Below are 56,991 nucleotides of genomic sequence, written 5' to 3' on the forward strand. Positions count from 1 at the left end.
TGGCCTTGTCATTATTGACATTGATGTAATTGGTGCTGTTGCGGGACAGCTTGCCGTAGAGTGCCAGGGTAATGCCATCGAGAATGGTCGATTTACCGCTGCCAGTTGGCCCGAAAATACCAAAAATACCCGCCTCGGTCAGGGTTTCAAAATCAATCTGCTGTTCTTCCTGAAAGCTGTTAATCCCTTTAATTTTTAATCGAACCGGTCTCATTTTCTGTCCTCCTCAACAACCAGCGAGAGCAGCAGTTCCAGCACCTCATCATCGGCTTCGGTGCCCCGTTCCCGGCGGTAAAATTCTTTAAAGACATCGCCAAAGGATTTCTCTGTTAAGGCTTCCAGGCTGGCCTCCGTTTCCAGGGTGGTCAGCCGGGGGATCACCTCCAAAATATCAGCCTTGTGTGCCTTCATTTTTTTGATTTCGTCTTCCCGGATATAGTGATCGGTCTCAATTTCCAGATAAACCCAGCAGGATCGATCCGCATTGGCCGCACACCGGGCAATGGCAGCATCAACATTGTCACATTTCCAGACCTCAATGGGTTTATACACCTTTAAATCAATTTCCTTGATCTCATTTTTAACGGTCACGCCATCGGTAACAATAATATCTGCCACCAGGCATTTTTTGTTAAAGGCAATTTCCCGACGGTTAAAATGAATCGGCGACCCGGCATAGCGGCCTCGGCCATTGGTGCCGGGAATCACCTGGGGTTTATGAATATGTCCCAGTGCGATATAATGGGCTTTTTCGGGAAAGCACTGGCCATCGACAATATAGGTGCCACCCAGCTGAATCGTCCGCTCTGATCCGGCTTCCTCGCTGCCCATGGCAAAGATGTGGGTCGTGACCAGATTGATGGTATCATCTCTAAAATGACCCGCCAGTTGTGAAAAATAACTATGAATCCGATCACTGTACGACTTCTGATTTTCGTCTTCGGCGGTAGTCAGATCGTATAAAACCTCATTGAGCCGTTTCTCACTGGGATAGGGTAGTAGCAGAATGACGGCCCGCTCGCCGTTAATCTCCAGCTCGACATAGCCTTCCCCCGATGCCACCACCTGATGCTTGCCATAGGCCCCGGTTGGAATAATCGTTTTAGGCACCCCGGCCATCAGAATGCCATGATCCCGGGCCAGCGGTCCCGGCGCTTCAAGGCGCTGGGGATTATCGTGATTGCCGGCGATTACCAGAATCAGGCGTTTCCCACCGTCGGACAATTGCTTTAAGGTCTCATAAAACAATTCTTCAGCTCGGGCCGGCGGATTATAGCTGTCATAAACATCCCCGGCAATGATCAGAAGATCTATTTTTTCGTCCTTGACGATCTCAACAAAGTCCGCCAGAAAGCTGGCCTGCTCGTCCATCCGGCTGTGACCTTCGATATTTTTGCCTAAATGCCAATCGGCGGTATGTAGTATTCTCATTTGGGTGTCCTCACTCGTATCCGTTTTGTTTATTATCCCACAGCCGCTTTTTTTTGTATAGACTAAAAAAAGCTCCGGCAAATGCCAGAGCGGAGGGTGTTGTGTGCCTGTATCACCCTCATTCCCCTAATGTGTATGATTGTTAATCAAATTCAGTTGTTTTCACTTTCTTTTGCGGCAAGCAAGCCTTTTATCAAATAAAATCCAGCAAGGGTCGGAATGAGATAGAAAGCTGGCGCATTTGTAATCAAAGCCGAGTTAAAATTTATATACAAAAAAAGAATAGCTACCGGTGTGTAAGGCATATAATATAAAAAGCCAACAATAAATGCTATAATCAAAAACGGTCCGTTTATCTTAATTTTAAGTGCTGCTGGTTTTCTGGTCAATAATTCTAACACCATTCCAAACATCATGCTAATCAGAGGTAGCGTAATAGCCATAAAGAAAAAACCATCACTGATAAAAAATGGCAAGGTTGAATTAAAGTTTGAATCGATCGGACTATTCTTTGCTATAAATTTAACCTTTTCGATAACAACTATATAGATCATCACTGATGGTACCACCAGATACGGATAAATCTTTTCTAAAATTCTCAAAACAACCGCTTCCTTTCTATGAAAACTACTCACTATTTTTCAGCTATCCCTAATTATAATTTATTGGTCGGTGCTTGCAGACGACCTACTAATAAACAAACTCTCAAACATAAAGAATCCAGATAAAATCGGAATCAGGCATATTAATTGAGTCATAAATTTTTCGCTATAAATAATCGCTGGCATTGGCATAAGAATACCTAGATGCATCATAAAATATATCGCTGCACCTATAAGTGCAATCGAAAGATAAATGAGGTCAACTTTTAATTGCAGCTTTCCGTTCTTACTCATAAAATCCAGCAGAAAGCCAAGAACAAACCATTTTAAAAAACCAATCAGTATCATCCCCCAAAAGCGACTCAAATATAAGCCATAGTTCAGCGGTTCCATCGTATTAAAGCTGTTTTGAATGGCTATGACCCAAAAATCCATCAGCATAAAAAATAGCAGATATCCAATCATTAAACCAATGTTTATCATTTTTTCCTTCATATCTTCATTCTCCTTGTCTAAACAACATCACCGGGTGTCGATGCAACTGGGACGGTACAGACTTATCTTGCATATTATAAGCTCATCATGTAAAGTTTTTATCATTCTGTTAGCAATTGCAGTTTATGATAATTAGAATCATTGAGACTCAGCTTAAGCACTTCTTTGTTTTTCATATGGATAACTAGAGAATACATATCCAAGGTTTTTTTCTTCATCTCGTACCGATCAATGTCTTTGGTATCAATAACCCTTGAAAAATTGTAGATTAAATAATTGTTACAGATATAAGCTGTATTGTGGAAGATCGATAGATACCAGATAACCGGAATAAAACCGTAGATAATTAAATGATGCGGTTTATCCGAATCCGCATTTGTAAGACTTAATAGGCCAATAATGTACAACAACTTTCCCAACAGAATTTGAAAATAGCCGGAATAATTACCAATACTTAGCTTTCCTTCATACGGGTATTTAAAGATAATTCTAAATCTCAAATTGATATAGAGAATATGATGGAAAAGCCAATCAAAATTATGGTATCAATTGGATTGTCAATTTGAAACAATAAGTACACCGATAATCCCAGGATTATGATTAGTAGTCCTAAATCAAGATAATATTGTTTTCATTTTCAAGCACCCCCATTACAATTTCCAGTATGACCGGGAGTTTTTATTCCGAATTTTTGCGTTCGCCGGAATTTTGGTCAAAATCCCATAAAATGACAGGACATCCAGACTCGATAAAACCATATTTATAATAGCAATTTTTGACAAAAGTGAATAATTTATAGTTGATATCATTAAAAAAAGAACGGGTATTACCGTTAAAACAATAAATGGCAATATTAATACCAACAAAAATCTTTCTTTTTTTATATCCCGTAAATAGGTTGCGTAAATAGCGCCTCTATACGTACCAATAAAAATATCTCCTGATGAAATTTTATCCAGAAAAACGATCACATGCAGCATTTCATGAATGAGTATAATGGCTAAAAAGATCACAAGATCTTGAAAACTATCAATCATACGCATATGATAATGTGTTCCCAACCGGATCTTTAGCATCAGTCCAATGATAAACATGGAAATGAGAATAACAGGAATTGCCATCAAGCAAAGTTTTAAAAAGCTCGGCTCATTAATGGCATAATAACCCTCATTTTCAGGATCAAAATCAATATTTTCGGGAAGTTTTTCAAATAGGAATCTCATGATACCTGCCTTCTTTTCTTTTTTTACTAACTTTAATCTACCATATTTTTTTATAAATGCGAGATTGTGTTGAAATTAGTATACTTTTTTGTAGTATTCTAAGATATTTATTCTAATTAAATCAACATCTTTACCCCAACCGTTCAATCTCATAACGCAGCTGCAAAGCTCTGATTTCTTTTCGCTTTAATTGACTAATTGGCAGACAGTCCGAATTGGACATCCTGACCTCATTATATTTAAAGGTGACGACATGCTCATAATTAACAAGATAGGATTTGTGAATCTTGATAAATCGATCGCCTTCGAGCTGCGGGTAAATATCCCGTAGCTTACCATAAAACAAATCGTCCCCCGTTATCGTGGTGATCTTAATCTCCCGATTCATACTCTAAAAATAGAGGATGTCTTTGATAGGGATTTTATATGTCACAGCTGCCTTCCGATAACAGAATATGCCTCCCAGGCAGCCATTTAATTTCATTGCCAGGTTTACATCTTTTATCAGCATTGCTGCTTCAATGGGTTTTGAAAGAAAATGCATCGGTCTCACTTCAAAAAGATCCTTATAATAGTTTTCTTTCCCAGACACATAGACAATCTGCATCGTTTGATTATCCATCTCCTCACGAATTTTTTGTCCCAACTCAAGCCCATTTAGTCCTGCCATTTCAATGTCCAAAAAGACCAGATCAAAATCATGCTCATGTTTTATAAACTCCGCCAATCTTTCACCAGAATAAAACACCTCAATTTCGACTTGCTCGACAAAAGCATTTTGATTTTTCAGAATAATCCTTTCTATTTGAGAACAGATGGCTCTCTGATCATCACATATCCCGATTCTAAACATTTTTGCACCTCTTTTCTAGACAACAAACTCATTTTACCGGAAAATAAAACAACTGTCCAGCTATGCAACTAAAATGAACGCACTTTATAAACGACTGGCAATAAAAAAACAGTATCAACGAATAACTTATTATTCGTCGATACTGCCAAAGTTTTTGATTTTTATTTTATCGCATCCACAGCAGTCATCAACTCCGAAATCGAGCTGTACCAGTTTTTAATCATATGACGCATCAGCCCGACCTGCTCGGCCTTCGCCAGTAGTCCAAAGATTGGAATCTTGGAGCCGTAAGCCGCACCGATTTCGGCCCAGGCATCACAGCCAGATGGACCAACGTAGATAATCAGATCGGCGCTGGTAACCGATGCGATACAAAAGTCAAAAACCCGTTTTCCTTCAGGTGATTCAATAAAATGGGTCAGCTCCTTTTGCGAAAGAAACGCTTCTTCCGGCCGTCCTTCCCGAATCCAGGACAGGATCGTATGGCCCCGGGTTTCCAATAAATCAGTTAGCATCTCAACCGCATGCTGATGCTTCCATGAAGCAGCAATGTATATTCTCATGATTCCTCCACTTTGCGAATAGGATAGGCTCTATGTTTATTATAACCGGCTCTGGGTTTATTCACAAGTGGTGGTTGTTTTTCCGATCAAGAATACCCCACTGCTCTCAGTCAAGTTATCATTGGATAATTTATTTTACTGTGCTGCCTGCAACCTTGACTTTTTTCTTCCGCGGTTGAGCTTTAACGCCATTGCCACTGAGCATAATATACCCCTTACCCACGGATAACCCTTGAACCACAGTGGTAAACAGCACAATGGCATAGGTTGCGACTAAAAATACGTTATAGGTTGGGGTCGCCAGCGAAATACTAGTACCCATAATCAAGGCTAGACACAAGCCGCCTTTTAATCCGGCCCAGGTCATAAAGACAATAAACTTTGAGTTTCGCATCCCCTTACTTTTCGGTGGGTTTTTATTAAAGATCATCGATGCATAGACCCCCGTTAGTCTGGCAACGGTATTGAAGACAATCGATCCAATCGCGATGGTTAAAATCATCCCTATCGACAGGGTGTTGATATTTTTGATATTTAATAATAATACCCCCACTAACAGGAATAAAATACCATTAAGCAGATTATCCACCACCGACCAGAAGGAATAGAATAAATCGCGTAATTCCTCAGTCATGCAGATATGATTGTTTCGCTGCAGTCCAGCAATCGCCGTCGCGTAATAGAGACCACAGATCACGGCTGCAATCGGACCTGAGAATGAAAAGTATTCACAGATCAGGTAAGACAACATCACCGTTAAAATACTGGTAAATATCTTGATAAAGTTATCATTCGACCGCTTAAATACTTCAAACAACAGAAAAGAGATGATAAATCCGACTGCTACTGCCCCCAAAACTTCAGTGGCCAAACCCCAGGTGAAACTCATCACTGAGACACTATTGGCTGAAAGTTTTAAAGCAGTGATCAGGGTTGCAAAAATCGCTACGGCTACCCCGTCATTAAACAACGCTTCCCCTTCGATAATCAGACCAATTCGTTTGGGCAAACCAGCCTTGGCCAGTATACTCATTGCTGAAATTGGATCAGTTGGAGCCACAATCGCTCCCAAAATACAGGCTTCCAGAAAGGTAATGTTAACATGAATCAGATAGCCCAAACCAAAGAACAGAAGTCCATACACTACGGTTGATACTAGGGTTCCAATTACCGCCATACTGCCAATTAAAAATTTGTCTGCCTTGAAATCACCAAATTCGATTCGTGAAGCCCCACTAAAGAGCATAAAGCAGAGAACGCCTTTAAATAAGAAATCCGTAAAGTCAAACTCTCGGTAGAGATTTAAAAACTCAATCGGGATATGAACCAGATTCAGGTTTCGGCCAATAATATAAAGCACAACAAAGATAAATCCAAAAACAACCAGTCCGATTTCATAAGGTAGTTTTATTGTTTTTTCATTAATAAAACTAAACACAACCACTAATAAAAGCAGGGCGCTGAACAGGATGAGCAACTGATCAAAGTTATACATTTCTTTCTCCTTTTGATTCATCAAAAAAATTTGCGCAAAAAAAAGGCGACAACAAAATAGGCTCACCTTGTTATCACCTTTGATACGTCCGAGTCTAAACAACAGCATACAAACAGGTTATTGATGTTAACCTAGTATACTTATGAAACTTCCTGAAGTATAGCACTTTGAAATTGATGTGTCAATGGCTTTTTATAATAATTTTACGTGATTTTTTATGTAAACGTGAAGCTGTTTTTTCGTTATTTTTGTGTCAAACATTGTCCTGTTTTCGTAGTATATCCATTGGTTTAACTGGTGCGCACATCTGTAGATAATAACGCATTTTCGGGTGGGGCGTCGACTCAATGTCGGTTCCATCCGTATCCGTCATCGTCATAATTTTTTGCTTAAAAAATCCTTTACCGGGAATCATAATCTCAATCGTATCTCCAATTGATACCTTATTGCGCTGTTCAATCAGCGCCATTTCGGTGCGTTCATTGTATTCCAATACCAGACCGACAAAATCATAAGCCCGGGTATAACTGCCGGTTCCATAATTCTGGTCAGCTGCTGTCGTTTTTCCACTATAAAACCCTTTGGTGTAATTTCGGTGACTGACCTTGGTAAGCTCCTCATAATAGCTCGCATCAAGTTCGGTTACGTCGGGGTGATCTAGACAATAATCGATCGCCTTACGATAGGCTGATACCACCGTGGCCACATAATAAAGACTTTTCATCCGTCCTTCGATTTTAAAGCTATCGACACCGGCTTTCATCAGTGAGGGAATTTCATCGATCAGACATAAATCCTTGGAATTGAAAATAAATGAACCGCTGGCATCCTCTTCAATCGAAAAAGCTTCATCGGGCCGGGTTTCTTCAATCAGGTGATACTTCCACCGACAGGGGTGGGCACAGTCGCCCTGATTGGAGTTTCGCCCCGTCATGTAATGACTGAGTAGACAACGTCCCGAATAGGAGATGCACATGGCACCGTGAACAAAAATTTCAATTTCCATTTCCGGAGCCACCTTTTCCCGGATTTCCCGAATTTCACTAAGCCCCAGTTCCCGAGCCAGAACGATTCGTTTGGCGCCCTGGGCATGCCAGAATGCCACACTCCGCCAATTGGTATTATTGGCTTGTGTGCTCACCGATATTTTTAAGTCCGGCGCCACTTCCCGAACCACTGAAAAAACTCCGGGATCAGCCACAATCACGCCGTCAATTCCGAGACTCTGCAATTCACTGACATATTCGGGCAGACCTGCCAGGTCGTCATTGTGAGGAATCATGTTCAAGGTGACATAAATTTTTTTATTGCGTTCATGAACATACGCAACAGCCTCAGCCAGCTCCTCATTATCAAAATTGTCCGCCTTGGCGCGAAGCCCAAATTTTTTACCGGCACAATAGACTGCATCGGCGCCATAATGGAGGGCATACTGCAACTTTTCAAAATTTCCTGCCGGTGCTAATAGTTCCGGTTTTTTCATAGATTTCTCCGTTCTTTAACTCTCGTTTAAATTCTCTTCCTATTAATAATAGCTAATTCGTTTCTATGTCCTTTTTCCAGCTGATTGCCAGCCCGTCACCGAGTGGCAGAATACTGGTCATTAATTGGGGGTGATTCGAGATGGTTTCCAGATACACCCGCATCCGTTTGACAATGGTAATTTTCCGGCGTATAACCAGCTCATTGGTTGCAATCATGCCTTTAAACAACACATTATCAGAGATGAGTAACCCACCCGGTTTTAGGCACCGCAAACAATCATCCAGCAAGTGGATGTAGTGACCTTTAGCACCATCTAAAAAAATCATATCATATTTTTTATCCAATTCAGCCAGTTTTTCCTGAGCATCGCCAACCATCAGATTAATCTGATTTTTCAACCCCAGACCGGTAATATTTTCGTCGGCTTGAACCACCATACTTAAATTTCGTTCAATGGTGTCCACCTGTCCCAACGAACCCATGGCTTGCGCAAAAATTGATGCCGAAAATCCGACAGCTGTGCCAACTTCCAAAATGGTTTGAATTTTATGCGCAGCGATTAATAGCTCAATGTGTTTTTGAACTTCTTTATGGATGATCGGGATCGCATCATCCATGGCTCTTTTGCGGAATTCTTCAATTTGGGGATGATCCGCTGGAATTAATCCTCTAAGATAGTCTTCAATATAATCCTGTACAATTTCACTCACTTTTTTTCCTTCAATCTTCTAAAATAATGGCCCCTTTTGGGGGCCATCTGGCTGTTCATTATTAAACTAATTCCCCATGTATTTTTCCACATCCTGGAGATGTTCTTCATAGGTTTCATTGAAATAAATTTTTCCCGAGTTCATATCGGCCACAAAATACAAATATTTGGTATCGGCTGGATACAAAGCAGCTTCTAACGATGTTTCACCAAAAGAGCAAATCGGTCCATAGGGTAATCCGGTATTGATATAGGTATTATAGGGCGACGGAAATTGGGTTTGTTCGGTGGTTAAAACTGCCGTTTTTTCACCCCGGGCATAATCCACAGTGATATCCGACTGCAGCGGCATATTAGCAGCAATCCGATTGTAAAAGACACTGGCGGCGTTGGCTTTATCTTCAACCAATTTGGTTTCCAATTCCACAATTGACGCCATAATGACAATCTCATCCACGGTTTTACCCATTTCTTTGGTTCGTTTTATGTAGTCCTGATTGTAAACCTCCACAAAACGATCCAGCATGGCGGTTACAACTTCTGATGGCTCAGTATTCGGTGAAAAGCTATAAGTATCGGGAAAAAGGTACCCTTCCAGAGTACGGCTCACCCCATCTTTTTCTGTTAAGGGAATGCTACTGAGAATCGGATAATTTTTTTGATATTCAGCTACTTTTTTTGTTTCCTCAATAAAGGCATCGGCATCACAAACGTTTTTTTCTTCTAAAATTTCAGCAAATTCAGAAATATTGCGACCTTCCGGAATGGTCACCGTTGCATCGGCCACATCGCCAGCAACCAGTCGATTAAGAATCTGTTGTGCTGATTCGGTAGGGCTGAAGGCATAATAGCCCGATTGGATCTGGTTTGCGGTATTTTCTTTCTTGGCCAGCATTTCAAACGCAAAAACATCCCGGATCAGGTTGTTTTCTGCCAATATCTCGGCTACCTCACTGATCACGGCTCCATCTTCAATTTGAACATAGACAAGATCTCCATCGCCTACTGGTTCTAACATTTGACCAATAAAATAATTAAAACTAAATATTCCAGTTGCTCCAAAAACGACTAATAATAAAAGTATAATGGCAATAAGTTTTCCCGTTTTTCGGGATGACGATCTGGTTTGATTGGTTCGATTACCCATCGTTCACCTGCTTTCATTTCTAAAACCATAAAAAGAATATAGGACCGCGATAGAGGTGGGCACCTATATTCTTTTCAAAAAAATTTCTATTTGAATGGTTGTTTAAGCGCCACAGCCTTCTTCTTCGGAATCAAACAGATGCATCCCCAAATCCACGGCTTTTGCCATAATATCGGTGATGTCCTGAAAAATTACTGAAAAATACATTTGTGCCTGAAAAAACTCGGCAATTTCTGGAATACCCATAATGGTATTAGCTAAGGTGTTGTATGCTGTTACTTGTTCTTCAGATAATTCATTCCCCAGCATTTGAAAGGATTGAATTTCCATTTGTCTGCGCATATAATCCTTGGCCATTTCAAATTTTTCTGGATCCTGTTCCAATTTTTCCTTTGCCGCTACAAAATTCTTGTATTCGGTGCATTCCTTCAGGGCTCGTGCCAAATTGTTGGCTTCATCATATACATTCATACCTTACTCCTCATTTAAAATTATAGTGGTAATTGTTATCATTTTTTGTAACAATCACCCAATTCAATTTATACTTCCATTAAGATGGGCAGTATCATCGGTTTTCTTTGGGTTTTTTCGTAGAGATATTTAAACAAGCTTTCCCGAATCACATTTTTGATGGAATTCCAGTCAATAATACTCTTTTCTTCACAAGATATCAAGGCTTTCTTAACCTCTTCCCGGGCATTATTGATCAGTTCTTCTGATTCTCTTACATAAACAAAGCCCCGGGAGATAATATCCGGTCCTGAAACCGCTTTGCCTTTGTGCATCGTGCACACAACAATGAAAAGACCATCTTCTGACAATCGCTTTCGGTCATTGAGAACAATATTACCAATATCGCCAACACCCAGTCCATCAACCAGAATCGGCTCCGCCTGAGTTTTTCCGACAACCTGAACACTGCGTTTATCAATTTCCAAAATATTGCCATTTTCAGCAATAAAGGTTCTATCTTTATTCATTCCCACATTTTGGGCCAGCTCAGCATGTTGCATCAACATCCGACTTTCACCATGGACAGGAAGAAAGTGCTTGGGCTTAACCAGCGTGATCATCAGTTTTAGTTCTTCCTGACGGGCATGACCAGAAACGTGGATTTCAGCAAACCGTCCGTAAACTACATCCGATCCCAGTTCCACCAGTTTATTAATAACTTCAGAAACCATTTTCTCATTTCCTGGTACTGGTGATGCCGAAATAATAACCATATCTTCTTTTTTTATGGTCAGGTGACGGTGCTCACCCAACGCCATTCTTCCCAGCGCTGCCATCGGTTCGCCCTGGCTACCGGTAGTAATAATAACCAGTTCTTTGTCTTTATAGTTTTTTATGTCCTTTAGTTGAACCAAAACGTTGGGTGGTATTTTCATGTATCCCAAATCCATGGCCACTTCAGTGACATTTTCCATACTTCGGCCACAAATAATGACTTTTCGATTATATTCAACTGCAGCGTCAATTACCTGTTGCAATCGATGCACATTGGAGGCAAAGGTAGTTACGATAATTCTCCCCTTAGCCCCTCGAAACAAGTTATACAAGGTTGGTCCCACAGTACTTTCTGAGGGTGTAAACCCAGCCCCTTCAACATTGGTACTGTCTGACATCAACAGATCCACACCCTGGGAGCCAATTTTGGCAAATCGTTGCAAGTCGATTATTTCGCCACCAATGGGATGATAGTCAATTTTAAAATCGCCAGTATGGACAACGGTTGCTGCTGCACATTTAATACAGAGCCCCACGGCATCAGCAATACTGTGGTTGACCCGGATAAATTCAACATTAAATTCGCCAATATCAATCCGATCTTTAGGTTTAACAATAATTCGGGTGGTTTTGGTTAATAAGCCGTGTTCTTTTAGCTTTTTATCGATCAGGCCCACGGTGAATTTAGTCGCATAAATGGGGATATTGATCTTTTTTAACAAATAAACCAGACCGCCAATATGATCCTCATGACCATGGGTGATTACGACCCCTTTAATCTTTTCCTGGTTTTCGATCAGGTAATTAAAATCCGGTAGGACGATATCAATTCCGAACATATCATCATCAGGAAACTTGAGACCGCAATCGACAAGAATGATATCATCCTTGTACTCAAATACGTTCAGGTTCTTCCCGATTTCACCTAAGCCTCCCAATGGTATCAATCTCAGCTTATCTTTGTTTTTCTGAGCCTGAGGCTTTCGTCTGGATCGTGAACGACCTTCCAGCCGTTGGGCCCCCGTTGTTATTAAGTTTTTGTTTTCAGTCAAATTGTTCTCCTTTCGTTATTCCATAACAATCCGAACAGTATCCGTACACCTTAAGTTCGTGATTGATTATAATAAACTCCTTCTTTTCTTCGATTTCTTTTTCCAGAACTTCCAGGAAATCGTCTTGCATTTCGATAACCTTTCCGCACTTTAAACAAATTAAATGATGATGCCAGTGTTTTTCATCCAACTCGCAGAGTTCATACCGAGCAAAGCCATCATCAAAGTTACGTTTGGTAATGAGTCCCATTTCTTCCAATATTTGCACCGTTCGATAAATGGTCGACATTCCCACATCAGGATTACGCTGTTTAACACCCTGGAATAATTCTTCAACACTAAAGTGCTGCTCTCTGAAGGTCATCAAAACCTCAATGGTAACCAGACGCTGAGGGGTTACTTTGTTCCCTCTTTTTCTGAGCGCATCCACAATTTGTTTTTCGTTATTCATGGTTGTCACACCTCTTTTACAGTCTCTTCTGATAAAACAGTTACAGGCAACTCGCTGATCATTTCTATATTTACTCCATCAATATCACAGGAAAGCGCACGGATCTCTATTCCCAGACTATGACATTGACCCAATAAACGTGAAAATTTGGGATCCATTTTTTTGTTCGGTTGAAACGATTTCGCATCATTGCGTTGCACGACAAAAATAACCCCGGTATGGTACCCCTCGTGGTGAGCTCTGAGTAACTCGGAAAGGTGTTTGGCCCCGCGCTCCGTTGGTGCATCAGGAAACATGGCAACCTGATCGACCACCAGATTGACGCTTTTAACCTCATAATAAGCGTATTTTTCGCCTTTAAAACAGGCCAAATCAAATCGACTGTTGCCGTAGATCACTTCTTTTTTGAGTTCTGAAACGTCCTCTTGAGCATTTAAAAATTCATAGGCAATCTGGTTCGCCAACATCGAATTGACAGAGACCCAATGGCCGTTTTTTTCGACCAGCAACAGGGTATACTTGGTTTTACGATGCGGTGCCGGATTCCATGCCAAAATGGCCCGTACCCCAGAAACAAGAAGCTCGCTCATGCGACCGGTATTGGGCACATGAGCGACGATCTCTTCCTGATTAATCATTACCTTGGCAATAAACCGATTGGGTCGGCTAAGAAATATCCCACTTACAAGGGGGTATTTACTCAACTTCACCTTCATCTTCGTCTTCCTCAAAATCTTCGTATTCTTCGTCCATGATGCGGTCATATTCTGCTTCAATTAAAGCAAATTCTGCTTCATCTTCAACCGGAACCAGAATTTCACCTTCTTCGTCTTCATCGATAAAGAAAGCAAAAACATCATCACTTTCTTCACCTTCGGTTAACAGCACATAGGTCTTTTCGCCCAGCGGAAATGAAATCTCTAAATCGAACTCTCTTGCAACGCCATTTTCATCTTCTAAAATAATTTTTTCTTCCATATCAACTTCTCTTTCACTTTATTTTTTCGTTCATAATCTTATGATTATACCTTTTTATGCTTAAATAATTCATTATTCATGAATTATTTAATGGCCCGATCCATGTAGGATTGGAGGATCATCTGGGCAGCCAGCATATCAATGTAGTCTTTGCGGTTCTCCCGGGAAACGTTACCTTCGATCAACACTTTTTCAGACCAGGATGAGGTTAAGCGTTCATCAATATAGATAATTTCAATCTTCAGTCGTTTCTTGATAAATTGACAAAAGTTCATGGTTTTTCGGGTCTGAGCCGATTCTGAACCATCCATGTTCAGTGGTAGTCCAGCTACTACTTTTTTGATCTCATACTTTGCAATGAGCTCCCGAAACGCTTCTAAATCGTCATCCCGGGTCTTGCGCTTAAGGGTCATCACCCCCTGAGCGGTAATCTGTAACGGATCCGTCACAGCCACGCCAATCCGTTTATCGCCAACATCAATTCCTAAAATTCTTTCCATTTATTATCCCATCTGTTTATTTTGACTGTCTAAATCACCTTAATACAAAAATCACTACAGGCGGCACTACAATAGCAACAGAGCACACATTTCTTTTGATCCACCCAAGCTTTCCCGTCCACTATGCTCAGGGCCCTCTGGTTACAACGCCGCACACATTCCCCGCAACCGCTGCACCAATCACTGATATGCAGCTTTTTGGGGGCACTGGCTACCGCGGTCTCCAAACCTTCGGGTATCGCTTCACCATTGAATTTTTTCACATTATACTGCACTTCATCAACTGATTGAACCCCAATGGCAATGGCATCCAGATCGCATAAATTTAAGACAAACTCAAAACTGGCCTGTTTTTGGGAAAGTAGATTGCCACCACCTAATGGCTTCATCCCATAAATACCCTTCCCCAGAATTTTCGCCTGATGAATGGCAGCGACCATCTCCTCTGTTGTGCCATCTTCAATACCAATGCCCGTCAGATTGATCAGTGGATGAATCACCTCCAGCTCAGAAAAAAGATTGGCCCCGTAAACGCCTTCCACCCGATGGGTGGAGATACCGATGGCTCTGACTTTTCCCGCCTGTTTTTCAGCAATCAACGCCTCGATGGCTTCCCAATGACCTTCGATGGTTTTACAACTTTCCTGCTCATGGAGCAGGTAAAGATCAACATAATCGCGACCCAACTCAGTCAGGGCCCGATGAAGGCTTTTCCGGACTCCAGCTGCTGTGTAGTCATAGGACTTTGTGGCAATCACCACCTCACGCTGCATCTGAATTGCCTGCCGCAGGTGATCATAATTGTTATAGAGATCTGCGGTATCAAAAAAATTCACACCACAATCTAAGGCTGCGGCGATAATTTCCCGACTTTCCCGAAGGGTTTTATTTTTTTGAAGGGGACCAAGGGTCAAACTACCAAAGCACATTCTGGATACCGCAATGCCGGTATTACCAAGCGTATTAATTTTCATCTGTAAATCGCTTCCTAACCACAAGCTTTGTGTTAATGCGCTTTTGTTTTCCTTAACCTAAGTAAAACAAAATAGGACTGCCTCGGTTGAGACAGCCCCAAATTTTCAGCCTACTAAATACTTTTTAAGTAACGTCGTACAAGTTCTTCGAGTAACTCATCCCGCTCAATTTTCTGTATGGCATTTCGCGCTTCTCTGTGACTTGTGATATAGGTCGGATCTCCTGACATGACATAACCTACAATTTGATTGACGGGGTTATACCCTTTTTCAACTAGAGCCTTATGTACATTGCGCATCACTTCGTCGATCTTCTGAGACTTTTCGCTATCGACCTCAAACATAATGGTTCCTCGATCAATCACCGTATTTTCTCCCATTGTCATCTGACCTCCTTCACAATCAATTTATATCATTTTAACCCATCGTAAAAGAAAAGACAAGTCATATGACGTAATTTTTCTTTTTCTTAATAAATTAATTCAACTGTTCCCGAATGCAGGCCTCACCCTTTAACAGAGATTCTGCCAGTTTTTCTGGAAGTTTCCCCCCAGCTTGCGCCATATCTGGACGTCCGCCACCACCTCCGCCGGCTATCGTCGCCACTTCTTTAATAACTTTGCCGGCATGGAAGCCACGTTTGACGATATCCGGAGTTGCTGTTGCAACAAAATTAACCTTACCATCCAGGGCACTGCCCAATAAAACAACCCCGGAACCCATTCGATCTTTTAGTAGATCGCCGATCGTTCGCAGTTCCTCCATGGGCATTTTTTCCACTTCGGCAATGGTCACTTGAACGCCGCTAATGATCACCATTTTCTGATGGATGTCCATAATCGCATTGCCGGCAAATTTTTGTTTTAGTTCAGCAATGGTACGTTCCTTCTGTTTGTTGATTTCAGACAGTTCAGTTACTTTTTCCAACAATTGATCGGGATTGGTTTTCATCAGGTTGGATACCTCAATCAGGGTATCATCCATTTTTTCCACCAGATGCCAGGCGTTAAAACCGGTTGCTGCTTCAATTCGTCGGACACCGGCTGCTACACCACCTTCACTGATGATTTTAAACATCCCAACCTTGGCCGAGTTACTGATATGGCAACCGCCGCAAAGTTCGGTACTGAAATCACCAACCTTGACAACCCGGACAATTTCACCATACTTCTCACCAAACAGCGCCGTTGCCCCTAATTCTTTGGCTTTGTCAATATTGGTTTCAAAAATCGAAACATCGTAAGCTGCTAAAACGGCAGTATTAACAATATCTTCCACTTGCCGTTTTTCATCCCGGGTCATCGCCTGGAAATGATTGAAGTCAAAACGTAAACGATCCGGTGATACATAAGAACCTGCTTGTTCAACATGATCGCCTAATACCCGTCTTAAAGCTTTATGCATTAAGTGGGTGGATGTATGGTTACGCTGTACCGCATCTCTTAATTCTTTATTGACCTCGGTAATGACGCTTTCGCCAACCTTAAAGGTTCCTGATTTAACGATACCGGAGTGAATATGGCGACTCAGACTGCCTTTTTTACAGTCACGGATTTCAATTAAACCATCGCCTTTTTGAATCACGCCATGATCGCCGGTTTGTCCCCCACTTTCAGCGTAAAACGATGTCTGATCCAGTAACACCAACACCTCATCACCAGCCTTGGCTTCATCCACCAGGGTTTCATTGACATAGAGTCCTAAGATAGTTCCTTCGGCTTCCAGATTATCATAGCCGACAAAAGTATTAACCGCATCCGAACCCAGAGGATTGAAAGGATCGTCCGCCCATACGGCTAAATCGCTATTGAGGCGATCCTGGCGAGCCCGTTCCCGCTGAACCTGCATTTCTTTTTCAAACTCGGACTCAAAAATATTAAGTCCCCGTTCCATAATAATCTCTTTGGTCAGATCAAAGGGGAAGCCATAGGTATCATAGAGTTTAAAGGCAGCCTGACCTGGAAAAACAGATTCTTCCAACTGGATGATTTTGTCAATCTCTTTTTCAAGAATCACTAAACCTTGATCGATGGTTTCTTTAAAGCGTTCTTCTTCAATTCGGATCAATTTTTGAATAAAGTCCTGTTTTTCTCTAAGTTCCGGATAAGCACCTTCAGAAACCCGTATCGCTTCCTTGGCTACATCATATAGGAAAAGATCCTTGATTCCCAGTAATTTCCCGTGACGGACAGCCCGACGCAGCAACCGTCGCAATACATATCCCCGGCCTTCATTTCCTGGCATGACGCCATCCGCTATCATAAAGGTGACACTACGGATATGGTCAGTAATAACCCGGATTGAAATATCATCCTGAGGGTCATCGCCATAAGCTACCCCGGCCTTTTTACAAATATAGTTAAGCACGTGGCCAACCGTATCTATTTCAAAAATCGTTCCGACACCCTGCATCACGACGGCCAAACGTTCCAATCCCATGCCGGTATCAATATTGGGCTTGGGCAGAGGATTATAGTTGCCCGCTTCATCTTTATCAAACTGGGTGAATACCAGGTTCCAGAACTCGACATAACGGTCGCAATCACAGCCAACCCCGCAGGTAGGACTGTCACAGCCGAATTCTTCGCCACGATCAAAATAAAGCTCGGAGCAGGGGCCACAGGGTCCTAAACCATGCTCCCAGAAATTATCCTCTTTTCCCATCCGGACAATCTTTTCTTTGGGAATGCCGACGTCTTCATTCCAGATTTTAAAGGCTTCATCATCATCCAGATAAATAGTAATCCAAATCTTATCTTCCGGTATTTCCATCACCTTGGTACAGAATTCCCATGCCCATGGAATCGCTTCTTTTTTAAAATAATCGCCAAAGGAAAAGTTTCCCAGCATTTCAAAAAAAGTACCATGTCTTGCTGTTTTACCGACATTTTCGATGTCCGGGGTACGAATACACTTTTGACAGGTCGTGACCCGATTTCGGGGCGGGATTTCGTCGCCGGTAAAATAAGGTTTCAGCGGTGCCATCCCCGAGTTGATCAGTAGCAAACTCTTGTCATTAATGGGAACTAACGGAAAACTGTTTAATCGCAGATGTCCCTTTTCTTCAAAAAACGCCAGATATTTTTCTCTAATTTCATTTAATCCTAATGGTTTCATTTTTTCTCCTATTCAAATTTTGATTTTCTAATTAAAAGCATTTACTGCATTCCGGTGTTTGTAAAACAAAAAAATCCCCTGCAAGTCTGCAAGGGACGGTTTAATCCGCGGTACCACCCAAATTAGCTGCAAAATCATTAGCAACTCACTTTACAAATAACGGTTTCCCGACTGAAAATACTGGTTGAAAAAATCATTCAAACGTTCATTTCAGTTGCTCAAACGGGGCAACTCTAAACTAACCATAAAAGACTTTCAGCCCCGTCTCTCTCTCTGCAATCGTTATTTTTAAAGCCATCGTTCTCAACGCATTTTAATATTAACCTATGAAGATGATTATATTAATTTCATATTTAAATGTCAATCCTTTTTTAGATCCGCGACGTCTTTTGAGGCAAATAAGGAAATAATATAACCACCAATTACCTTAATCGTACCTGCCATTGGCACCGCCATAATCATCCCGACGCCGCCAAACATGGCGCCGAAAAAGAAGATCGAGAAAATAATAAATACCGGATGAAGACCCACATTGCCTGACATCAGGGCTGGTGCCAGAAAATTGCCGCACACTACCTGAACTACGCCAATAACAATCAACATTGGAATTATCATCATTGGATTGGTGAATAGTACCAGCAGCATAATCACAATTGTACCCACCGCCGGCCCAAAATAGGGCACCATCGTGGTAACCCCGGCGATTACACCGATAACACTGGCATAAGGGAGGCCCAGAAAAAAGGCTCCAATCCCGGTGGCAATCCCCGCGATCAGCGAAGTCAAACCCTGTCCCTTGATAAAACCGCCAATGACCAAATCAATGTCACAACACATTTTTAGCATACTATTGCGATACTGTAGTGGCACCAGATACATAATCCCCTTAATAAAGAATTCTTTATCGATCATCAGAAAAATGGTCACTAGTGGAACAATGATAATATTCATCAGCTGCCCACTGTTCTGAATCAGCGCATTCGAAATCCCCTGAAGTGCTGTTGCAAATCCCTGCAGGACATTGCCCAACAGCTGCTCAAGATTAAAAAACTGAGTAATGTCGTATCCGGTGAAATTTGAAACATAGTCCGATAGATTGGTTATATAGGTCTGCATCTGGGTTACAAAGCTTGGAATGCTCTTGATCATACTGGCAATATTGGTAATCAAACTGGGAATGAAACTCATAAATGCCCCAATCACCAGTGCCAGAACCGCAAAAAAAACGATCAATACCGAACTGCCCCGACTTATCCCTTTATTTTCAAGAATCCTGACCAGTGGATTAAGCAGATAAGCCAACACAATTGCAAAAAGGAAAGGTGCAAACATCCCTGCCAGCGTTGGCCAGATAAAAAAGCACAATGCTGCAATTAAGGTTACAACAACAAGGTTAAGAAATAACAATCTCTTTTTGTTTGATGAATCTTCCATTATTTAACCCCCAGCAATTTATTGGCAATGCCAGTCCCCTGGTTTTTAAACCCGATATCGAACATCTCTTTTTCATAATATAACACCTGATCCTTATAGACCAGATCCGTCGCCGGAATGATGGCAAAGCCATGATCGATGTCATCAAAAAAACTGCGCGAAATTTCATACTCAGTAATAGCAAATGTGTCGTCTTCAATGGTCGCGTTGACCACATGCCCAAAAGCCTCCCCGTTTATATCCACCACCTGATAATCCATCAGTGGAAAAGCCTCTTCCAGATAAGCTTTCACTTTTTTGCCTTTGACTTTGATAATGTCTTTTTCGTTTTCAATCACCATCCGTTTGTAATTGACGTCAACAATGTTTTCTGGTTTGAAAAATTGAGCCTTGGAGAGAATCCCTCCGGGATTGATTACCAGATATTTCACAACGTGATCCACCACCACCAGACTCTTAACCAGTCCATGTCGTCGGCCATTATTTTGAGAAATAACTACCACATTGAGTAAAATGTTCGCTTTCATTTGATGTTCCTTTCTTTTTTGTCATTGTGTTTATTTTACCCTATTACTTTTTTTATGGCAATGTCGATTTTTCTTTATTTATAAACAAAAGAATACTCTAATGCAACTTTTATTTAATAATAGCCAATTCGTCTTTTACATTAAAGGCTACTTTGAGATGCCTTGCGCTAAAAGTATTGACATGGCCGCCGATTTTTTTATCATCAGAAAGAAAATGAAAGTGCCAACCCACCACGTTCATACCCTGAGCCGATGCCGGACAAAAAATCCCTACCAGGCAGCCGCTGATGTTTTTTAGAACTTGTACTGGTTGATTACTGACAATTCTTTCCAGTGCTTCATACGGATTTTTCTGAGGCCACACCCCATGAATCTCAATGCTTTCAAATTCCCCTGAAATCCTGGCTAATATCGGTTTCTCTGGATGGTTAATATAATGATTAAGCTTTTTTGCAGCACAAATCATGTCGCCGTTTATTTCCAATATTTGACCCTCACATTTTCCCAAAACGCCCAGAGTTGCAAATGGTGTTGTGTCTGTCAAAATCGCACCTTCAACGGAACAGTCTCCTAACGCACGATATGCCACGCCATCGATAATAATCATTTCACCATTGAGTTTATCAAACGTCCCAAATCCGGTATCACCAAAGGTTAACATCTTTTTTATCGAGATTATTCCATCATATCCTTTGTTTTGAAAAGCCGTCAGCGTTGAAACCTGAAATAGTTTATTATTCCTCATGAGAAATCCCCCATCTTTCAAAAAAAGACGCAGTCTCCAGTAACAGAAACTGCGTCTTTGTCGTCTTTATGACTATTGTTGTGCTTTTTTATTGTGATAGTCTTCAATCGCAGCCTGAATCGCCTCAGCTGCCAGCACTGAACAGTGAATTTTTTCAGCTGGCAATCCGCCTAACGCATCAACAACATCCGAGTTTTTAAATTTTCCTGCTTCTTCAATGCTCTTACCAATGATCATATCCGTTGCCATACTACTACTGGCTACTGCTGCACCACAGCCAAAGGTTTTAAAAGAAGCATCCTCGATGATACCGTCATCGTTAATTTTTAAAAAAATCTTCATGATATCGCCGCAGGCTGGACTTCCAACCTGACCAATACCATTTGCGCCTTCAATTTCGCCCACGTGTTTGGGACAGGTAAAATTCTCCATTACTACATCTGTATATTCCATTTTATTTTCTCCTTGTTTATATTTTATTTTATTTTTAATGATGATGGTCGGCTTTATCAAAGACCGCATCATCAATCGGACAATCGGCATTGATTGGAGACATTTTTCGTAAACGCTCAATAATCTGGATTAGATTTTCAACCACATAGTTAATATCTTCTTCAGTTGTGTGTTTGCCAATCGTGAGGCGCAACGATCCATGGGCAACTCCCGCCGGTAAGCCAATCGCCAGCAACACATGAGACGGATCCAGAGAACCCGATGTACAAGCTGACCCACTGGATCCAGCCACACCAATGATATCCAAACTAAGTAGGATCGATTCTCCTTCGATATAATCAAAACAGAAATTCACATTTCCAGGCAACCGTTTTTCCGGATGACCATTTAAACGAACCTGCGGAATTTTATCCATGACCCCTTTAATCAGCAAATCTCTAAGCTTTTTCATATGAGCAGCATTTTCTTCAAGCTGTTCAGTGGCCATTTCCGCGGCTTTACCAAAGGCCACAATTTCGGCGGTATTTTCTGTCCCAGCTCTTTTTTTTCGCTCCTGAGCCCCACCATGGATTAAGTTATCGATGGGCACCCCTTTTCGAATAAATAAAGCGCCGATCCCTTTGGGGCCATATATTTTGTGCGCCGATATTGACAATAAATCAACGTTTAAATCCTTTACATCAACCGGGATGTTCCCCAAAGCTTGAACCGCATCGGTATGAAAAATAATTCCTTTTTCTTTGACAATCTCACCAATTTCTTTGATCGGTTCGATGGTTCCAATTTCATTGTTGGCAAACATGATTGTCACCAGAATTGTGTCTTTGCGGATGGCATTCCGTAAATCATCCAACGAGATCAAGCCATATTCGTCAACTGGCAAATAGGTGACTTCAAAGCCCTGCTTTTCAAGATACTCACAGGTATGAAGCACCGCATGATGCTCGATGTTAGACGTAATAATGTGTTTTCCCTTTGCCTGGTTTTTCATGGCAATCCCTTTGATGGCCCAATTATCCGCTTCTGATCCACTTCCGGTAAAGTAAATTTCCCGTGGATCAGCGTTGATGGCTTTGGCAATCTGAAGCCGTGCTGCTTCAATGCTTTTTTTAACACCACGGCCTTCTGTGTAAACGGAAGAAGGATTTCCAAAATATTCGGTAAAAAATGGCAACATGGCTTCAACAACGGTCGGATCAACTGGCGTTGTTGCGGCATGATCTAAATATATTCGTTTCATAACAATTACCTCTTTCTTATTTATTTGCTTAATAAGTCCTGTAATGAGCGATTGTCTATGACATTACTGATACTGTCACTAATATCTTTCCAAAGCCCTCTGGTCACGCACTCTGGTGATTTAGCACAGGTAAGCTTCCCACCGCCGTCAATACATTCTGCAAATTCGATCGGACCTTCAAGTGCTCTGATAATTTCACCAACAGTAATGTCACTAGGATTCCGAGCTAATACATAGCCACCTCGAGCACCTCTAATGCTTTTGACCAGACCGGCGTTTTTTAAGGTTGAGAAAAGCTGTTCCATGTAAGAATCTGAAAAATTTTGCTTTTCGGCGATTTCCTTAATTGAAACCGGACCATCTCCAAATTGGAGTGCCAATTCCACCATGGCAAGCACACCGTATCGTCCTTTTGTCGAAAGTCTCAAGTGTCAACACCTCCCTGGATTATTTCCGAGTATTCCACCGGGATTTAATGTCATTATAGCACGAATTTTAAATTTATCAAGAGGTAAATAAAAAAAGTTTTAAAAAAGACCCAAACTCTGGAAAACCAGAGTTTGGGTCTTTTAATTAATGAATTCTTATTTATCGTCTTCGCTGTCTCCGAAAAGACCATCGAATAGGTTACCGAATGAATCTCCAAGCGTGACATTAGCAGTTTCTTCGTAAACTGTTTTATTCCGATTGTTGCTGCTATGGTTTTGTTGTGGTCGACGATTTCTATCACCACCACCATAATTGCTGGATCTTTCGCGATCACCTGAACTGGCATTACTGCTGTTACTGCTTCGTGGCGCTGGAGCCGGACGAGCAGGCGCTTCTTCAGTTGCCTTTTTACTTAAGCTGATTTTTTCTTTTTCAGGATTAATACCGATAATTTTTACTTTTAACACATCACCAGTATTTAATACTGAAGCAACCGATTCAACTCGATTGTAGCTGATTTCAGAAACGTGAATTAAGCCTTCAACACCTGGAATCACTTCAGCAAAAGCACCAAAATCTAAAATGTTTGTGATGGTAACTTCTACTTCATCATCAACATTATATTTAGCAATGAAATCATCCCATGGACGATCCATTAAGGCTTTAACGCTTAATTTGATTTTTTTGTCCTCATCGTTTTTAGCGATAACCTTGGCTTCAATTTCCTGGCCTTTTTCAACAATATCTTTCGGCTCGTTAATTTTTTCCCAAGTCAGATCTGACCGATGAACAAAACCATCAATCCCATCAAGATCGACAAAGATTCCGAAGTTAGTGATGGTCTTAACCACACCTTTAACGACATCATCCACGTTTAATTCATCAAAACGTTTGTCTTTCATTTCTTTGACTTGTTCCCGACGTTCTTTCATATCTTTTTCCAGAATGATTTTTTGAGAAAGAATTGCACGACGTCGTTTGGGGTTGTAATCAATGATGATTCCTTTAACTTTTTCGCCGATCAGGGTGTTCAAATCTTTAACGTAACGAACATGATATTGTGAAGCTGGCATATAAATATCGGTAAATCCGATATCAACAATTAAACCATTTCCAGAAATATCTTTGATTGTTCCTTCTAAGATCGTTTTATTATCAAAGGCATCACTTAACTGTTTCTGTACGAGACGGTTATCATATTTGATTTTTGAAAGTTTTACATTTCCTGAACCTTCATTTAAATCCGTTACGATACACCAAACCTTGTCTCCTAATTGTACAAGTTCAGATAATACCTCATCGCTTTTCCATGTGAAATCATTCTTTTTGATGATACCATCTGCTTTGTAGCCAATGTTTAAGATCACTTCATCTTCAGCAATGTGGATAACTTCGCCTTCGATTTCAGCACCTCGACGAATTGTTTTTAATGATTCTTCAATTTCAGCAGCGAAATCGAAATTAGCATCATCATATTCGTCTTTTTCAATGGTTTCCACCACTTCCTCAACTACAACAGGTGGCTGTTCTTCAGTCGCCACTTCTACGACCACGTTTTCCTCAGCAATTTTGTTTTGCTCTTCCATACCTTCCAATACCTCCTTAACGATCCAATCCGGTGTTGACGCCCCTGCCGTAATACCAATTTTTTGGTATTTCATTACCTCAGAGAGATCTAAGTCCCGGATGGTTTCTATGTGACAAGTTTTTTCGCAATGGGATTTACAGATATCCACCAATTTTTGGGTGTTCGAACTGTGGTATCCACCGATTACGATCATATATTCTACTTCTTTTGCAGTTTTTGCCGCCGCTGCTTGTCTTTCAGCGGTGGCACTGCAAATAGTATTAAATATAACAACTTCATTGACTCTTGACCGGATCGCATCACAAATTTCATTGAATCTGGATTCGATGATGGTGGTCTGAGCCACGATACATATTCTATCATATCTTTCAATATTTTCCAACTGATTTATATCATTAATTATTAAAGCTTTTTCCCGACACCAGCCGTTGGCTCCAATTACCTCCGGATGATCCTTATTTCCGACAATAACAATCTGATACCCGACCGCATCATGGCTTTCCACTTTTTTTTGAACCGCCCGAACAAAAGGACAGGTAGCATTGATGATCGGAAGTCCTTTTTCCTTAATCGCTTCAATAACATTCTTACCGACCCCATGGGAGCGCAGAATAATACAGCCGCTATCAATGTTTGCAATTTCCTCGTCTGCAATAATTGTTACGCCCTGATCGGCCAGACGGTTGGTTTCCTGGCGGTTGTGGCTGATGGGGCCTAATGTATATATTCTTTCCTGACTCGATTCAAGCGTATCCTGAACCATTTTCATGGCATTTTCGATACCAAAACAATAACCAGCCTTGTCGGCTATAATTATTTCCATGTTAACCTCAAGTTAATTCCAATCCATAAACAGTATCCATAATTTTCTCACTTAATTGCCGGGTTTCTTCATCAGTCAGTTTTTTTCCATAGTATTCTTCCAGATAAACGGGCTGGCCAATAATAATTTCGATTTTGCTTCTGAACCGGTATCGTCCTTTGATGCGTACCGGAATAATCGGTGATTTTGTTTTGATCGCAAAGACGACAAAACCACTGGCGGGCGGGGTTCGATCATCCGGGTTAACCCGATGCCCTTCCGGAAAAATTCCCAGAACCTTGTCTTCCTTGAGAATCTTTAATGAAGTCTTAATGGTTTCTACCCCAACCTTTTCGCGATTAACCGGAAAGGCATTGACTTTTTTGAAAAACCAGCTCAATAACGGATTTTTAAACAGCTCCGCCTTGGCCATATAATGAATTTCCCGGCGGGTCGTAAAGGAAATCACGACTGGATCAATATTACTGATGTGATTGGGGCAGATCAGTGCACCACCGCTCTCCGGGATGTTCTCCTTACCGGTAATGGTGATCCGAAAAAGAATCAAGCTCAGCAGATAGGTTAAAAATCGGCCAATTTTATAAATCATCGGCAAACCTCATCAATATAGGATTTCATTTCCTGGAAAACTTCTTCGATACTTTTCCCGGTGGTGTCAACGACAATGGCATCGGTAACCTTCACTAATGGCCCTTCTGATCGATTGCGATCATTCGTGTCGCGATTCTCGATGTCGCTTTTTATGTCTGCCAGAGCTTTACCATTTCCTTTTTCATCCAATTCAATTTTTCTGCGTTTTGCCCGTTCCAGAACATTGGCATCAAGAAAAAACTTAACTTCCGCATCCGGTAAGACTACTGAACCGATGTCTCTGCCATCCATGACCACCTCATGATCTTTGGCATACTCCCGTTGTTGACTAACCATCAGATCCCGAACCGCTTTGATTCTGGCCACGTCGGAAGTATGGCGTGAAACCAGGGGCGTCCGTATTTCCTGGGTAACATCTTTATCATTACAAAACACCTGATTCCCCTCAAAGCGAATCACAGTCGATCGGGCAATTTTTATAATATCATCCTCGTTATCAAAACGATCACCGAGCTGACTCAAAACGCAATGGGCAACACACCGATACATGGCTCCCGTATCCAGATAGGTCATTTTATAAGCGGCAGCTATTTTTTTTGCGATCGTACTTTTTCCTGCACCAGCAGGTCCGTCAATGGCAATTTGCATCTTACTCTCCCTCTTCCAATTCTTCATAAAAAAACTAGTTAACTGCGTTTCCAGCCAGCCAGCCGGTGGAAACAGCAATTTGAATATTATAACCACCGGTCAGGGCATCGACATCGAGCATCTCTCCAGTGATATAAAGATTTTTAATCTTTTTTGATTCCATCGTTCCCGGATCCACTTCTTTTACGTTCACACCGCCAACCGTAATAATGGCTTCGTTAAAATCCCGCAGTCCAGCAATACTAAGCCTTAACTGTTTAAAGCACGCCACCAGCTTTTGTCGCTGCTCTTTGGTGATCTGGTTAACCTTGACGTCCGGATCAATCCCCGACAAGGCTACCATGACGGGAATCATTTTCGATGGCAACAAATCCCCCAAAGCATTCCCAAAAATCTTGTTTTGATATTTAAGGAAATCCCGTTGAATCCGGGCATCCATTTGATCAATACTTAACGCCGGTTTTAAATCCAATTCCAGACGATAATCTTTGGTATTCCCCATCAGGTAAGAACTCAGCGATAAAACCAGCGGCCCCGATATTCCAAAATGAGTGAACAGCATCTCACCCAGCATTGATTTGACCTTTTTTTGTCCCTTTGGTGTTTTTTTATATAGGGTTAAAGCCACGTTTTTTAGTGACAGCCCCTGCAGATCCCGAGGCCAATCTTCTTTGGTATTAATTGGCACCAACCCTGGAGACAACGGTGTGATCTGATGCCCGCTTTTTTCCAAGATTTGAAAAAAATTACCGTCTGATCCGGTGGACGGATAACTCTTGCCACCCGTTGCCAGAATTACTGCATCATAACTTCGGGTTTCACCGTTTTCCAACACAATTCCATTGACGGTATTATTCGTAATTAACAGATCGATTATTCTGGTATTTAAATAAATCTGGCAACGGTTGTATTTTAATGCCGTCTTAAAGCCACTGATGACATCGCTTGATTTATCCGAAACCGGAAAAACCCGATCGCCCCGCTCAATTTTTAAGGGTACCCCATTTTTTTCAAGAAAGGTCATGAAATCCACATTGGTATATGAATATAAGGCGCTGTACATAAAACTGTGATTGTGAACAATGCTGTCAAAATAGTCGCCAATATCAACAGCGTTCGTCAGATTACAGCGACCTTTTCCGGTGATATAAAGTTTTTTTCCCAGTTTTTCATTGCTATCGTACAAATCAACCAGATGCTCTTTTTCGGCCGCTGCCACCGCCGCCATCATGCCGCCGGGGCCTCCGCCAATTACTGCTATCCTACTCATTGATTATTTTTTCCTTTCCTGAACTATTTTTCCAATTCATCGCCCGTATAGATATAATGCTCTCGCCAAATTTCTTCAAGTTCATTAAAGGTCTCTCTGGTTTTGCCAATATTTCTAAGTCCCACCGAAATCACCAGGGCATTGATGAGTGATAGCGGTGCCACTAGTGAGTCAACAAACGAGTAAACATTGCTTTTAGCAATCAGCCGATGTTGGGTAAAAACATTGATCGGTGCATTCTCATTATCTGAAATCGTAATGATTTTTACCCCTTTGTTTTTTAAAAATTCAACCGCCTCATAAGTTTTTTGGGCATAGCGGGGAAAACTGATGGCAATGACCACATCTTCTTCATTCACCCGGATCAAATGCTCATAGATATCGGACACCCCATAATTAACCACCCGCACATTATCAAGAATCAGATTAAGATAATAACCCAGATGCTCAGTTAGCAGGGTCGTCGTCCGAAAGCCGATGATAATCACTTTTCGGGCATCCAGAATCAGATCAATACAGGACTTGAAAATTTCATAGTCAAACTCCTCAAAGGTGGCGTTGATATTTGATAGATCTGACTTTAAAACATTTTGCACGGTTTCCTGTAAGGCTTTTTCTTTTTGCTCATTTCGCAAGGTCATATCGATCCGCTCAATGGTCGTCAGCTTGCTGTTGATTTCATTTTTTATCGCCCGACGAAATTCCGGATAACCTTCATAACCCAGAGTTACTGAAAAACGAACCACGGTTGCTTCACTAACACCAACACTTTTAGCCACTGATACCGCCGACATTTCAGCCGCATTTTCATAATGACTCAGCATAAAGTCAGCAATTAATTTATGGGACTTGCTGAGCTTTGGATAGCGCTTCTTAATAGCTGAAAAAATATCCCGGCTTTCTTTTACACTTGAAACGTCTTTCATTTTTACCTCGTTCTCTGGATGATGATTAATGTTGGCGGAGATTTTCGATTCAATGTTTGAAAATGATGGGCCACAAAAGGAGCTTCCAACATTTCACACCAGGCAATCACCGCCTGAGCTTCTTCGAATCCTCCGGGATGCCCCGGATAAAGGCAAATGGTCACCATTCCACCAGACGACAATAGTCGCAATGTACTATTAAGTGCTTTGATCGTTGTTTCGACTTTTGTAATAATGGCTGGATCACCGCCAGGAAAATAGCCGAGATTAAACATAACCGCTTTCACGGCCTGCCCGCCAACCCCCGCTTCGGCTAGTCGTGGTATTATAAATTCGTGACTATCACATACTAGCGTCACGTTGTCTACAGATCTGCTACTACCCAGCAAAATTTTAGTCTGTTGCAGTGCAACCGTCTGAATATCAAAAGCAAAAACCCGGCCGTTTTCACCCACACATTGCCGCAAAAACAGCGTATCCTGTCCGGTTCCAGCTGTGGCATCAACCGCAATGTCTCCGGGTTCAAGTACCGGTCTCAAAAATTCCCAAGCAAGGTCAGTGACACGCAATGGCTTATTTTTCACTGCAACCGGCACAAGGCTTGAAAAACTCTCCAACGAAATCGTGATGGAACAGTATTTCCCCTTCTTCTGTTAATTCATGATCTTTGAAGTATGCAGCAAATTCGCCTGTTGCCCCCTGTACCGACAGGGTTGTACAACCTTCTTCAGCCATTTTATAAAGCAAGGTTCGAATAATACCATCAAATACTGCCATCATCTGATCACCCTGATAGATCATAATCATCTCGTAAATATCGACCTGTTCTTCACCATAAAAAAAACGAATCGCTCCCAAAACTTCAGACTTGGCCGTGTCCTCCGCCACGATATATAGATCCCGTTCTTTTTCTTTTTCTGGAAACAGTGCCTGAATTTGACTAAACGCTCTTGGAAATCCTATTTTTATCATTCGTTTGCTCCTTTTAAATACGTAATTTCGTTATGATTTAAATACCGCCACTCCCCGGGTTTTAGATTTCCCAAGGTCAGCTTACCAACAGCTACCCGTTTTAAGTCAATGACTGGGTGACCGATAACTGCGCACATTTTCCGGATCTGTCGTTTTTTTCCTTCGTGAATCTGCATTTCCAGCAGACTGGTCTGTGGATTCACTTTGAGTACCTTGACGGCTGCCGGGGCGGTGTGGTAATCCTCGATATCGATGCCGTGACGGAAGGCTTCCAAACTGCTTTTGTCAGGACAGCCTTTAACCAGACCAATATAGGTTTTGACAAACTCATGACTGGGGTGAGTCAACCGAAATGTCAGATCTCCGTCATTCGTCAGCAGCAATAGACCTTCGGTATCCATGTCCAGACGTCCGACGGTGTAAAGCCGTTCTTTTATCGGCACCAGATCCAGCACCCGTTGACGACCATGCGTATCCTCTGAAGTCGATAAAACCCCTTTGGGTTTATTAATCATTACATAAATTTTTTCAGCTGTACTCAGTCGTGTTCCGGCAACGATAATGTCATCGTGTTCCGGTTCAACCAGGAAACCCGGTTCACGAATCGTGATCCCATTAACCTGAACCAGACCCTCCTTGATCAATTCTTCAGATTTTCTCCGGGATGCTACCCCGCATTGCGCCATGTATTTTTGAATTCTCACTGGGCCGCCTCCAAAATCCGGGCATCGCCCATGGTTTTTTCCAGCATCCCAGCCAGCACCGCTTCACTGGAATCGGCTGAGTCTTGCGTTTTGGTCTTTAACAGTTCCAAATCAAAACTTTCCTGTTTGCCCTGGGAAAAAACCTCAAACTCCGGCATTTCTTTTAAACTGCTTAAGCCCATGGTCTTTAAAAAGGCGTTGGTCGTTTTATAAAGAATCGGTCGACCCGGTGCTTCCAGACGGCCACCATCACAAATCAACCCCCGATCCAGCAAACGTTGAATGGCACTGCTGGAGCTGACTCCTCTGAGATCATCAACGGCCAGCCGAGTAACCGGTTGACGGTAGGCAATAATTGCCAGGGTTTCCAGAGCCGCCCGGGATAAACCGGTTTTTTCCTGCTGGCGGGTAATGTCTTTGATGTACGCATAGTATTCCGGTTTTGTGGAAAGCTGATAGGTATCCTTTATTTGAACCAGACGAATGCCTCTGGCCTGCGATTGATAATCCTGTTTAAGAATCTCCATCGCAAACTGCACTTCCGCTACTGGTTTATCCAGACATCGACACAGTTCCGACATCGATACCCCATCACCAGCGCCGAACAGAATCCCTTCGATGACGCCGGCCAATTCATCACTGTTCATTCTCCTCCACCTCCCTATGAATTTGAAAATCAATAAATACCCGATTTTGAAGCAATCTAAGCCCGCTGGTTTTAACCATCTCCAGCAGTGATAGCAGGGTTACCACCACTTCCTCCCGAGAAATATCTGGATGAAGTAGCTCTGAAAAGCTGACTCCGTCATCGCCAGCCTGAACCAGAATCTCCGTTATTTCAGCAATTTTTTCTTCTATACTGAATAACTCCCGAATGATCTTCTGCGGCGGTGCAATCGCCTCACTCTCTTCTTCCTTCTGAAACAACAGCCGTTTAAAGCACTGTTCCAGGGCGTAGGGATCAATAACAAGCGGAGCCGCTTCCGCATTTTGTGGAATGTACTCCGGATCGCGATAAATGGCGCAAAGCTCCTCTTGCTCCCGTGACTGAAAATAACGACTAATCTCTTTAAAGACCTTATATTCCACCAGTTGACGAACCAGTCTGGCCTGAAGATCTTCGGCATCTTCCTGCTCGGTCTCGGTTTTTGGCAGTAATGCCTTCGCCTTGATCTCCAGCAATCTAGCCGCCATGATAATGAATTCGCTGGCAACATCCATATCCATGTCCTGCCAGCTGCGAATTTGTAATAAATACTGGTTGGTAATCTCAGCAATGGGAATATCACAAATATCGATCTTATTTTTCTGGATCAGATTGATTAGCAGATCCAGGGGCCCTTCAAACGTCTCCAGACTAACTGCATATGCCATCGTCAGGACCAGATCAGATTAAATATTGGCAGTAATATCGCAAAAAACAGGCTCGATATCCCATTAATAACAGGATTAATAATCAATCCCAATAACCCGGTAAACGCCAGGACGAAAATTGCAATCATACCATAGCGTTGATATTTATAGTACGTCATCAATGCCTTTGGTGGTAAAAATAAAACCAGAATCTGGGAGCCATCCAGTGGTGGAATCGGAATAATATTAAAGACCGCAAACATAATATTATAAATATAAATATACTGCAGTACCAGCATCAACACTTCATTATTAAGCGGAACCACTGCCAGATAGGCAGCCATTCCTAAAAATGCCAGAATCAGATTGGTGAGCACCCCCGACAGCGATACCACAATCATTCCTTTCTTTCGATCTTTGAAATTTCCGGGATTAACCGGTACCGGTTTGGCCCAACCAAAGCGAAACAGCAGCATCGAAATAAATCCCAGCGGATCAATATGTTTCAGCGGGTTTAGGGTTAATCGTCCGGCATTTTTAGGGGTCGGATCCCCCATAGAATCTGCGGCATAGCCGTGGGCCATTTCATGAAAACTGATGGCGATCAGTATTCCTGGCAGGCTCAATATTAGATTATAAAAATAGTCTGGTGTAAAATTAAACATTATTCTTACCTCATAATTTGACATTGTATCTTTGATTCACTCAAACAATCGCTCCTTTTTAGCTACCGCGTTGACAAATCAAATTTCCCTTTTTTTCTGCTCCACCCTTAGGTGCTTAACCGATACGTCAAAGCGCTGATGCATAATACAAAATAGATGATTTATTCTAATGCTCTGCATCGAAATAAACCATCTATCCTCATTGAACATTATTACTTTGCTATCATTCTTCTGGCGGCAATGGTGAAATAATATCCCAGTGCTGCCACGGTTTTGCCGTCAATAAATTGTCCGTTGATAAACAGTGTCCGCACCGTCTTGACGGGAATTTTAACAACTCGAATATATTCATCGGGATCTTGTTCCAGGGGATCCCAAACAAACTCCGTAGCACAAAATAGGGTAATTTTCTCCGTACAATAACCAGGCGTCGGAATAAATTCGCCCAGCTTAAAAAGATTAAGTGGCCGATAACCAATTTCCTCGCGACATTCCCGGATGGCTGCAGCTTCCGGATCTTCTCCGTTTTCCAGTAAACCGGCCGGTATTTCAGTTAATAGTTGCTGACTGGCAATTCGATATTGTTTTACAAAAAGCATTTGGCCATTTTTAACCGCCAAAACGGCCACTGCTCCCTGATGCTCAACAATCTCACGTTTTGATAAACTACCGTCTGGAAGTTCAACCTCATCAATCCGTAACTTAACAATCCGGCCGTCATAAATCGAGTCGCTCTTTATGGTTTTTTCAAACTGTTTCATGTCCACCCTCGGTCTGTTTTTCGGAAATCAATCGTTCCAGTTCATCCATAAACGAAGCAACATCCTTAAATTGTCGATATACTGAGGCAAAACGGACATAGGCGACCTGATCCATACTCTTTAAGGCAACCATCACCTGTTCCCCGATCAACGAAGAGGGCACTTCTTTCATTTCACTTTGATAGAGACTCCGTTCCAGATCATCAACCACTGTTTTTATGGCATCAATGGGCACCGGTCGTTTTTCACAGGCCTTAATCATACCATTAAATATTTTGTTTTTGTCGAAGGCAGTTCGCTGACCGCCTTTTTTAACAACAATCAGGGGAATGTTCTCGATCCGTTCGTAGGTGGTAAACCGTTTATTACAGCGGTTGCATTCCCGGCGACGGCGAATCATTGTTCCTTCTTCAGATGGCCGAGAATCGACCACCTTACTGTCATCGAACGCACAATACGGACATTTCATCGGGATTATTCTTGAGTCAGAAAATCTGGAATTGAAAATTCACCAACGGAATCATTGGCACTCTTGACAACTTTTTTAATAACGGCTTTCTTTTCTTTTTCACCGCCGGATAAAAAACCGGTAGCAATAACGGTAATCTTGATTTCATCGCCAAGAGATTCATCAATGGTTGCTCCAAAAATAACGTTGGCATCTGGATCGGACGCTTCTCTGGCGATGCTGGCAGCCTTATCCACTTCAAATAATGACAGGTCTTCACCCGCAGTGATATTAAGCAGTACGCCGGTTGCACCATCAATCTGGGTTTCCAACAGTGGACTGAGAATCGCTTGTTTAGCAGCTTCTTCAGCTCGGTTATCACCGGTTGCCCGACCAACACCCATATGAGCGAGACCGGTGTCTTTCATAATTGTTTTGACATCGGCAAAATCAAGACTGATCAGACCTGGCATAGCGATCAGATCGGAAATACTCTTAACCCCCTGAAGCAGAACATCATCGGCCAATTTAAAGGCATCTTTTAGCGAGGTTGATTTATCGGCCATTCTTAATAACCGGTCATTTGGAATTGTTACCAGCGAATCGACATTTTCCTGTAAAAACTCACTGGCAATCTGAGCATTACGCATCCGCACCCGGCCTTCAAAAGAAAATGGCTTGGTAACCACACCAATGGTTAAAATGCCCATATCTTTGGCGATTTTTGCAATAATCGGAGCTGCTCCAGAGCCAGTTCCACCACCCATACCAGCTGTTAAAAACAGAAGATCAGTGTCTTTGATCATATCGGCAATGGCATCTTTGCTTTCTTCAGCAGCTTTCTGTCCAATCTCAGGATTCCCTCCGGAACCGAGTCCTTGAGTTATTTTTTCTCCAATTTGAAGTTTCTTTTCAGACAAAGCTAAAGCCAGGGCTTGCTTATCGGTATTGATCGCAATAAAATCCACGCCCTTCATTCCGGCTTCAATCATGCGATTAATGGCATTATTTCCGCCACCACCAACACCTATAACCCGAATTTTTGCAAAATTATCGTAATTCCCATCTAATTCAAACACTTTTATTCCTCCTCTTACTAAACAGCTTTCCCTACTAAATTGATATTGCTTGTATCTTTTTTTCTGAAACACTTTGCTAATTTCAGTTGCTTTTAATCGTTTAAAACATCGCCTTCCCGTATTCAGGGTTAAAGAAATGTTCACTCCTTTATATTAACCTTTATTGACAAATTTTTCAACTATTGAATAATAAATTAAGTAAAATAACGTTAATATTTTATTATTCACAGAAATAACTTGACAAAATGCCGGGCTGTCCCAAACGCTTAGCGGGGTTTAATGACTGGTTTTGTCCCTGCTGCCAGATTAATAATCATGTTACTGGTATTTTTATCCAGATTTGTCTGAATATAAGGCTTATTATCCATATAATTATCATAATCCCAAAGAATAATGACTGTTCCATTTTTGGTGACAATTTCATAAGTGTTCACATCCGTCATCCGCACCTCGGATATCTTCGCCAAGTTACCGTCACTCTTTAGATCTTTCAGAATATTCATTACGGTGTCAAAACGCCAGTAGGGCTCAACCACTACTTCCTTACCAATCTCCGATATGGATACTGCATCACTGCCAAAAACTAATGGGATATCCGTTTTTCTTAAATATTCTCCGTCTTCGATCAGTTTTTTGTCTTCAGTGAGATAATAAACCTTGTTATCATAATTGACCGCACAAATCGGTACCGACTCAACCATGCGGATCAGAATCTTATTGGGCATGATTTTGGATATTTCCAATTCATCCAGATTCATCAGTGAATTAATATTGTAATTTGCCTGATTGACATCGATCAAAAAAATACTTTCGCCCACGTTGATGCCCGATGCTTTTACAACGGTCTCAGTATCAATAATCTCATTTCCGACCACTTCGATTTCTGCAATATTAAATATCCCCAGGTTAACAGCCTGATAAGCGCCAAAACTGATCGCACCAATTACCCCTAGAATAACCAGAATCGTAATCAACCCTTTCATGATCCGTTTTCGCTTATTTGCTTTGCGTTGCCGACGCCGTTGCTCCCGAAGCTCCTGCTTTGTCGGCTCGTAGTTTTGCGGTTTATTGATGATTTTATCTTTGGGTTTCTTCTTCTTTGATCGTTTCATTAATTCTCCATTAATTTCTTGATTTCATCATAAATCCGATCTCCGGCATTATTTATACTCAGCTCTTTCGTAATTTGACCCATAGTCTGACGTTTTTTGTCGTCATCCAATAGCGTTTCAACCATTTGAATCAACAGCGCTCCAGTCAGATCTTTGTCCTTAATCAGAACCCCACCGCCTGGATCAGTAATCACCCGGGCATTGAATTCCTGATGATTTCCGGCAGCCATTGGGTAAGGTACCAGAATTGAAGGTACTCCCATCGCCTGAATTTCCGCCACTGACATCGCTCCTGAACGACTGATCACCAGATCCGCCGCACCTAAAAGACGGTGTACTTCATTACTGTAAGCTTCCACGAAAACATGGCCGGATGGGGAAAGTCCGAAGTTTTCAACTTCTTTTTTTATCAACTGGTACTGATCTTTTCCAGTTAAATGATAAATGATCCGATCCTCCCGATTCTGATAGGATGCAATCAGCGATAGTGCACTCTGATTGATGGAACCAGCCCCCTGACTGCCTCCCATGATCAGCACCATTTTTTGAGTGTCAGAAAGATTCAAATGCTTTCGCAATTCACAGCGGTCGATTTGATGATATTCTGCCCGCACCGGGTTTCCGGCCAGAAAGGTTCGCTCTCCGGGAAAATATTGTTTCGCCTCTTTAAAACTAATGGCAATTCGATCAACCCGTTTACCCAGCATTAAATTGGTTTTGCCGGGATAGGCATTCTGTTCATGGATCATCGTTTTGATCTTTCGACGACTGGCAATTAACAACAACGGTCCAGCGGTAAAACCGCCAGTACCAATCACCAGATCCGGCTTGTGTTTTGCAATTATTTTTTTGGCATCGTTGAGTCCGTCAAAAATTCCTTTAATTGCTGCCAATGTTTCCAGGGAAGCTTTTCGTTCAAAACCCCTGACCCGAATATACTCAATCGGATAGCCATACTGAGGAATAATATTCTTTTCCATTCCCACCATTGATCCAATAAAGATAATCTCGGCTCCGGGATTTTCTGTTTTTATCTTTTCAGCAATGGCCAGTCCCGGATAGATATGTCCCCCGGTTCCGCCGGCTGCAATCAGTACTTTCACCGTCTACCTCACAATCTTTTTCTTGTTCGCTGCTGGCTTTCTGGTCAGCTCCAGTTTTTTGCCAAGATCAACATTTCTGGAAATATTTAGAATCGGCCCCATCATCCCAAATAGAATAACCATTGAGGAACCACCGGCACTGATAAAGGGCAGGGCCATCCCGGTTACCGGGATAATCGCTGAAGCCACCCCAATATTAACCAATACCTGAAATGCCAGCAGCAGCATAACGCTGCTGGTATACAGATAAGCGAAGGTGTCCTGAGATTTTTGGGCAATCTGAAAGCCCCGCCAGATGACAAAGGCAAATACGCCCAAAACCAGCAAACAGCCAATAAAACCGAATTCTTCGGCGATGTTGGCAAAGATAAAATCATTCTGTAACTCCGGCAAAAACAGATACTTCTGTTTGCCATTACCCAAGCCTCGGCCAAAGATTCCTCCCGTCCCGATTGCTAAGAGCGACTGGGAGATCTGATAATCATATCCACCTTTGCCCAAAAAAACATTGAAACGATCGAGCCGCCAGGGTTCAGCGATCATTAAACCGGCCACCGCCAATAATCCAAAACCCAGATAGGGGTAGAAAAGTTTGAATTTTATCCCGCCAAAATAAAACACCCCACCGGCAGCCAGCGCAATCGCCATGGCTGCACTTAGCGATGGTTCAATGGCAGTCAGCCCGCAGATCAGTCCCAGTGGCAGCATGCAATTTAATAAAAATGGCATGTTTTCTTTAATAATTCCGGGTTTTCGGGAAATAACCGTACTCATATAAAGTATTACAGCGACCTTGGCTAATTCCGACGGCTGAAAGGTAGTCACTTTAAAATCGATCCACCGCCTGGCATCATTTACCTTTAATCCGATTCCTGGGATTAAAACAATAATCAATAGAAAAACAGAAATCACAATGCCCACCAGATAGTATTTTTTATAAACCCGGTAATCAATCCTACTCATGATCCCCATGACGGTCACACCCAAAATGACAAAAACCAGTTGTTTCAAGAACAGGGCATAGCCTTTTTCGCCACTGATTGTGGATGAGTACATGCTGGCACTAAATACCATAATCACCCCGATACCCGCCAACAGCATCAGGGCAATCAAAAAGGGGCGATCTATTTTTCCATTCTTCATGGTTTACTCCTCGGTTTCTTATTGATTTTCGATCACCAATCGTTTGAATACCCGACCACGGATCTCATAATTGTCAAACATGTCCCAGCTGGCACAGGCAGGCGATAACAAGACGGTATCACCGGACACTGCTTGCGCTTTGGCACAGGCAACGGCTTCCTCGTAATTGTCCACCTTGGTGATGGCTCTAACGCCCTTGGCTTTAGCCGCTTTAATCAGATCCTCAGCGGTCACACCTAAAACAATCAGTTGTTTAACCCGTTTTGCCACCAGTTCCATCAGTTCGGAATAATCTTCCTTTTTATCATAGCCTCCGGCCAGCAGAATAATCGGTTCTTTCACTGCATTGAGAGCCGTAATGGTAGCATTGGTATTGGTGCCTTTGGAGTCGTTGATATAGGTCACTCCCGCAAAACAACCAACCATTTCCAGCCGATGTTCCACGCCTTCAAAAGCTTTAAGCACCGCTACAATAACATCCAGCTGAACGCCTGAAAAATAAGCCAGAGTCAGTGCTGCCAGGGCATTCATGGTGTTGTGGGGCCCGATGATACCCAGCTCGTCTTCCCGACAAACAAAGATCTTTTCCTGACCGTCATTGATATAGATTTCGCCATTTAAACACCAGGCCCCATAATCAACCGTTTTTTGATAACTGAACACTGCCTTTTTTGTAACTGCCTTTTCACCCAATTGACAGACTAAGTGATCATCGCCATTGAGTACCAGCAGATCTTCACTCGTTTGATTTTCAAAGATTCGTCCCTTGGCATTCACATAATTCTCCATCGTCAGGTGCCGATCCAGATGATCGGGGGTCAGATTGAGAATCGCTGCCGCCCGGGGCCGAAAGGTATGAATGGTCTCCAGTTGAAAGCTGCTGATTTCGGTCACAAAGACTTCATCGGTGGTAGCACTGTCGACATAGTTGGTAATCGGATCGCCGATATTTCCCACCACATAGGTTCCCCGGCCGGAGGCTTTGAATATTTCTCCCAGCAGCGTCGTGGTGGTGGTTTTTCCATTGGTTCCAGTAACCGCAATAAAAGGTGTTCTTGTCAATCGATAGGCTGCCTCAACCTCTCCAGTGACAGGAATACCCTGTTCGTAGGCCGCTTGAATAACTGGAATAATCAGAGGAACCCCCGGACTGACCACCACTTCGTCAATCACCTTTAAAATCTCCAGACCTGGTTGCATTCCAAAGATTGACTCAAAATCAGGGTTTTTTTCATAATCCAGAATCTGGGGAAACTCTTTTAAAACTATCCCTGCCGCCCGGGTGTCCGTTAACACCACTGCTTCGCCGTGTTTTAATAATAATTCAGTGACTGCAACCCCACTCCGTGCGGCTCCTATCACCAGGGTCCTTTTTCTCATAGTGCGTTCTCCTATCCTAAACAAATAAATGCAATGGTTACAAAAATAGCGGTGGCGACCCAAAAAACGGTGACAACCCGGGTTTCGCTCCAGCCTGACAGTTCGAAATGATGATGAATCGGAGCCATCTTAAAAAATCGCTTTCCCCCGGTGGATTTAAAATAGCCCACCTGAATGACAACCGATAACGCCTCGATGACAAACAATGCTCCGGCAATCAGCAAAAAAATCTGCAACTGGGTGATGATTGCCATAACCACAACAGCTCCCCCCAATGCCATCGAACCGGTGTCTCCCATAAAAATGTCTGCCGGATTTGAATTATGTCTTAAAAAGCCCAAACAGCCACCAATGATGGCACCAATAAAAATACTGGTATTGGCCTGGGGCAGAATCAGTGAACCCACAAAAAAGAAAATAGCAACAATCAGGGTAACGCCTGATGCCAATCCGTCCAAACCATCGGTTAAATTAACGGCATTGACAATTGATACCACTGCAAAAATAGTAAAGGGCACATACCATATTCCAAAATCAACAGTCCGGTTCAGTAGCGGTACCACCAGTTCCGAACCAATGGCTGGTGAATAATATGCGTAGAGGGCAATGACCAGCGCACCAATACATTGCAACGCCATTTTCTGCCAGGCCCGCAATCCCAGATTATGTTTTTTTGCCACCTTAATATAATCATCAATAAACCCGATACAACCAAAATAGAGCATCACCAGAACCGGGAAAAAATCCCAGCTTCCGATCAGCGCCGACAAAACACTAAACGCCACCAGAACGCCCAATTGAATCACCACCCCCCCCATGGTTGGCGTACCCGATTTCTCCAGATGGCTTTGCGGGCCTTCTTCCCGGATCGCCTGCCCGAATTTCAGGCGTTTGAGCATCGGAATAAAGCGGGGTGTCACAAAATAGACAACCAAAAAGGAAATCAGCAGACTGATCAACCCTGTTTGCAAACTTGTCATCTCCATTCTTTCCCACCTTCCTTAATAAAATCAATCACCCGTTCCAATCGCATCCCCCGGGAGGCTTTGATCAGAATGATATCGCCCGGCTGGATGAGCGCTTTTAAACACGTACCAGCTGACAACGCATCCGCAGCCTGATAAACTGTTCCGGCATGATCATAACCCTGACAAATCGCCTGTCCCAGCTCGCCAACACCGATTAGAAGGTCTACTTTATCCCTGGCATAGTTTCCCACTTCGACATGGGCAGCCGGCCCATGTTCGCCCATTTCCAGCATATCTCCAAGAATGGCAATCTTTCGCTGGTAGTCACGTCCCAGCGCCGCCAATACATCCAACGAGGCTCTCATCGCATCCGGATTGGCATTGTATGAGTCATTGATCACCTTGATTGAGCCCATCGTGGAAATATCCATCCGGTTGCCGCTGGGGACAAAGGCATCCAACCCTCTTTGAATTTCTGCTTGGGTCATCCCATAAAAATATCCCAAGCCGATTGCTACCAGACAATTATAAACATTATGTCTCCCGGGGTAGTTAAATGTATAGCTCTCATTGCGTCCTTCCCACGCTACCTGGATTTTTAGACCTTCTTGAGTTGATGTATAGTGCGTAGCCTTAACATCATGTTCACCATCAATCCCAAAGGTTCTAACCTGGTATGGATTCTTCTCTGTTTTTATCTTCTTTAAAAAATCATCATCACCATTTATATACGCTATACCATCAGCCGCTAAAGTTTGGAGAATTTCTTTTTTTGCCAGAAAAATATTATCCTGGGTTCCCAGGCGTTCAATATGACTAAGACCGACATTGGTGATCACACTGATCGATGGATCCACCAATTCAATCGATTTTTTTATATCTCCCAGGTGATCCATGCCCATTTCAATCACAGCAATTTGATGCTTTGGTTCCAAATTAAATAAGGTCTGGGGAATACCGTACTCATTATTAAAGTTTCCTTCCGTTTTTAACGTATTAAACTTTTGCGTCAGCACTGCGGCTACCAGGTCTTTAGTAGTTGTCTTGCCGCTGCTACCAGTTATGGCGATCACTGGCAGATTGTAACGATGCCGGTTAAAGCTGGCCAGCGCTTTCATCGCCGCCAGGGTGGAGACCACATAAATAACTGTCATTTCTGACGGAAACGATCGGTTTTTTTCCTGTGTCAGACAAACCATGGCACCATTTGAGAAGGCCTGACTGATGTAATCATGACCGTTATTTGTTTCCCCGATAATGGGAACATATAACGCATTATTTTTAATTTTGCGGCTGTCGATGGCCACATTTCCAATCGATATTGCAGGATTACCCTGGAGTAATTCTCCCCGGGTTATCTGAAGTATTTCATCAATACTGATACTTTCCATGGATACTACCTGAACTTTCTTTCGTATTTGAGTCCGTTCATCGGCGTTGTGCCGTTCTATCAACAAACCCCCTTGCCCAAAAAGACCTTGATATTATATCAAACTTTAAACATAAAGAAAAGCAAGGATTTCCCCCTCGCTTTTCTTTTCATCTTTTATGGGGTGAATGTTACGCTGACGTCACTGCCCTTTTCCACAACAGTTGTTGCGGCTGGCGTCTGACTTGATGCAAAACCATTCCCGGTTATCTTAAGATTAAGTCCCAATCCTGTGAGGATTTCATTGGCACTTTGAATCGATAACCCTTTTAAATCAGGAACAATGACCGTTCCAGCTGCCGTACTGTCATCATTTCCCAACGCCAGGATCAATTCACTATTTGGATCGTAAACCGAATTGGTGGGCAAGCTTTGACTGACCACGGTGGAGCCGCTGGTGGCTGGATCGACGACATATTTTATTCCCTTTTCATTAAGAATACTGGCTGCAAAATCAATGTTCTGTCCGACCAGGTCAGGTACCGTAATGGTTCCTTTTTGAATTTCTTCAGCGGTTGTTCCACTGAGTGTCGTATCTGCAGAGTTATAATTAAGCGCCTGTTTGATCAGACTGATGGCAGTTGGCGCCGCACTGGTGCTACCATAGGCGCCTGCCGCCGGCTCATCCAATACGACATACACTGAATACTTGGGATCTTCCACCGGGGAAAAGCAATAAAAGGAAGTAACATACTTGGAACTGGAATACTCACCATTGATGAATTTTTCAGCCGTCCCGGTTTTCCCACCAATGCTGTAACCTTCTGAAAGTGCGGTCATATCGGCATCATATCCCACCACCTTGCGCATGATTTCTCTGGTGGCAGCCGATGTTTCCTTTGAAATAATCTGTTTCGGTGACTCACTTGCCTGTCCCTTGGTTTCGCTGGAAATAATGGTCGGTTTGACATAGTACCCATTATTAACGACACAATTCAAGGCACTGACGATTTGAATCGGCGTTACTGCCAAACCCTGCCCAAATGAAAAGGTCGCATAATCTACTTCATTGACACCACCATTGGCTGTGGATAACCGATTGACAATCCCGGCTTCTTCACCATCCAACTCAATTCCGGTGGTTTCACCCAATCCAAAATTGTAGACATACTGATAGAAAACGTCTGGATTCAATTTTTCAATAATCTGTACCAGTCCGGGATTACAGGAATGGGCAATGGCATCCGATACGGTAACACTGCCATGAGGACCAGTGGCGCAATTGATAACGGCATCGCCAATTTGAATTGATCCCCCACAATAAACCACTGTATCTGGGGTAACCACCCCTTCTTCCAGAGCGGCCGCCCCGGTCAGGGCTTTAAAGGTCGAACCCGGTTCGTAGATAAAACTGACAGCCTGGTTCTTATACATCTCAGCCAGTTTTTCCTGTTCGGTTTTGCCTGTCAAATCCGCTGCATGGGTGGCTGCAAAATTGGCATCCAAAGTAAACGGATCGTTGAGGTTATAATCCGGAGTGGTAGCCATGGCCACTACTTCCCCGGTTTTTGTTTCCATAACGATCGCCGTTACACTCTTCGTTTTCCAGGTTGCAGCCGCTTCTTCCACCGCCTTTTCAGCCATCAGCTGAATATTACTGTCGATGGTTAAGACAATATCTTCCCCCTGAACAGGTTCTTTTAATATTTTGGTTTGGGATGGAATTTGGTTGCCATCAGCATCTTTCTGAAAATAAACAACCCCGTCTTCACCACTTAAAACATCATCATACGTTGCTTCAACACCATAGAGGCCACTATAGTCCGTACCGGTAAAACCAAGAATATAGGAGGCGAAGTTACCGTTGGTATAATACCGCCGATAATCATCTAGCAGTTCAATGCCATTGTAACTCTCTATATCACCATCTTCATCCTTAATCGCTTCCGATTCTTTGATTTCCAACGCCAGAGCGTTATCCACCTTCCCTAAAATCAGCACCGGCTGGTTTTCTTTTCTGGTGGCTTTATCATAAAGCGTCTCGTAGTTATAATCCAGATCTTTAGCAATTGCCGATGCCACTGCCTCGGGATCTTTTATATTGATCGGTTCAAAATATAAGGTGCCATCTTCAATCGTCACCCCGGCAAAATTATGACTGAGTACAATGACCGCCGTACCTTGGCTGATCCCAGTTTTTACCTCGACGATGTCATTCTCCAGCACTGAGATCTTTTTCTGAATATCTTCAATCTTCAAGCCCAGTTTGCTACTGAGTGTTTTAGCCAGACGTTCCGGGTCTTCAACCTCATAAGGAATGACGTTAACCGCCGTAGCCGAAGAATCCTTGGCCAGCACATTTTTGTTGCGGTCATAAATGTCACCACGGGAGGCCTTAATAGGTACTTCTTCAACAAGCTGATCCACTTGCCGTTCATATTTTCCGGTTGAATTTACAATTTGTAGGGAAAATAATTTCCCGATAACAATAATTAAGCACAATGAAAGTACAACCATGGCAATCATAATGCGATTCTGTTTGCCGACCGGTCCAATCTCTCGTTGTGCCTTCTTTTTTATATTCACATTTTTTCTCCACATTTTTATTTAGTTAAGCTTACCTGATTCAGCTTAAAAAAAACCTAACTAAAACAAATTTTCAAACCAACTCTTCACAATTTGTGAGTCAGTCATTAGTGACTCGTCCGCTTTTTCAGTTACCAGCTCCCGCCGATATTGCTCCTGAACCGGCTCAGTCATCCCATAACCTCTGGCCTGCGCCTCAATCGATTGAAGGTTCATGTTGGTTACCAGCTGACCCTCTTTGCTGTCATTAACCTGTACAGCATCCTCCAGAGTTTTCTGAAGCTCCCTGATTTCAGTGTTTTTTTCAGTTATGACCGCATGTTGAAACAAGATGCCGATCATCGCTGCAAAAGCCAACAAACCAATGATCATCACATATGAACTCGTGGTCATCCGTTTTCTATTTTGTTTTGGCATTTTGACTCTTTTTTGCGTGGTTGCCATGGAACACTCCTTTGTTTAACTTTCGGTTCCCAGCTTTTCGACAATTCGTAGCTTGGCACTGCGCGAGCGGCGGTTTTCTTCGAGCTCATCAGCCCCTGGGACAATTGGTTTTCTGGAAACAAGCTTAATTAGCGGGGATTTCCCACATACACATTGGGGAAAATCCGAAGGACAGGTACAGGGGTTGGCTTTCTCTTTAAACAATTGCTTTACCACCCGATCCTCCAGAGAATGAAACGTGATAACACACATTCTGCCACCTGGTTTAAGCGCATCAAGTCCCTGTGTTAAAGCATCTTCCAATATCTTTAGTTCACCATTAACTTCAAGCCGAATAGCCTGAAAAGTTTTGCGTGAAGGGTGTTTTTCCTTAAAACGTTCCCTTGGCGGATAAGCACTTTTGACAATTTCGCTTAACTCCAGGGTGGTTGTGATTCGCTTAAGCGCTCTTGACTTAACAATCGCTTTAACGATTTGACTGGCAAATTTTTCTTCGCCATAAAGAAACAGTATTTTTTTCAGTTCTCCGGGAGCATAGTCATTTACCACCATTTCAGCTGTTAACGCTGCCGATTGGTTCATCCGCATGTCCAGCGGACCATCGTTATGATAAGAAAAGCCCCGGGTATCGTCATCCAGTTGAAATGACGAAACCCCGAGGTCATATAGAATACCGTCGATCCCAAAGAGATGGAGGCCCTTTAGAACCTTGGCTAAACTGGCAAAATTACTTTTTACAAAATGTCGCTGACAGGCAAACCCCGCCAAACGATTTTTAGCATACGCCAAAGCGAAATCATCCTGATCGATACCAACCAAAATGCCGCTTTCATCGAGCGACTCACAAATCCACTGGGAATGCCCACCACCACCCAGAGTGCAATCCACATAGATGCCCTTTGGTTTGATGTCCAGACCGTCAATGGATTCCCGTAATAACACGGTGGTATGTGAAAATGTTTGTGGTTTCATTTATATTCCCAGCATTGCCATGTTATTGGCAATGTCCTCGTAGTTTAAGTCTTCGTTATCGTTATAATCCGTCCATAGTTGGCTGTCCCAAATTTCCAGACGATTTGACACCCCGATAATCGTTACCTCTTTTGTAATTTTTGCATATTTTCGTAAAGAAAGTGGTATGCTGGCTCGACCCTGTCGATCCAATTCGCAGTCAGCTGCACCAGCAAAGAAAAATCGGGTAAACGCCCGGGCATCCTTATCCGATACCGGTAGCGCTTTTAATTTGCTTTCAAAATTACCCCACTCTTCCATGGAAAAAACAAACAGGCAGCAATCCAGTCCTTTTGTTAGAACAAATTCTCCGCCCAGAGATTCTCTGAATTTTGAAGGAATGATCAATCGTCCCTTGTCGTCGATATTATGTTCATACTCTCCAAAAAACATTCAGATCCTCCTCCTTCTTACTTCGTTCTTCCATTTTCTTCCACATTATACCACACTCCACCACCCTTCACAAGTTACGAATGCGGCTATTAAGCAAAAAACAAAGAATTATTTTGTTAAAAATTCCCTACATTTGTATTAATTTTATATCAAATAGCTTAAAAATAAATTCGGTTGTTACTGATTGTTCCTAATTTCTACATTATAACTTGTGATTGTACGAGTTTTGGTTTAAACTAATAAAATAATGAAAATTAAGGAGTTATTTAAAATGAGAGCAGTAGTTACGGTTATTGGAAAAGACCGCACCGGAATAATTTATAATGTATCTAAAATTCTGGCTGAAAATGAAGTCAATATTGAAGACATCAGCCAGACCGTTATGCATGATTTTTTCACGATGATCATGCTTGTGGACATGTCAAATATGTCTGTCGATTTTAATGTCCTGAAAAACGCCCTGGAAACCGTTGGCGAAGACATCGGGATGTCAATCCGTATTCAGCATGAAGATCTTTTCAATGCCATGCACACCATTTAGGCGGCCTGATTATGGCAATGTTTAAAGACGTCCTTGAGACGGTAAGAATGATTGAAAAAGAGCGATTGGACATCCGTACCATCACCATGGGAATTTCATTGCTGGACTGCATTGATTCCTCCGGAGCCAAAAGCCGCCAGATGATTTATGACAAGATCACCCGCTTAGCCGAAAACCTGGTTAAAGAAGGGGAACGAATTGAAAATGAATTAGGAATCCCGATTGTCAATAAACGCATCTCGGTAACCCCAATTTCGCTCATCGCAGGAAGCAGCGATGACCTTAATTATGTTGAATACGCCAAAATCCTCGATGCTGCTGCCGCAACCGTCGGGATTAACTTTATCGGCGGTTTTTCAGCCCTGGTTCCCAAGGGTTTCACCAAGGGCGACCGGATTCTGATCGACTCCATTCCTGAAGCTCTGGCAACCACCAACTGCGTCTGTTCATCGGTCAATCTTGGTTCTTCAAAAGCCGGTATTAACATGGATGCTGTTAAACGGCTGGGCGAGGTCATTAAAGAAACCGCCTACCTGACCCGGGATGCTGACTCGATTGGCTGTGCCAAGTTTGTGGCCTTTGCCAATGCAGTTGAAGATAATCCCTTTATGGCCGGTGCCTTCCATGGTGTTGGTGAAGCCGAATCGGTTCTCAATGTCGGGGTTAGTGGCCCTGGGGTTGTCAAACGGGCTCTGGAAAAAGCCCAGGATGCCTCCTTTGGCGAAATGGCTGAAATTATCAAAAAAACCGCTTTCAAAATTACCCGGGCTGGCCATCTGGTTGGTACAACAGTAGCTGAACGCCTGAATGTCCCCTTCGGTATTTTAGATTTATCTCTGGCACCAACTCCGGAAATCGGCGACAGCGTGGCCCGAATTCTTGAAGAAATGGGCCTGGAACACTGTGGTACTCATGGTACTACCGCAGCGCTGGCGATGCTTAATGACGCCGTTAAAAAAGGTGGTATTATGGCCTCCACCTCGGTAGGCGGCTTCAGCGGAGCCTTTATCCCAGTCAGTGAAGACGAAGGGATGATTGAAGCAGTCGAATGCGGCGCTCTGACCTTTGATAAACTGGAAGCCATGACCAGCGTCTGTTCAGTTGGGATCGACATGGTCGCCATCCCTGGCGATACGCCAGCTTCCACCATCTCTGGTATTTTAGCTGATGAAGCCGCTATCGGCGTTATCAACAATAAAACCACCGGGGTTCGGGTAATTCCCGTTTATGGCAAAGACGTTGGCGATACTGCTGAATTTGGTGGACTTCTGGGGCGAGCTCCGATTATGCCAGTGAATAAAAATGACTGTTCGGTTTTTGTAAACCGTGGTGGTCAGATTCCAGCGCCGATTCACAGCTTTAAAAACTAACAAAGGATAACCCAGGAGGCCTGCAACAGCAGGTCTCCTATTTTATACAAGGAGTAACGAAATGAATCAAGAATTATGGGAAAAATGTGTAACCTATCACGGACATCACTGTCCTGGCCTGGCGATTGGCGTCCGGGCTTCACTGGAGGCGATCAAAGCGCTCTCTCTCGATATGAACAACAATGACAACATTGTTTGTGTCGCCGAGAATGAATCCTGCAGTGTTGATGGAATCCGGGTGGTACTGGAATGCACTGGCGAAAAAGGTAACCTGTTCTTCATTAAAGGCGGGAAACAGGCTTTTTCAGTTTTTAATCAGACCACCGGGGCGAGTGTCCGATTGATTTTAAAAGAACTGCCACCTATGGAACGTGATGAAATGGAAGACTTTCTGCTGAATGAACCTGATGCATCAAATTTATTTGATTTTGAAAAACCCCATTTTGAATTGCCTGAACAGGCTTAATCCACTTGATCGTTTTAAGAACACCGTCTAGCTCAGTCTGTAGCAACTGAGCGTGGCGGTGTTTTTTTAATCGCCACGCAATCACCGATTTATGATATCAGTCGGCTACGCTGATATGATATAATAAGGCAACCAATAAACCTATAATTATCGAACGAGGTATAGCGATGTTTACTCTGCCAACTTACACAGCTCCTGATTTTACAGAAAGCTTTTTTGTTAAAGCCCCCAGTGTTCGGACAATGCCGGCTCCCCTTGACGGGGTGGTACCGGAAAACTTTTATGCCACCACGATCTTCCCCGAATATTTTAAAATTCATGATAGCTGGCAGCTAATGGCTGAAAGTCGGATGGACTGCGTGGTCGTGATCGCCGATGATCGGCCTCATGCCATCGAATTCAGAAATGTCAAGAAAGGCGATGCGGTTGTGGTTGGACGTCATGAAGACGGCGAAAACGGCGTTTATGTCGATCATTTTGCCTTCAGAAAAAAGCAGGCAGATGGTGATAACTTTTCGTTTCGAACGTCAAACTCCCGGGAAACCGCTTACTCCCGGGACTATGACCGACTTTATGAATTACTCGAATTCGAACGTGAGAACGGCTATATTTTGTGGGTTCTCGGCCCGGCGGTTACCTTTGATCAGGACTCCCGCAATGCCATGACGCATCTGATCGAGATGGGCTACGTCGATGCCCTCTTTGCTGGCAACGCTCTGGCGACCCACGATTTGGAATCCCACTTTTTTAACACCGCTTTGGGGCAGGACATTTACTCCAAAGAAAACAAGTCCCTGGGTCACTATCATCATATCGAAACCATCAATCGAGCGAGGAGCTGTGGTTCCCTGAAAAATCTAATCGAAAAATATAAAATCACTGATGGCATCGTCAGTTCCTGTATTACTAATAACATTCCCCTGATTTTAGCCGGTTCGATTCGGGATGACGGTCCCTTACCGGGCGTCTATGCAGATGTTTACAGCGCCCAGGATGCGCTACGGGTGCACACCAGAAAAGCCACCACAATCATCTGTCTGGCAACCCAACTCCATACCATTGCCACTGGGAACATGACCCCCTCCTACCAGGTCATTGATGGCGCAGTGCGACCGGTTTATTTTTATACTGTTGATATCTCCGAATTTGTAGTTAATAAACTCAAAGATCGGGGCAGCCTCAGCTCCAAATCAATTATCACCAATATACAGGATTTCGTCGTCAATTTACAACGAAATTTATCTATAAAGTAATGAACGTACACAAAAAAAAAGACTTCTGCCGAAGCAAAAGTCTCTACCACTCGATGATAAACTACATAATAGATGGTAAAATTAATGGTAATACGGAAAAATTAATCAATTGCAGCACCCAGATCGTACAAGCTGGCGGGTCAATGTGGCTATCTGCATAACTGTTAAAGGTTAACCCGGCAAACTCTCCGATTAAAGCACCTAAAACCCCGGTGATTGCGGCGGCAATAATCGCTGCCACTGGGCTTAATGTACCTGAGAAAACAACGATAGCGGTGGATGCTGCCGGCAATACGATATGATGACAGCCATAGAAGGGTAGTCCCATACAGGCAAAAATCAGTCCAAATGCGGCAATCCCAAAAGCAAAGCCACCCATCTGTGAAAAAATATAAGCGGCTTCATCAGAACCGGCCAGCGCCATATTTCCAAAAGCTGCCACAATTCCACCAACCAGAATACCAAATCCGGCGCCGAGTACCAGTGTGAAAATCATGTCTGAACCCTGCGGCAGATAATGTCGAGTCACACCGGCTGGTGTTTTTCCGGTTAAACCAGAATTTGTGAAAAGTAAGCGCACCAGAATCGCAGAAATTACCACGCTTAATGCAACCGTATCGGTCCAGGCTGCTGATCCAAATACATTTGCCCCAATTAGGGTGCCGATAGTAAAGTTTAATAAATAACCAATAATACCAAAGATTCCGCCAACCAGCAACACAGAAGTGTCTTTTAAACCAGCAAGTGGTGTGATAATGTCGCCACCGACCTCCAATTTTCCAATTTTTTTAGCATAACCGGCAGCCGCTACGGCACCAGCAAAAGCAATACATGGCGAGAACCATGATCCAAAGCTGACGATACCAATCGCTGGCGCTCCGAAATCTCCGGCAAGAATTGCGGCAACAACTGTCAACCCGGTAAAAATAAATGATGGCACGCCGCCGATGGCAGCTGCAAACAGCCCACCGCCAAATGCAGCAATTAATAATGTTAAGTCCATTTCTTTTCTCCTTTTAATCGTATTCAGATTATCGTAAACACATTAACGTTCATCGAGTGGCTCTGATAATGTTTACAAGATCAGTTTAACAAGAAGAGCAAAATTTTACTATGGTCATCATTACCAAAATATCTATTCATCTTTGTGCATTAATCACAACTCAAATGATCATCCTCAAGTGCTTCAACAATGCCCATCAAACTGTTTTATGATCTAACACGTATTCTTCTCAAAATAAAAAAAGAGCCTGAGCTCTCTTAAAATAAGGGGTTTAGTATAAACTTTACGCCATTCTAAACAGGGGTCACAATCCCTATGTGTAATCATACCCTATTTTAAAGCTAAAATCATCAGCCTCTGGTTACAAAAACATCTGATTTATCTGTGCGCACTGCACAGATAAATCAGGCCTTCGACACACGTTTTATGAATTCTTTTTTACATAACTCCCATTCCTGCCCACACTTATTGATGTCTTAAAAATTCTAAAATTCGAAACGAGTAAGCCAGATCAAATTGAACCTTCGGATCAGCAAGATCAAGCTGAGTGAGAGCCTTAATCCGTTCCATGCGATAGCTAAGCGTATTGCGATGAATGTGGAGCTCTGCGCAGGTTTCTTTGTAATTACATCCATGATCAATCAGAGTGTTTAACGTATAGAACAATTCAGATTGGTGCTGACTGTCATATTTGTCAAGGATCAGTAAGCTGCTTTGCACAAAGTCCTTAATATTATTTCGTTTGTCACCATGAATCTTCTCAATCAAGTGAAAAAACTTGTAATCTCCATAAGTGTAGAGTCGCTTTTTTTGATGAACAGACAAACCAATCCGGATGGCTGCCCCCGCCTGTAAATAATAGTACTGAAAATTTTCGATCCCATTAAAGAAATCACTCATGCCAATTCGTAGGGCGTGTTTTTCCATAAAACTCTTCAGCCGTCTGATTCCTTTTTCGGTTTTTTCTTTTTCCAGGTCGGTACATAAAACAACCATTTGATTGCCATAAAAAATTGCGTGGGATTTCGGAAAAACATGATACAAATCATCTCTCAACGAATCTTTGATTCCCTCCTGATAAAGACTATCGTCATTTTGCTCCGACACCAACACACACAAATTGTTACTGCTGTTCAGCTCCGATTCCAGAACCCAGGATTTAAAATCGGCATTTTCCTTATCCCGGCCTTCAATTAAATCCATCAGAATGCCCTCATTCATGTTTCCACGAATATATTTATATTGTGGGATTTTTAGAATAATCTCCGTTAACACCTCATTGGCCAAAAGCAGCAACTCTAAATGCTGATTTGTCACTTCCGCATCTTGAAAAAACATAACCATCGCTCCGGCATACTTTTCCCGGATGATCACTGGAGACACCAATACCTTCGACTCACTTTCCAGCCCGACGATATAGGGTGTTCGTTCCTTTGGGAAACGTTTGACTTCTTCAATGTTGACAATTTCAAAAATAAACTCATGGCTGCAAAAACCTTTGGCGATGGCTAAATTCCAGGAGGGATCGGTGATCTCGTTGGTTCGGCTCATGCCACGAATGGAAAAGTTTATATCAATAAAAACCACCGGTTTTTCCATCAAATAACTGATGGTTTCCACCACATCTTCGACCGTGTGGTTATCCAGTAATAGACTTAATAAGCGATTGCTCTGTCGGTATCTCAGTTCAGTTTGACTTTCCATCGTTGTGTTTTACTTTTTTCTCCATTTCAATTGTTTAAATACCTTGCCAATGCTATCATTGATGATGAGGTTAGCCCGGGAATCCATCGGAGTTGAGGATTTATTGACCAGCACCAGATTCCGCCCCCGGTAATAATCGATTAGTCCTGCCGCCGGGTAAACTCCCAACGACGTTCCGCCAATAATCAATACTTCAGCATTTCTGATGGCGGCAACCGCCTGATTCATCACATCGCTATCGAGCCCTTCCCCATATAATACCACATCCGGTTTGATGGTTCCGCCACAACTACAAAGAGGCACTCCCCGACTTTCTTCTATCATCTGCACGGGATAAAACTGATGACAGCGCATACAGTAATTGCGATGAACTGATCCATGCAGTTCAAGCACCCTTTTACTACCAGCCAATTGATGGAGCCCATCAATATTCTGAGTGATGACTGCCGTCAAGACCTGTTGTTTTTCCAACTCTGCCAGTTTCTGATGGGCATCATTGGGTTTTGCCTGGAGATAGAGCATTTTATTTCGGTAAAAACGATAGAATTCTTCCGTATTATTGATAAAAAATTCATGGGAAAGAATCGTTTCCGGTGGATAACTGTAAGTCTGATTGTAGAGCCCATCGACGCTTCGAAAGTCGGGAATACCACTTTCTGTAGATACGCCAGCGCCACCAAAAAATACAATATTTCCAGCCTTGGCAATCATTTCTTGTAACATTTCGATCTCGTTCATGATTCGACCTCTTTTCATAAATATCTTTTGTTAATCTATTTTTCTCAGGAAATAGTTTACCATATCCAGCCCCCTATTTGCCGACTGTTCACAATAATAGTCTCCATATCGGTCCGCAAATCCATGACATCCTGCCAAAACATGAACATCAACCTTGTCCTTCTGATTAAGTCGGGGAATGATTGAGCGAACCTCAAACGAAGTCTCCTGTTCCGGAAAAATTAGCAGGCAGGGACAGACTGGGCTGACATCAAGATAATCCCTGATTCGTGACCCATAAAAACCAATCATTCCATCACAATTTGGGTTTTCTGTCAAACGCCAAGCGACTGTTGCTCCCACACTTGATCCGAAAACAATAACTTTATTGTAATCTTTCCTGAGTTCAAGCATATCGATTTCGATCTCCTGATATGTCATAAAGCCATTTTTATCAATAAAAGCCTGGTATGCTTCACAATTATGTGTGTATTGATAGACACGTTCTTTCTGACTTAAATCCACACAGAACGAATCAAAATTCCGTTCTCTAAAAAAATCAACCCAATCGTAAATATACTGGTTCATGCCATATATTTCGGGGATAATCACTACCGCTTGTTTAGTTTCTGATCGTTGACCAATCATTTTTATGAATCTCATTTCTTTAAAACCGCTGTGCGACAGCATTTATTTATGATCATAGCACCCTTTCATATTAAGCAATATAAAATCATCAAACTCACGAAAAAGCCACCGCAAAAAATCCTTCCTGCGGCGACTTTTATTACTGAAAAAACAACATTCTCATCTATTGACCGCCTTGATTAATCTTCAGCAATCACAATTAAACCATCTTTTTCTCCCAAACTAACCATTGTTGATTTGCTGGGATTGATATAAATACCATAATTCTTTTTTGCATCCTTTTGTTCTTCGGCAATCACATAACCAATAACTATTTCGTTCTTTCGTTTTGCCGCTTCAACCAGTGAATAGTAATGAACTGTTTTGCCAGGTTGAAGGTATTTTGACGCCTTTTTAATATAAAGCTCCGAACCATCTGCATCAAACAAATCTTCAAATACAGTATTAATCATCCTGTTTTCGGAAACCTGTGTCAACATCAAACTGATCAGTTTTTCGCTGACAATAAAATCATTCACTCGTGTTACTTCGGCCAGTTTTTTATTTCTAAAATCCAGCATTTCACTGACAACTGAAAAGCGACAGTTCATTTTTTCAGAAATATCCCGGAGTTGGAGCAACACAACCAGAGTATTGGCATCCGATTCCTGAACATCAAGTTTAGAGTTATTAGAAAGAATAATAACATGATCGTAATTCTTTACCATCAATTCATCTAAAATCCCGCGATCTTTAGGATCACCTTTCAGTAATTCGATATTTTGATTAACTACCCGACTGAGGGCCATCTGAAAATCTTCGGTTTCAACGCAATCTGACACAACAGTCAGAATCGAACCTTGCGGTACATAGTTATCAATCTCCTGAATAATTAAGTGCGCATTATCATTCCAACCCAAAATTAACGTTTTTTCCGGACTATCCGGTTCAAATGATGGGTTTTGAAGAATTGCATCCGTTTCAATAGAGTATTGCTGTTCGAGGCTAACTTTAATCGTATCATCATCTTCTGAAATGGCAATAATTTGGTCTCCAGGTTTTAGTACAGTGTCCATTGGCGGATTTAAATACGTTTTTCCCTGTGACTGAATACCAATCACCGTTGATTTCTCAAACATAAACAACGTTTCGCCAAATGCTTTACCAATCGTTTCTTCACAATTACTGAAATATATTTCATCTCCACCAAAATCCAACAACTCTGTGTAAACAGTTGAAAGACCTGGTTGACGGCAGGTTTGAGCAATTATACGGGAGATGAGTGTATCACTGAGGATTATTTCCGCCTGATTATTTCCGGCAATTTGTGCCACTTGAACATTTTCTGGATCGCGTAAAACAGTCACAATATTATACGGTTCATTTCGCTTATTCGGATTATTGGTAATAGCCAGAATCGTCTTTATTACCCGCGTGTCATCCTCAGGCATGATGATTATCGAGCGGGATGTGTTTAGACTGACAATTTCTAAGTCATCAATATCGATTGGATTTCCCTGTCGGGTGACGATTCGGGTGGTTTTTAGATCGGTGATTCGCTCACGAATGGCGTCATCCATTTCAGACTTATCATGATTCCCCATCACTACAATACAAGCATGCTTGCGATTGCTGTTCGCTTCAATCAATTCCTCAATAATTGTAAAAATTTGTTCAGACCATCCCAGAATAATGGTTTGATCCCTTTCAATTACCCGGGATCTTCCTTTTCTCAGTGAATCCAATTTTGCTTCAATCCCAGTTGTCAAAATCCCGATCAGGATACTGAGAATAAAGATACCACCAAGGGTTGTAACAAACATCAAAAAGATATAACCCGCACTACCGGTATCTCCACTGACCGTTCCCGAATCAATGGCACGCATTAATCCCATCCACAGAAGCTCAGTAAAACTTGAGGTTGGTCCAGATTGAGTAATCCAGACGATCAAAGAAATCACGGCAATCATAATTGCCGTCGCACTGGCTAATGACAATAATAGTATACCTGTTCCTTTTGACATCAGATTGTCAAATTTGTACCTGAGTTTTTCTAAAAATCCAACTTCATCCATCTTACACCTCTTTAACGTTATTAATTTTAGTCTACAGCAGATTATCTCATTTAATGATGATTATTATAAGGCATCTAATTCATTTATAATTTTTATATTTTATCACATTCAACCATTCGCTTCAATCACTGTTGACACCCTTTTTTTGCGGTTGACGAAGCAGCAGTGGCTTATTCCTGTGCGTCGAAATCATCATCTTTCTTTTTTTTGAAAAGGTTTCCCAAAATCATCCCCACTAATGATACACTCCCATATATGCAGCCATATATAACTACTTTCACACCAATTATCGAGGCTACCAGTGGTAGAAAAATGATACTTATAAAAAGCGGGTAAAACCAGACGATTCCATTTTTAAATCCATATAAAAACCCAGCTATTAGACAATATCCGGGAATAATCAAAAGCATAAAGAACTGAAAATATTTTGAATCCGGCTCCAGCATCGGCACGACAAAAAAGATCACGGCTGTCATTACCAGATATGGTAATGCCGGCAATAATAATAGTAAGTTTTTTTTCATTATCAGCTCCCAAAGTATTCACTACTAAAATTATATTAATGCATTTTTTTATTATAACATGAATAGCTCATGTTATCGATAGTTAAGTATACATTCGCCTCAAACATCTCCTACAGTTACTCCCGCTTAATGGAGCTGTGCAACTCCGGCTCCGCTGTGCTGCGCCTCCGTTTGGGGCTTCGCCCCATAAAAAAATACAGACATAAACATTGATTTCAAGTGAACTTGAATCAGGCTCTCAATT

General features: G+C 42.3%; 62 protein-coding genes (1 of these 62 cut by a window edge). 4 read left to right on the plus strand and 58 right to left on the minus strand.

Annotated features, from left to right (window positions below; translation table 11 throughout):
- The 52 genes from Q7P33_RS07480 to mraZ form a co-directional block, all read right to left on the minus strand.
- A protein-coding gene (locus Q7P33_RS07480) for an SMC family ATPase (RefSeq protein ID WP_303868908.1) crosses the window boundary here: on the minus strand, positions 1-214 show its 5' end (the start). It extends 3,299 nt beyond the left edge of the window; the window shows 214 of its 3,513 coding nt (coding positions 1-214); it begins with the start codon at positions 212-214; its stop codon lies off the left edge, out of view.
- Positions 211-1,431, minus strand: coding sequence for an exonuclease SbcCD subunit D (locus Q7P33_RS07485; protein WP_303868910.1), 1,221 nt, complete (start codon positions 1,429-1,431; stop codon positions 211-213). The genes Q7P33_RS07480 and Q7P33_RS07485 overlap by 4 nt, the downstream gene beginning before the upstream one ends.
- Positions 1,432-1,583: 152 nt before the next feature.
- Entirely contained in the window at positions 1,584-2,033 is a 450-nt protein-coding gene (locus Q7P33_RS07490) for a hypothetical protein (protein WP_303868912.1), read from the minus strand.
- A gap of 60 nt (positions 2,034-2,093) precedes the next feature.
- Complete coding sequence (locus tag Q7P33_RS07495) at positions 2,094-2,528, minus strand: hypothetical protein (RefSeq protein ID WP_303868914.1); 435 nt, start codon at positions 2,526-2,528, stop codon at positions 2,094-2,096.
- Positions 2,529-2,629: 101 nt separating this feature from the next.
- Positions 2,630-3,028, minus strand: coding sequence for a hypothetical protein (locus Q7P33_RS07500; RefSeq protein WP_303868915.1), 399 nt, complete (start codon positions 3,026-3,028; stop codon positions 2,630-2,632).
- Between the two features lie 150 nt (positions 3,029-3,178).
- Positions 3,179-3,751, minus strand: coding sequence for a DUF3267 domain-containing protein (locus Q7P33_RS07505; RefSeq protein WP_303868920.1), 573 nt, complete (start codon positions 3,749-3,751; stop codon positions 3,179-3,181).
- A 130-nt stretch (positions 3,752-3,881) separates the two neighbouring features.
- On the minus strand, positions 3,882-4,139 hold the full coding sequence (locus tag Q7P33_RS07510) for a LytTR family DNA-binding domain-containing protein (protein ID WP_303868921.1): 258 nt from the start codon (positions 4,137-4,139) through the stop codon (positions 3,882-3,884).
- A gap of 3 nt (positions 4,140-4,142) precedes the next feature.
- Positions 4,143-4,604 (minus strand): LytTR family DNA-binding domain-containing protein, encoded by a 462-nt coding sequence (locus tag Q7P33_RS07515; RefSeq protein ID WP_303868923.1) that lies wholly within the window; start codon positions 4,602-4,604, stop codon positions 4,143-4,145.
- A gap of 161 nt (positions 4,605-4,765) precedes the next feature.
- Positions 4,766-5,167: a hypothetical protein gene (locus tag Q7P33_RS07520; protein WP_303868925.1), complete on the minus strand. Its 402-nt coding sequence runs from the start codon at positions 5,165-5,167 to the stop codon at positions 4,766-4,768.
- 130 nt (positions 5,168-5,297) lie between these two features.
- Positions 5,298-6,662 (minus strand): sodium:proton antiporter, encoded by a 1,365-nt coding sequence (locus tag Q7P33_RS07525; protein ID WP_303868927.1) that lies wholly within the window; start codon positions 6,660-6,662, stop codon positions 5,298-5,300.
- 253 nt (positions 6,663-6,915) lie between these two features.
- On the minus strand, positions 6,916-8,145 hold the full coding sequence (locus Q7P33_RS07530; protein ID WP_303868928.1) for a U32 family peptidase: 1,230 nt from the start codon (positions 8,143-8,145) through the stop codon (positions 6,916-6,918).
- 52 nt (positions 8,146-8,197) lie between these two features.
- On the minus strand, positions 8,198-8,857 hold the full coding sequence (locus Q7P33_RS07535; RefSeq protein WP_303868930.1) for an O-methyltransferase: 660 nt from the start codon (positions 8,855-8,857) through the stop codon (positions 8,198-8,200).
- A gap of 66 nt (positions 8,858-8,923) precedes the next feature.
- Positions 8,924-10,003 carry an endolytic transglycosylase MltG gene (gene mltG, locus Q7P33_RS07540; RefSeq protein ID WP_303868932.1) on the minus strand — a complete coding sequence of 360 codons (1,080 nt, stop codon included), beginning with the start codon at positions 10,001-10,003 and terminating at the stop codon, positions 8,924-8,926.
- A 102-nt stretch (positions 10,004-10,105) separates the two neighbouring features.
- Positions 10,106-10,474 carry a YlbF family regulator gene (locus Q7P33_RS07545; RefSeq protein ID WP_303868934.1) on the minus strand — a complete coding sequence of 123 codons (369 nt, stop codon included), beginning with the start codon at positions 10,472-10,474 and terminating at the stop codon, positions 10,106-10,108.
- A gap of 68 nt (positions 10,475-10,542) precedes the next feature.
- Positions 10,543-12,240: a ribonuclease J gene (locus Q7P33_RS07550; protein WP_303869026.1), complete on the minus strand. Its 1,698-nt coding sequence runs from the start codon at positions 12,238-12,240 to the stop codon at positions 10,543-10,545.
- Positions 12,241-12,274: 34 nt separating this feature from the next.
- The gene (locus Q7P33_RS07555; RefSeq protein ID WP_303868936.1) at positions 12,275-12,733 is read right to left on the minus strand and encodes a Fur family transcriptional regulator; all 459 of its coding nucleotides are present in this window, start codon (positions 12,731-12,733) and stop codon (positions 12,275-12,277) included.
- 5 nt (positions 12,734-12,738) lie between these two features.
- Positions 12,739-13,449 carry a DNA/RNA nuclease SfsA gene (sfsA, locus tag Q7P33_RS07560; protein WP_303868939.1) on the minus strand — a complete coding sequence of 237 codons (711 nt, stop codon included), beginning with the start codon at positions 13,447-13,449 and terminating at the stop codon, positions 12,739-12,741.
- A complete protein-coding gene (locus tag Q7P33_RS07565; protein ID WP_070371104.1) occupies positions 13,430-13,711 on the minus strand; it encodes a DUF1292 domain-containing protein in 282 nt (93 codons plus the stop codon). The genes sfsA and Q7P33_RS07565 overlap by 20 nt, the downstream gene beginning before the upstream one ends.
- A gap of 83 nt (positions 13,712-13,794) precedes the next feature.
- Positions 13,795-14,211 (minus strand): Holliday junction resolvase RuvX, encoded by a 417-nt coding sequence (ruvX, locus tag Q7P33_RS07570; RefSeq protein ID WP_303868944.1) that lies wholly within the window; start codon positions 14,209-14,211, stop codon positions 13,795-13,797.
- A gap of 29 nt (positions 14,212-14,240) precedes the next feature.
- Positions 14,241-15,185 carry an aldo/keto reductase gene (locus Q7P33_RS07575; protein ID WP_303868946.1) on the minus strand — a complete coding sequence of 315 codons (945 nt, stop codon included), beginning with the start codon at positions 15,183-15,185 and terminating at the stop codon, positions 14,241-14,243.
- A gap of 113 nt (positions 15,186-15,298) precedes the next feature.
- The gene (locus Q7P33_RS07580; RefSeq protein WP_026396169.1) at positions 15,299-15,550 is read right to left on the minus strand and encodes an IreB family regulatory phosphoprotein; all 252 of its coding nucleotides are present in this window, start codon (positions 15,548-15,550) and stop codon (positions 15,299-15,301) included.
- Positions 15,551-15,662: 112 nt separating this feature from the next.
- Entirely contained in the window at positions 15,663-18,302 is a 2,640-nt protein-coding gene (alaS, locus tag Q7P33_RS07585) for an alanine--tRNA ligase (RefSeq protein ID WP_303868948.1), read from the minus strand.
- 360 nt (positions 18,303-18,662) lie between these two features.
- On the minus strand, positions 18,663-19,736 hold the full coding sequence (locus Q7P33_RS07590) for an AI-2E family transporter (protein WP_303868949.1): 1,074 nt from the start codon (positions 19,734-19,736) through the stop codon (positions 18,663-18,665).
- Positions 19,736-20,263, minus strand: coding sequence for a hypothetical protein (locus tag Q7P33_RS07595; RefSeq protein ID WP_148636606.1), 528 nt, complete (start codon positions 20,261-20,263; stop codon positions 19,736-19,738). The genes Q7P33_RS07590 and Q7P33_RS07595 overlap by 1 nt, the downstream gene beginning before the upstream one ends.
- 109 nt (positions 20,264-20,372) lie before the next feature.
- Positions 20,373-21,008: an acetolactate decarboxylase gene (locus Q7P33_RS07600; RefSeq protein ID WP_303868953.1), complete on the minus strand. Its 636-nt coding sequence runs from the start codon at positions 21,006-21,008 to the stop codon at positions 20,373-20,375.
- Positions 21,009-21,080: 72 nt separating this feature from the next.
- Complete coding sequence (locus Q7P33_RS07605; RefSeq protein ID WP_070371069.1) at positions 21,081-21,461, minus strand: iron-sulfur cluster assembly scaffold protein; 381 nt, start codon at positions 21,459-21,461, stop codon at positions 21,081-21,083.
- A gap of 34 nt (positions 21,462-21,495) precedes the next feature.
- Positions 21,496-22,701, minus strand: coding sequence for a cysteine desulfurase NifS (nifS, locus tag Q7P33_RS07610; protein ID WP_303868957.1), 1,206 nt, complete (start codon positions 22,699-22,701; stop codon positions 21,496-21,498).
- Between the two features lie 20 nt (positions 22,702-22,721).
- On the minus strand, positions 22,722-23,129 hold the full coding sequence (locus Q7P33_RS07615; RefSeq protein ID WP_303868959.1) for an Rrf2 family transcriptional regulator: 408 nt from the start codon (positions 23,127-23,129) through the stop codon (positions 22,722-22,724).
- 156 nt (positions 23,130-23,285) lie between these two features.
- Positions 23,286-25,541 carry a bifunctional 4-hydroxy-3-methylbut-2-enyl diphosphate reductase/30S ribosomal protein S1 gene (locus Q7P33_RS07620; RefSeq protein ID WP_303868961.1) on the minus strand — a complete coding sequence of 752 codons (2,256 nt, stop codon included), beginning with the start codon at positions 25,539-25,541 and terminating at the stop codon, positions 23,286-23,288.
- 7 nt (positions 25,542-25,548) lie between these two features.
- Complete coding sequence (locus Q7P33_RS07625; RefSeq protein WP_303868963.1) at positions 25,549-26,130, minus strand: 1-acyl-sn-glycerol-3-phosphate acyltransferase; 582 nt, start codon at positions 26,128-26,130, stop codon at positions 25,549-25,551.
- Positions 26,127-26,780 carry a (d)CMP kinase gene (cmk, locus tag Q7P33_RS07630; RefSeq protein ID WP_303868965.1) on the minus strand — a complete coding sequence of 218 codons (654 nt, stop codon included), beginning with the start codon at positions 26,778-26,780 and terminating at the stop codon, positions 26,127-26,129. Before cmk ends, Q7P33_RS07625 begins: the two co-directional genes overlap by 4 nt.
- A 34-nt stretch (positions 26,781-26,814) precedes the next feature.
- Complete coding sequence (locus tag Q7P33_RS07635; protein WP_303868967.1) at positions 26,815-28,050, minus strand: NAD(P)/FAD-dependent oxidoreductase; 1,236 nt, start codon at positions 28,048-28,050, stop codon at positions 26,815-26,817.
- Positions 28,051-28,073: 23 nt separating this feature from the next.
- A complete protein-coding gene (locus tag Q7P33_RS07640) occupies positions 28,074-28,976 on the minus strand; it encodes a MurR/RpiR family transcriptional regulator (protein ID WP_070371075.1) in 903 nt (300 codons plus the stop codon).
- 2 nt (positions 28,977-28,978) lie between these two features.
- The gene (locus Q7P33_RS07645) at positions 28,979-29,560 is read right to left on the minus strand and encodes a class I SAM-dependent methyltransferase (protein ID WP_303868969.1); all 582 of its coding nucleotides are present in this window, start codon (positions 29,558-29,560) and stop codon (positions 28,979-28,981) included.
- Positions 29,550-29,948, minus strand: a complete 399-nt coding sequence (locus Q7P33_RS07650; protein ID WP_303868970.1) for a hypothetical protein — start codon at positions 29,946-29,948, stop codon at positions 29,550-29,552. Before Q7P33_RS07650 ends, Q7P33_RS07645 begins: the two co-directional genes overlap by 11 nt.
- Complete coding sequence (locus tag Q7P33_RS07655) at positions 29,945-30,634, minus strand: pseudouridine synthase (RefSeq protein ID WP_303869031.1); 690 nt, start codon at positions 30,632-30,634, stop codon at positions 29,945-29,947. The genes Q7P33_RS07650 and Q7P33_RS07655 overlap by 4 nt, the downstream gene beginning before the upstream one ends.
- A gap of 14 nt (positions 30,635-30,648) precedes the next feature.
- Positions 30,649-31,299: an SMC-Scp complex subunit ScpB gene (gene scpB / locus Q7P33_RS07660; RefSeq protein WP_303868972.1), complete on the minus strand. Its 651-nt coding sequence runs from the start codon at positions 31,297-31,299 to the stop codon at positions 30,649-30,651.
- Positions 31,289-32,026, minus strand: coding sequence for a ScpA family protein (locus Q7P33_RS07665; protein WP_303868974.1), 738 nt, complete (start codon positions 32,024-32,026; stop codon positions 31,289-31,291). The genes scpB and Q7P33_RS07665 overlap by 11 nt, the downstream gene beginning before the upstream one ends.
- A 2-nt stretch (positions 32,027-32,028) precedes the next feature.
- Positions 32,029-32,670, minus strand: coding sequence for a site-2 protease family protein (locus Q7P33_RS07670; RefSeq protein ID WP_070371079.1), 642 nt, complete (start codon positions 32,668-32,670; stop codon positions 32,029-32,031).
- A gap of 212 nt (positions 32,671-32,882) precedes the next feature.
- Positions 32,883-33,431, minus strand: a complete 549-nt coding sequence (locus Q7P33_RS07675; protein ID WP_303868978.1) for an NUDIX hydrolase — start codon at positions 33,429-33,431, stop codon at positions 32,883-32,885.
- Entirely contained in the window at positions 33,418-33,900 is a 483-nt protein-coding gene (gene nrdR / locus Q7P33_RS07680) for a transcriptional regulator NrdR (protein ID WP_303868979.1), read from the minus strand. Before nrdR ends, Q7P33_RS07675 begins: the two co-directional genes overlap by 14 nt.
- A 5-nt stretch (positions 33,901-33,905) precedes the next feature.
- Complete coding sequence (ftsZ, locus tag Q7P33_RS07685) at positions 33,906-34,958, minus strand: cell division protein FtsZ (RefSeq protein ID WP_035356806.1); 1,053 nt, start codon at positions 34,956-34,958, stop codon at positions 33,906-33,908.
- A gap of 266 nt (positions 34,959-35,224) precedes the next feature.
- Positions 35,225-36,070, minus strand: coding sequence for a cell division protein FtsQ/DivIB (locus Q7P33_RS07690; protein ID WP_303868982.1), 846 nt, complete (start codon positions 36,068-36,070; stop codon positions 35,225-35,227).
- Entirely contained in the window at positions 36,070-37,173 is a 1,104-nt protein-coding gene (gene murG / locus Q7P33_RS07695; RefSeq protein ID WP_303868984.1) for an undecaprenyldiphospho-muramoylpentapeptide beta-N-acetylglucosaminyltransferase, read from the minus strand. Before murG ends, Q7P33_RS07690 begins: the two co-directional genes overlap by 1 nt.
- Before the next feature lie 3 nt (positions 37,174-37,176).
- Positions 37,177-38,316, minus strand: coding sequence for a putative lipid II flippase FtsW (gene ftsW / locus Q7P33_RS07700; protein ID WP_303868986.1), 1,140 nt, complete (start codon positions 38,314-38,316; stop codon positions 37,177-37,179).
- Positions 38,317-38,334: 18 nt separating this feature from the next.
- Entirely contained in the window at positions 38,335-39,696 is a 1,362-nt protein-coding gene (gene murD / locus Q7P33_RS07705) for a UDP-N-acetylmuramoyl-L-alanine--D-glutamate ligase (protein WP_303868988.1), read from the minus strand.
- 11 nt (positions 39,697-39,707) lie between these two features.
- Positions 39,708-40,682, minus strand: a complete 975-nt coding sequence (mraY, locus tag Q7P33_RS07710) for a phospho-N-acetylmuramoyl-pentapeptide-transferase (protein WP_303868990.1) — start codon at positions 40,680-40,682, stop codon at positions 39,708-39,710.
- The gene (gene murF / locus Q7P33_RS07715; protein WP_303868992.1) at positions 40,673-42,118 is read right to left on the minus strand and encodes a UDP-N-acetylmuramoyl-tripeptide--D-alanyl-D-alanine ligase; all 1,446 of its coding nucleotides are present in this window, start codon (positions 42,116-42,118) and stop codon (positions 40,673-40,675) included. The genes mraY and murF overlap by 10 nt, the downstream gene beginning before the upstream one ends.
- A gap of 92 nt (positions 42,119-42,210) precedes the next feature.
- Positions 42,211-44,619: a PASTA domain-containing penicillin-binding protein gene (locus Q7P33_RS07720; RefSeq protein WP_303868994.1), complete on the minus strand. Its 2,409-nt coding sequence runs from the start codon at positions 44,617-44,619 to the stop codon at positions 42,211-42,213.
- Between the two features lie 60 nt (positions 44,620-44,679).
- A complete protein-coding gene (locus Q7P33_RS07725) occupies positions 44,680-45,063 on the minus strand; it encodes a hypothetical protein (protein ID WP_303868996.1) in 384 nt (127 codons plus the stop codon).
- Positions 45,064-45,078: 15 nt separating this feature from the next.
- Complete coding sequence (gene rsmH / locus Q7P33_RS07730; protein WP_303868998.1) at positions 45,079-46,035, minus strand: 16S rRNA (cytosine(1402)-N(4))-methyltransferase RsmH; 957 nt, start codon at positions 46,033-46,035, stop codon at positions 45,079-45,081.
- Positions 46,036-46,467 (minus strand): division/cell wall cluster transcriptional repressor MraZ, encoded by a 432-nt coding sequence (gene mraZ, locus Q7P33_RS07735; protein WP_070371091.1) that lies wholly within the window; start codon positions 46,465-46,467, stop codon positions 46,036-46,038.
- A gap of 271 nt (positions 46,468-46,738) precedes the next feature.
- Here mraZ and Q7P33_RS07740 point away from each other — a divergent pair, with 271 nt between their 5' ends.
- The 4 genes from Q7P33_RS07740 (at position 46,739) to Q7P33_RS07755 (ending at position 50,097) form a co-directional block, all read left to right on the plus strand.
- Positions 46,739-47,008 (plus strand): ACT domain-containing protein, encoded by a 270-nt coding sequence (locus tag Q7P33_RS07740; protein WP_070371092.1) that lies wholly within the window; start codon positions 46,739-46,741, stop codon positions 47,006-47,008.
- Between the two features lie 11 nt (positions 47,009-47,019).
- Positions 47,020-48,378, plus strand: a complete 1,359-nt coding sequence (locus tag Q7P33_RS07745) for a PFL family protein (RefSeq protein WP_303869002.1) — start codon at positions 47,020-47,022, stop codon at positions 48,376-48,378.
- A 61-nt stretch (positions 48,379-48,439) separates the two neighbouring features.
- A complete protein-coding gene (locus tag Q7P33_RS07750) occupies positions 48,440-48,844 on the plus strand; it encodes a formylmethanofuran dehydrogenase subunit E family protein (RefSeq protein WP_303869004.1) in 405 nt (134 codons plus the stop codon).
- A gap of 167 nt (positions 48,845-49,011) precedes the next feature.
- Complete coding sequence (locus tag Q7P33_RS07755; protein ID WP_303869006.1) at positions 49,012-50,097, plus strand: hypothetical protein; 1,086 nt, start codon at positions 49,012-49,014, stop codon at positions 50,095-50,097.
- 61 nt (positions 50,098-50,158) lie between these two features.
- Here Q7P33_RS07755 and Q7P33_RS07760 read toward each other — a convergent pair whose 3' ends face one another.
- The 6 genes from Q7P33_RS07760 to Q7P33_RS07785 form a co-directional block, all read right to left on the minus strand.
- Positions 50,159-51,100 carry a hypothetical protein gene (locus Q7P33_RS07760; RefSeq protein ID WP_303869008.1) on the minus strand — a complete coding sequence of 314 codons (942 nt, stop codon included), beginning with the start codon at positions 51,098-51,100 and terminating at the stop codon, positions 50,159-50,161.
- A gap of 465 nt (positions 51,101-51,565) precedes the next feature.
- Entirely contained in the window at positions 51,566-52,804 is a 1,239-nt protein-coding gene (locus Q7P33_RS07765) for a CdaR family transcriptional regulator (RefSeq protein WP_303869010.1), read from the minus strand.
- A 9-nt stretch (positions 52,805-52,813) separates the two neighbouring features.
- Positions 52,814-53,542 carry an NAD-dependent protein deacylase gene (locus Q7P33_RS07770; RefSeq protein WP_303869013.1) on the minus strand — a complete coding sequence of 243 codons (729 nt, stop codon included), beginning with the start codon at positions 53,540-53,542 and terminating at the stop codon, positions 52,814-52,816.
- 30 nt (positions 53,543-53,572) lie between these two features.
- Positions 53,573-54,184 (minus strand): dienelactone hydrolase family protein, encoded by a 612-nt coding sequence (locus Q7P33_RS07775; RefSeq protein ID WP_303869014.1) that lies wholly within the window; start codon positions 54,182-54,184, stop codon positions 53,573-53,575.
- A gap of 164 nt (positions 54,185-54,348) precedes the next feature.
- The gene (locus Q7P33_RS07780) at positions 54,349-56,223 is read right to left on the minus strand and encodes a hypothetical protein (RefSeq protein ID WP_303869016.1); all 1,875 of its coding nucleotides are present in this window, start codon (positions 56,221-56,223) and stop codon (positions 54,349-54,351) included.
- A gap of 170 nt (positions 56,224-56,393) precedes the next feature.
- Positions 56,394-56,747: a hypothetical protein gene (locus Q7P33_RS07785; protein ID WP_303869018.1), complete on the minus strand. Its 354-nt coding sequence runs from the start codon at positions 56,745-56,747 to the stop codon at positions 56,394-56,396.
- Positions 56,748-56,991 lie beyond the last annotated feature (244 nt).

The organism is Acetobacterium wieringae (assembly GCF_026646375.1).
Classification (GTDB): Bacteria; Bacillota; Clostridia; order Eubacteriales; family Eubacteriaceae; genus Acetobacterium; species Acetobacterium wieringae_A.

Bases quoted from the DNA above. Each gene is read 5' to 3' on its own strand.
- Q7P33_RS07485 (WP_303868910.1), bottom strand. From the start codon at position 1,431: ATGAGAATACTACATACCGCCGATTGGCATTTAGGCAAAAATATCGAA.
- Q7P33_RS07495 (WP_303868914.1), bottom strand. From the start codon at position 2,528: ATGAAGGAAAAAATGATAAACATTGGTTTAATGATTGGATATCTGCTA.
- Q7P33_RS07505 (WP_303868920.1), bottom strand. From the start codon at position 3,751: ATGAGATTCCTATTTGAAAAACTTCCCGAAAATATTGATTTTGATCCT.
- Q7P33_RS07510 (WP_303868921.1), bottom strand. From the start codon at position 4,139: ATGAATCGGGAGATTAAGATCACCACGATAACGGGGGACGATTTGTTT.
- Q7P33_RS07515 (WP_303868923.1), bottom strand. From the start codon at position 4,604: ATGTTTAGAATCGGGATATGTGATGATCAGAGAGCCATCTGTTCTCAA.
- Q7P33_RS07520 (WP_303868925.1), bottom strand. From the start codon at position 5,167: ATGAGAATATACATTGCTGCTTCATGGAAGCATCAGCATGCGGTTGAG.
- Q7P33_RS07525 (WP_303868927.1), bottom strand. From the start codon at position 6,662: ATGTATAACTTTGATCAGTTGCTCATCCTGTTCAGCGCCCTGCTTTTA.
- Q7P33_RS07530 (WP_303868928.1), bottom strand. From the start codon at position 8,145: ATGAAAAAACCGGAACTATTAGCACCGGCAGGAAATTTTGAAAAGTTG.
- mltG (WP_303868932.1), bottom strand. From the start codon at position 10,003: ATGGGTAATCGAACCAATCAAACCAGATCGTCATCCCGAAAAACGGGA.
- Q7P33_RS07545 (WP_303868934.1), bottom strand. From the start codon at position 10,474: ATGAATGTATATGATGAAGCCAACAATTTGGCACGAGCCCTGAAGGAA.
- Q7P33_RS07555 (WP_303868936.1), bottom strand. From the start codon at position 12,733: ATGAATAACGAAAAACAAATTGTGGATGCGCTCAGAAAAAGAGGGAAC.
- sfsA (WP_303868939.1), bottom strand. From the start codon at position 13,449: ATGAAGGTGAAGTTGAGTAAATACCCCCTTGTAAGTGGGATATTTCTT.
- Q7P33_RS07565 (WP_070371104.1), bottom strand. From the start codon at position 13,711: ATGGAAGAAAAAATTATTTTAGAAGATGAAAATGGCGTTGCAAGAGAG.
- ruvX (WP_303868944.1), bottom strand. From the start codon at position 14,211: ATGGAAAGAATTTTAGGAATTGATGTTGGCGATAAACGGATTGGCGTG.
- Q7P33_RS07575 (WP_303868946.1), bottom strand. From the start codon at position 15,185: ATGAAAATTAATACGCTTGGTAATACCGGCATTGCGGTATCCAGAATG.
- alaS (WP_303868948.1), bottom strand. From the start codon at position 18,302: ATGAAACCATTAGGATTAAATGAAATTAGAGAAAAATATCTGGCGTTT.
- Q7P33_RS07590 (WP_303868949.1), bottom strand. From the start codon at position 19,736: ATGGAAGATTCATCAAACAAAAAGAGATTGTTATTTCTTAACCTTGTT.
- Q7P33_RS07595 (WP_148636606.1), bottom strand. From the start codon at position 20,263: ATGAAAGCGAACATTTTACTCAATGTGGTAGTTATTTCTCAAAATAAT.
- Q7P33_RS07600 (WP_303868953.1), bottom strand. From the start codon at position 21,008: ATGAGGAATAATAAACTATTTCAGGTTTCAACGCTGACGGCTTTTCAA.
- Q7P33_RS07605 (WP_070371069.1), bottom strand. From the start codon at position 21,461: ATGGAATATACAGATGTAGTAATGGAGAATTTTACCTGTCCCAAACAC.
- nifS (WP_303868957.1), bottom strand. From the start codon at position 22,701: ATGAAACGAATATATTTAGATCATGCCGCAACAACGCCAGTTGATCCG.
- Q7P33_RS07620 (WP_303868961.1), bottom strand. From the start codon at position 25,541: ATGGAAATAATTATAGCCGACAAGGCTGGTTATTGTTTTGGTATCGAA.
- Q7P33_RS07625 (WP_303868963.1), bottom strand. From the start codon at position 26,130: ATGATTTATAAAATTGGCCGATTTTTAACCTATCTGCTGAGCTTGATT.
- cmk (WP_303868965.1), bottom strand. From the start codon at position 26,780: ATGCAAATTGCCATTGACGGACCTGCTGGTGCAGGAAAAAGTACGATC.
- Q7P33_RS07635 (WP_303868967.1), bottom strand. From the start codon at position 28,050: ATGAGTAGGATAGCAGTAATTGGCGGAGGCCCCGGCGGCATGATGGCG.
- Q7P33_RS07640 (WP_070371075.1), bottom strand. From the start codon at position 28,976: ATGAAAGACGTTTCAAGTGTAAAAGAAAGCCGGGATATTTTTTCAGCT.
- Q7P33_RS07650 (WP_303868970.1), bottom strand. From the start codon at position 29,948: ATGATAAAAATAGGATTTCCAAGAGCGTTTAGTCAAATTCAGGCACTG.
- Q7P33_RS07655 (WP_303869031.1), bottom strand. From the start codon at position 30,634: ATGGCGCAATGCGGGGTAGCATCCCGGAGAAAATCTGAAGAATTGATC.
- scpB (WP_303868972.1), bottom strand. From the start codon at position 31,299: ATGAACAGTGATGAATTGGCCGGCGTCATCGAAGGGATTCTGTTCGGC.
- Q7P33_RS07665 (WP_303868974.1), bottom strand. From the start codon at position 32,026: ATGGCATATGCAGTTAGTCTGGAGACGTTTGAAGGGCCCCTGGATCTG.
- Q7P33_RS07670 (WP_070371079.1), bottom strand. From the start codon at position 32,670: ATGTTTAATTTTACACCAGACTATTTTTATAATCTAATATTGAGCCTG.
- Q7P33_RS07675 (WP_303868978.1), bottom strand. From the start codon at position 33,431: ATGAAACAGTTTGAAAAAACCATAAAGAGCGACTCGATTTATGACGGC.
- nrdR (WP_303868979.1), bottom strand. From the start codon at position 33,900: ATGAAATGTCCGTATTGTGCGTTCGATGACAGTAAGGTGGTCGATTCT.
- Q7P33_RS07690 (WP_303868982.1), bottom strand. From the start codon at position 36,070: ATGAAACGATCAAAGAAGAAGAAACCCAAAGATAAAATCATCAATAAA.
- ftsW (WP_303868986.1), bottom strand. From the start codon at position 38,316: ATGAAGAATGGAAAAATAGATCGCCCCTTTTTGATTGCCCTGATGCTG.
- murD (WP_303868988.1), bottom strand. From the start codon at position 39,696: ATGAGAAAAAGGACCCTGGTGATAGGAGCCGCACGGAGTGGGGTTGCA.
- mraY (WP_303868990.1), bottom strand. From the start codon at position 40,682: ATGGAGATGACAAGTTTGCAAACAGGGTTGATCAGTCTGCTGATTTCC.
- Q7P33_RS07725 (WP_303868996.1), bottom strand. From the start codon at position 45,063: ATGGCAACCACGCAAAAAAGAGTCAAAATGCCAAAACAAAATAGAAAA.
- rsmH (WP_303868998.1), bottom strand. From the start codon at position 46,035: ATGAAACCACAAACATTTTCACATACCACCGTGTTATTACGGGAATCC.
- mraZ (WP_070371091.1), bottom strand. From the start codon at position 46,467: ATGTTTTTTGGAGAGTATGAACATAATATCGACGACAAGGGACGATTG.
- Q7P33_RS07740 (WP_070371092.1), top strand. From the start codon at position 46,739: ATGAGAGCAGTAGTTACGGTTATTGGAAAAGACCGCACCGGAATAATT.
- Q7P33_RS07745 (WP_303869002.1), top strand. From the start codon at position 47,020: ATGGCAATGTTTAAAGACGTCCTTGAGACGGTAAGAATGATTGAAAAA.
- Q7P33_RS07750 (WP_303869004.1), top strand. From the start codon at position 48,440: ATGAATCAAGAATTATGGGAAAAATGTGTAACCTATCACGGACATCAC.
- Q7P33_RS07755 (WP_303869006.1), top strand. From the start codon at position 49,012: ATGTTTACTCTGCCAACTTACACAGCTCCTGATTTTACAGAAAGCTTT.
- Q7P33_RS07760 (WP_303869008.1), bottom strand. From the start codon at position 51,100: ATGGACTTAACATTATTAATTGCTGCATTTGGCGGTGGGCTGTTTGCA.
- Q7P33_RS07765 (WP_303869010.1), bottom strand. From the start codon at position 52,804: ATGGAAAGTCAAACTGAACTGAGATACCGACAGAGCAATCGCTTATTA.
- Q7P33_RS07770 (WP_303869013.1), bottom strand. From the start codon at position 53,542: ATGAACGAGATCGAAATGTTACAAGAAATGATTGCCAAGGCTGGAAAT.
- Q7P33_RS07775 (WP_303869014.1), bottom strand. From the start codon at position 54,184: ATGAGATTCATAAAAATGATTGGTCAACGATCAGAAACTAAACAAGCG.
- Q7P33_RS07780 (WP_303869016.1), bottom strand. From the start codon at position 56,223: ATGGATGAAGTTGGATTTTTAGAAAAACTCAGGTACAAATTTGACAAT.
- Q7P33_RS07785 (WP_303869018.1), bottom strand. From the start codon at position 56,747: ATGAAAAAAAACTTACTATTATTATTGCCGGCATTACCATATCTGGTA.